The following is a 55,704-nucleotide window of genomic DNA, read 5'->3' as shown; positions in this document are numbered from 1 at the left end:
CGTGGCCTGCGGCACCGGGTCGAGCCCCGCCCGGCGCGCAGCGGCCTGCTGGCAGGGCTGTTCTCGGGTGGCGCGGCGGCGGCGGTCTACGCCGTGCATTGCGACGAAGACAGCGCGGCGTTCTTCCTGTTGTGGTACGGGATGGCCATCGTTCTCTGCGGGCTGGTCGGGCGCATGGCGGGGCGGCGCTGGCTGGGCGTCTGACCCGCTTGGCTCCCGCCCTGTAAAAATGCGCTCTACAGCGGTGCCCGGAGAAGGGACGCGATCTCATTTTCGTGAAGCCCACCGAAGACTCATGTTATCCACAGCGGAATTATGGTAAGGTGAAGCTCTGGGACACCTTCGGTTTTCCCCACCTCCCAAGTGAAAAAGCCGGAGCACCTCCGGCGGCTCTTTCGCCTCTCCCGCCTCGTTTTCAATTGTCCCAGGGCCCGCAATTTCCGGACCTTGTCGCGTGAATTCCTTGTCAGAGACGATTTCTGAATCCTGATAGGAATAGCCATGAAGTTCTTTCTCGCCATTTCCTCCCTCTCTCTCGCCCTGGCCACGACATCCCCGGCCACGGCGCAACAGAGCCTTGTCGACCAGCTGTCGCAATATGTGCCCGACTCCGTGCTGTCGCTGCTGAGCGAATCCGAGATCCTGACCGCTTTCAGCATGTCGACAAGCCGCGAGACCAACGCGCAGAAGGCGTCACGGGTCGCCTATATCGCCACCAGCGGGTCCGCACCGCGCACCTACTCGCGGACGCAACTCGATCTCGTGGGCAGATATCTCACCGATGAAGAGCTGTCCCGCATGTCCGGCCAGCACATCGGGGACGCTTTGGCGGTCGTGCATTCGAGCCGACCCGAAGTGGAAAAGCGGGGCATCATCCGAGCCTTGTCCGCCCGGTAAACACTGCGTCCACGCATACGCACGAAAGGGGCCGCACCCCGTTGCGGCCCCTTTTCCCATGAACCGAGCGCGCTCACCCCGCCTCGAAGACCAGCCCCATGGAATCGCGCAGGGTGATTGGCCCGCCAAGGTAGTCCTCGCCGATGCCCGGGCTGCGCAGGATCAGCCGCCAGTCGCCGCCGCGCGCCCCCTCGGGCAGCAGCTCGAGCGGGTCGATCTCCTCGGTCTCGCGACCCTCCATGTGGCAAACGGAAAACACCCGCCGCCCATCGGGCCCGTGGCGCAGGGCGGCAAAAACCGTGCGGCCCTCGATCGGCTCGAGATAACGGAAGCTGTCGTCGGGGCCGAAGTTGCCGCGCAGCCAGGGGTTCTGCTGCCGGAAATCGCGCAGCCGCCGCATGAAGCCGGTCTGGGTCGGATCGAGCCACGACAGGTAGTGCGAGACATTGCAATACTCGTGCATGTCATCCATCCAGGCGCAGGCGATCCGCTTGAGCGCGCCGACGGTGTAGCGCTCCGGCCCGGCCAGCGGCGGCTCGACCGCGCTCAGCAGGGCGGCAATGGTGTTGAGGTCGTAGTCGGTGACCTCGACCAGCGCCGGCAGGAACTCGAAGAAGCGCGCCAGGTCCTCGCGGGTCTCGAACCCCATCTCCTTGAGCCGACGGAAATTGCCGGGGATCGAGTAGCTGTAGGTGTCGACCTGCCACTTGAGGCTGATCGCCTCTTCAGCCACCACCTTGACCCCGTATTTGTCGTCCTGGTTCCGGATGAAGCCCCAGCTTGCCCGCGCCGTGGCGTTGAGAAAATCCATCGGCACGCCCGGGAAGACCGCATAGGTGAGGATCGACACCGCCGGGTTGTCATAGGCCTTGTCGAGAATCTCCATCTTGGTGTCGCCGAGCCGGGTGTTGATGTTCAGCTTGGGGTTCACCTGAGTGCCCCGGCGCAACGTGTCGTGGTTCGCCGTCCCCGAGATCCAATTCGCCCCGTGCGCGAGGATCTCCTTGATCCGCCAGTACTTCGACAACCAGAAAGTGTAGATGAACGGCGTGTTGTGGGCAAAAGTCAGCGGCCCCCACTGGAACACGTCGGGGTCGTGGGTCTGCTCCTCGATCACGGCGCGGTAGGTCGAGCTCAGCTCCCAGTCTTCGTCGGGCCAGGGGCGGCCATCCTCGAAGACGAACCAGGGCAGGTACTCGGTGCCCGCCACCTCCTGCACAAGGCCGGACATCTCGCGTAGGTAGTCATCGTCGTGGCGCAGGGTCTGCGCCGCCCAGTCCCACCACTTGAAGTCCTGGGCGCCGTCGACCCGCACACCGTCGGCGCCGAAGTTCACCTTGCGACGCTGCAACTCGAGCAGGATCGCCCGCACGTAGGGGTTCAGGTAGTCGAGGTTCTGCCCGTACATGTTGGGCCCGGCAAAGTAGTGGCTCGACAGCGCATTGAGCCCCTGGTTGTCGGAATGACCGAAAACCACGTCGAGGATCAGCTTCTTGGGTGTACCGGGGAAATTGTGCAGCGCGGCGGCGAAATCGACCAACTCGTCGGGCCGGGCGCTTTCCAGCAGCACCGGATTTACCGTCGCCATGCCGGCGATGACGATGTCATAGCCCCAGTTGGTGGTGTTGGGCCGCATCAGCGTGGCCTCGATGCGCCCCTCCTCGCTCAGGCTCTCGGTCCAGAAATCCGGTCCCGCCTCGTAGACGGTGGTCGGCTCGAGCGGCAGCGGTTGCACCGCGTCATAGCCGATGAAAAGCTCGTCCGCCGGCTCCAGCGGCAGACCGTTGGCAACCCGTTCCCCGATGCGGTGGATTTGCCGGGTGAGGCTGGCGATGGTGCCGCCTGCGGTGGCGGTGGGGATATGCAGCTGCAGGATCGAAGTCGGAGCGCCGAACTTATGCGGGCCGTCACGCTTCAGCGCCTCGAAATACCCCTTGTCGGGGCGGTCCTTCTGCATCGAGGCGACGTCGTAAACCTCGGCGGGGGCCAGCGCGCCAAAGGGCACCGACATGGCAAGCGGGTCGAGGATGCGGGTCATCTTGCCTTCGGCATCTCGCCAGACCAGCGCGTAAAAGTCGCCGGTCTCGGCGCGGTTGCCCGCCCTGACCCCCGTGGCAATGGAAAACACGAAGGCCTCACACCTCTCGACCGGCAGTAGCATCCGGTCGAAGCTTGTCTCGCTATGCGACAGCGTGAGGTCGAGCGCTCCCTCGGGGCGCAAAATCTCGACGAAGATGTCGCCGTCCGAGACGCTCCAGTCCTGCAACTCTGGCGCCCAGAAGCCAAAGACGACCCGGTCACCTTCGACCTGCGCGCCGAGCCTGCGCGCGATCGTGCGCCCGGCCGAGAACCGGTCTTCTGCGGTGGTCAGAATGCGCTCGCACCATCGCGAAAGCTCGAGAGTTGCGTCTGCGTCGTGGGACAGGCTTTCGATGCGGTCGTACACGTCCGGGTCTCCTGTGTGATCTGCGGGCGCCTCGGCCCTTGCGTGCGGCCCGCGCTCAGCGCGCCGGGGTGAGCATGATGGTCGACAGGGGCGGCAGGGTCATGCGCGTCGCGGCAGGCCGGCCCTGCGCGCCCGGCGCGCCCGCTTCGACCTGCCCCATGTTTCCGGCGCCCGAGCCGCCGTAAATCTCGGCGTCGGTATTCAGAATTTCGCGCCAGACGCCCGCGTGGGGCAAGCCCAGTTCGAAGTCACCGCGGGTCACGGGGGAGAAATTGCACACGATGACCACGGGATCATCACCTTCGGCCCCCTTGCGGACCCAGGCGAAAACATTCTCGGCCGCGGCATCGGCGAGGATCCACTCGAAACCCTGCGCTTCGCAGTCGCGCCGGTGAAGCGCAGGCAGCTCGCGGTAGAGCCGGTTGAGATCGCGAACCAGAGAGCGCATGCCCATGTGGTCCGGCTGCTTGAGCAGGTCCCACGGCAGCTCGCCCTCGAAGTCCCATTCGGTGGGCTGGGCGAACTCCTGCCCCATGAACAGCAGCTTCTTGCCCGGGTGACCCCACATGAACCCGTAATAGGCCCGCAGGTTGGCGAATTTCTCCCAGTCGCTGCCCGGCATCTTGCCCAAGAGCGAGCCCTTGCCATGCACCACCTCGTCGTGGCTGATCGCGAGGATGAAGTTCTCGGAAAAGGCATAGGTGAGACCGAAGGTCATCTGGTGATGGTGATGCTGGCGGTAAATCGGGTCCATCGCGACATAGCTGAGCGTGTCGTGCATCCAACCCATGTTCCACTTGAAGCCAAAGCCAAGCCCGCCCTGCTCGACGGGGCGCGAGACGCCGGGAAAGGCGGTGCTCTCCTCGGCGACGGTCATGATGCCGGGCATCGCCTCTTGGGTTTCGGCGTTCATCCGGCGCAGCAGGTCGATCGCCTCGTAGTTCTCGCGCCCGCCGTCCTTGTTCGCCACCCATGCGCCGTCATTGCGCGAGTAGTCGCGGTAGAGCATCGAGGCCACCGCATCCACGCGCAGACCGTCGGCGTGGTACTCCTCGAGCCAGTAGCGGGCGTTGGCGGCAAGGAAATTGACCACCTGCGGCTTGCCGAAATCGTAGATCAACGTGTTCCAGTCGCGGTGAAACCCCTCGCGCGGATCGGCGTACTCATAAAGCGCGGTGCCGTCGAACTGCCCGAGCCCATGCGCATCCGATGGAAAATGCGCCGGCACCCAATCAAGCAGCACCCCGAGCCCCTTGCGGTGCGCGGCATCCACCAGGTCGCGGAACTCATGTGGCGGGCCGTGGCGCACGGTGGGTGCAAAGAGGCCCGTTGGCTGATACCCCCACGAGCCGTCGAAGGGATACTCGGCAATGGGCAGCAGCTCGATATGTGTAAAGCCCATGTCCGCCACGTAGTCGACCAGCTGCGTTGCCGCCTCCCTGTAGGAAATCGGACGGCCGTTCTGCGTGTGATCCCGCTTCCATGAGCCAAGGTGGACCTCGTAGATCGACACTGGCGCGTCCGGCGCATTGCGGGCCGCGCGCGCCGCCATCCAGTCGGCGTCGTGCCAGCCGTAGCCGGTGATGTCGCGCACCACGCTGGCGTTCTCGGGCCGGTGCTGACTGCCGAATCCCATTGGGTCGGCCTTGAGCGGCAGGGTGTTTCCGGCGGCGTCGACGATCTCGTACTTGTAGAGCGTGCCCTCGCCCAGCCCCGGCAGGAACAGCTCCCAAAGGCCCGCGCCGCGCTGCTGCAGGGCGTCCGCCCCGCCCTGCCAGTCGTTGAACGGGCCGACGACCGAGACCCGCTGCGCATTCGGCGCCCAGACGGCAAACTGCGTGCCCCGGACATCCTCATGCGTGATCACATGGGCGCCGAGCGCGTCCCAGAGCCGCCCGTGACGACCCTCCGCGATGAGATGGACGTCGAGCTCGCCGAGGACCGGGCCAAACTGCGAAGGCGCATGGGGCCCGTCCTTATCGTGCTCAGTCTGGAGTGTGCGTCGCTGCGAGTGCTGCATAAGCCCTTGCTCCCTTTTTGGCATCGGTCCGGCCAAGAAACCCGGTGGCTCCCGAGATGGCGAGAGGGGCGCGCCAGAAAAGCGCGGCGCACGCGTGCCCGCCGCAAGGGCCGGACCATGATTTCCAGTCAACCTAATGCGTGAGCGCGAGGCGTCAAAGTCGCCCCGCCGCATGACTTCCGACCGCCGGGTTGATCTAAAGCAAGACGCCGCCGCCAGATTGACCCTAGGGTAGCTCCATTCGGTGCGAAGAGAGGGACCCATGCAGAAAGTACTTCTGTGCCTGGCCGCCTGCCTGCTGGCCCTGCCCGCCCTGGCCGAGGGCGAGATGGCGCATTTCGCGATCGGCGCAGATGTCTTCCGCGCCGGGCGCTCGGTAGAGGTCGATGGCGCGGGGTCGGACGACCTTTTCCTGGCCGGAGAGATCGTTACCGTGACCGGCGACATCACCGGCTCCGCGCATCTTGCAGGACGCGAGGTCCGGGTCGAAGGCGCTGTTGGCGGCGATCTCTACGCGGCGGGCGACGAGGTCACGCAGCAAGGCCCCGTCGGTGGCGACGCGACCCTTTTCGGGCGGGCACTTTCGGTGTCCTCGATCGGGGGCGACCTGCGCATTGCCGGGTCGGACCTGCAGCTCACCGGCCCGGTCGCCGGCTATGCCATGGTGGCCGGCGAGAAGGTCGGCTTCGACGCGGAGGTCGCCGGTGATGTGAGCCTTGCCGCCGAGCAGGTGATCTGGGGGGATGCGGCGCGCATTCGCGGGCGGCTGATCGTCTACGAGGAGACCCCGGGCGATCTCGACGTGCCCGACCGGGTGGCACCGGACGCCCGCATCGAGCGCCGCGAGATCGAGGCCTGGGAGGGGCCGACGGCGCCGAGCTGGCGGCGGGCGATCATCGGTTTCCTGCTGGGCGTGGTGGGGATCGCCGCGCTCGGAGCATTGATCGCCGTGCTGGTGCCCGAGCGGCTCGCCGAGATGCGGCGGCAGATCCTCGACCGGCCTTTCCACACGCTCTGGCTCGGTTTCCTGACCCAATCGGCGGTGATCGGCGCGGGCGTGCTCTTCGCCCTGACGCTCATCGGCCTGCTGCTCACCCCGGCGATGATCCTGCTGGCCCTTGTGGGGGGCTTCGCGGGCTACCTGGTCGCTGCCTATGCCTTCGGCGTGGGGCTCTTCCTCGCCTTTGGCCGAAGCGAGCCGCTCAGCATCGGCGCACGTGCCCTCTCGGCGGGTCTCGGCGCGCTGGCCGCGGGCATCATCGGGCTCATTCCCTTCCTCGGCTGGCTTTTTGTACTGGCCATGGTTCTGACCGGGGTCGGGGCGATCACCCTGCGTGTCATCCGCCCGTCGTTCTTCGTCGGCGACGAATAGGGGCTACCCCAGGGCAGCGCCTCCGCAGGGACATCGCGCCCCAACGCCCGGCGCTCAGCGTTTTTGGCGCGACTTGTCCTTGATCACCCCGCGGACCATCTTGCCAAAGGCCCGGTCCTTCACGCGCCGCTGCTGCAGGCTGGCCGAGTTGAACTCGTCTTCAGCCTTCAGCTTGCGCCAGCGGGCAAGACGCGGCGCGTCGAGCACGCCGTCGTCGATCGCCGCGCGCACCGCGCAGCCCGGCTCGGTCTCATGCCCGCAGTTGCGGAACCGGCAGCCCGCCGCCAGTTCCTCGATATCCTCGAAAACCTCGGCGATCCCCGCGGCGACATCGGTCAGTTGCAGCTCGCGCATCCCCGGCGTGTCGAGCAGCAGGCAGCCGCCCGGCACCGGGTGCAGCTCACGGTGGGTGGTGGTGTGGCGCCCCTTGGCGTCGTCCTCGCGGATGCCCTGCGTGGCCACGTGCTGCGCGCCCGAGAGCGCATTGGTCAGCGTCGACTTGCCAACGCCCGAGGAGCCGACAAAGCCCACCGTCCGCCCAGGCTTGCACCAATCGGCCAGCGCTTGAGCAGGCGCGCCACCGCGGGCGTCGAGCGCCACCACCTGCACCCGGTCCGACAGGCCTCGTGCCTCCTCCACGTAGGGCGCCGGGTCGTCCACGAGGTCGGTCTTGGTCAGCACGATCACCGGCTCGATCTCTGCATCGAAGGCCAGCGCGAGGTAACGCTCGAGCCGCGCGACGTTGAAATCCTGGTTGCAGGAGGTGACGATGAACAGCGTGTCGATATTTGCGGCGATGAGCTGGACCTGCCGGTCGTGTCCGGCGGCGCGCCGCTTGATCAGCGAGGCGCGTTCCAGCACCCGGCTCGACTTCGGCAGCGCGCGGTCGAGCAGCAGCCAGTCGCCCACCGTCGAGTCGGGTCCCGCCGGGATCAGCGTGTCGATTCCGTCTCCGGCCACGTGAAGCCCGCCGCGATGCACCGAGAGCACTCGGACGGGCGGCGTCTCGATCAGTGCCTCGGCGTCGATCTGCTGGGCGAAGAAATTCCTCCAGCCAAGCGCCTCGAGCGCCGAGAGCGCAGGGCGGGCCGGCTGCGGGGCATCGCCCTTGCCGGGAAGGAAAGCTGAATAGTCTCGGACCATGAGGTGTCCCGCTGCGGGAGGAAGACGGAGAGGCCCAGAATGCCACAGCCGCGCAGGGGGGCAAAGCCCCAGGCACGCTTCTGCCCCAGCGGAATGCGGCGCAGAAGAGTGTTTCTGCGTTCGCGGGCGCGCCGTCGATCAGGCGGTGATGATGTCGATGAACGGCAGGTTGCCCGCAGTCAGCCCGGCATCAACCGGCAGGACCGCGCCGGTGATGCCGCTCGCCATCGGCGAGGCGAGGAAAATCGCGGCCTTGGCCACCTCCTCGGGGCTGACCAGCCGGCCCAGCGGGTAGAGCGCGGTGACCTTCGCGAAGATATCAGGCTGGCGGGCCTTGCGCTCGTCCCAGGCGGGCGTGTGCACCGACCCCGGCGCCACGACGTTGGCGCGCAGTCCATGCTTGCCCTCCTCGGTCGCAAGCGCCTTGGCCCAGGCGATGATCCCGGCCTTGGCCGCGGAATAGGCCGGGCTGCCGAAGTGGCTGATCCCGTTGACCGAGGCCACGAAGACCGCCGCCGCCCCCTCGGGCCGCCCTCGCAACGCCGGCAGCAGCGCGCGGCTGAACACCGCCGCGCCGGTGAAGTTGAGGTGCAGATCGTGCTGGATCACCGCCGTGTCGGTGTGGTCCAACAGATCGACGCGGGTGCCCCCAGCGTTGGAGATCAGAACATCCACCGGCGATTGCGCGATCTTCGCCGCCGCCGCCACGGTCTCGTCCGTGTCGGTGATGTCGAACTCAACCACCTCATCGGCCTGCAGGCCGCTTCCGGTGCGGTCGCAGGCGACCACATGCGCGCCCGCCTCCTTCAGCGCGGCCCTCATGGCGGTGCCGATGCCGCCCCCCGCCCCAGTCAGAACAACACGTTTTCCGCTCAGCAACATCTCAGGCTTCCTCGTCTTGGGCAGTTACGGCATCGAGCCCCAGTGGATCCGCCACCTTGGGCCAGAAATCGCTGCCCGCCTTCTGATAGGCGGTCAGCGCCGGTTTCGTCGGATAGGATGACGGGCTGTCCACGTGAATGATCCGCGAGGACACCGGATCGAACCCCGCATGGAAATGGTTGGTGGATTTGACCAGCAGGATTTCCTTTCCTGTGAAATCCACCCCTTGGTTGGAAAAGAGCGTCGGCTCGTAGGTCTGCGTCCGGCTGGAGATCAGAACGATGTCGATTTCGGTGCCGCGGATGCGGACGGTGGCCGAGCGGCCCAGCGTCACGCGGCTGGCACGGAAGCTCTGGTGACCCTCCTGCGCGAGGTGGAGGACCTCGATCTCGGCATCGATGGGCGGGCCAGCTTCCGCCCCAGCCTTGCCGCCGAAGCGCAGGCGCAGCGTCGCGCCGAGGCCCGCCGCATGGCAAAAGCCCACCGCCACAGGATCCCAGATCGCCCCCACGGCGACCCTGTCGACGGCGCGCGCCATCAGCGAGAGCAGCACGTAGGTGCCATCCCCCGCGCAGCCGCCGCCCGGATTGTCCCAGGTGTCGGCGATGGTGACGGGCATCGATGGATCGGCTTCGCGCACCGCGAGCGCGAGATCGATACCCTCCTCGTAGTCCAGGATCGGCATCGCGGTCTTGCCGCGCAATGCGTAGAGTTCCTCTCCCAGTTTTCGGGCCAGCGCCGCGCCCTCTTCCGGCGCATTGTCTGTGACCACCATGATCTTCGTGCCCATCTCGGGCACGTCGCCCGCCATGAATCCGTGGATGATCGAGCACGACAGGATCTTGCCCTGCCCCTCCAGCAGCTTCATCCGGTCGACGAAGCCGCGCATGGGTTCCTGGCTTGTCGGATAGAGGCCGATCATCTTGCAGTCGAAGGTCGAGATCACCGGGCGCACTTCTCCGCGCAGGGCCCGCAGGGCAAGGTCCACCACATGCGTACCGCGCTCCTGAAAATCGGTATGGGGGAACTCGAGGAAGGTCGCCGCCAGGTCGAGCTGCGCCACGCGCCTCCGCGTGAGATGGCTGTGCGGGTCAAACTCGGCAGCCACCAGCACCTCGGGGCCGACGATGGCGCGGACACGCTCGAGGAAATCGCCCTCGCAGTCGTCATAGCCCTGCGCCACCATCGCGCCATGCAGTCCGAACACCACGCCGTCCACCGGCATGGCCGCGCGCAGTTGGTCGAGGATCTCGTCGCGCAGTTCCTCGAAGGTTTCCCGCTTGATGAGTCCCGCAGGTTCCGCCCAGGTCGAACTTCCCTCAATCACCGTGAAGCCTTCGTCGCGGCCGCGCCGACGCAGGATCGGCACCGGCGAAGAGCAGAGCGTCGGGGTCTCGGGGTGCTCCCCCGGCCCGGCGTAGAAGGCCGCCTCGAAGGCCGCGCGATCGGTCGGCAGCGGCGAAAAGGTATTCGTTTCGGTGGCCAGAGACGCGGTAAACACCCTCACGCGGCGACCCTCCTTGCATTGTGGCGGACCGGCGCGGGTCCGCTTTTGTGAAGTCCTGTCGCCGCGCGCCGGGTCATCCGCTCAGGCCGCGTCGCGCGACGGCGCGCGCAGGGCGAGGATGGCTGCGCCCACGAGGCCGGGTTCGGTGCGGCATTGCGCCTGCACCACCAGCGGCTCGGAGGGTTTCGCCAGCGTCAGCGGCCGTGTGGCCTCGTCGAGCGCCGCGATCAGCGCGGCATCGTTCGCCAGCCCGCCACCCGCGGCGACCACGGTGGCGCCGGTCATGTTGACCACCATGGCCAAGGGGCCCGAGAGCAGCTCCAGCCAGGCAGCCACGGTCTTCGATGCGCCCGCATCCCCCGCGTGCCAGCGCGCGAGGATCTCGGTCGAGGGCAGTTCCGTCCCGGCAATGTCGCGGTGCAGCCGCTCGATGCCGCGCGCCGAGCAGGTGGCATCGAGGCAGCCGTTCAGGCCGCAGCCACACTGGTAGGATGGCAGCGGCGTGTCGAGGCAGTCGAGCAGGCGTTTGGCCACTGGTCCGTGCCCCCATTCGCCCGCGTAGCCGCTGCCCGCGCCGATCAGCCGCCCCCCGGCGACGAGCCCGCCGCCGACGCCGGTGCCGATGATCGCCCCGAAGACCACGTCATGCCCGCTCCCGGCCCCCACGGCAGCCTCGGCAAGCGCGAAGCAATCGGCGTCATTTGCCACGAGCACTTCGACCCCCAGCAGCGCCGTGAGCTCGGGCGCCAGGCGGCGTCCGGTCAGGCAGGGGATATTCGCGACGGTGGCCCGGCCGGTCTTCGGATCGACCACGCCCGCGATCGAGATGGCCACCCGCTCGGCCCTTCCCGCCGCCTCGGCGATGGCCTCGCTGAGGGTGGCCACGAAGGCATCGAAGTCATCCCCCGGCGTCGGACGGCGCGAGAGCGCGCGCACGTCATGAATGCTGGTCGCCACGGCGCTTTTCACCGATGTGCCGCCGATATCGAAACAGACGATCATGCCGCCACCTCATCGCCCCACGGGCTGCCGCCGATCCAGACGTCCTGCAACGCAAGGTCTCGATCGAGAACCAGGAAATCTGCGCGACCGCCCTCGGCAAGACACCCGACGTCGGACAATCCTGCGGCCTGTGCGGGATAGAGCGTCGCCATGCGCAGCGCCTCGTCGAGCGGCAGTTCCAGTGCCGCGACGCAGTAGCGCAGCGCCTCCAGCATCGAGATGTCCGCCCCTGCCAGCGTACCGTCGGCCAGCGTCAGGCGCCCGCCCGCGCGGTAGATGGTGCGGCCGTTGAGGGTGATTTCGGTCAGGTCCGAGCCCGTCGCTGCCATCGCGTCCGAGACGAGGAACACATGCCCCGGCCCGCGCTTGCCGCGCAGCGCGACCCGCATGGCCACGTCGCTGACATGGTGCCCGTCGGCGATCAGCCCGCAACTCACCGCGCCCGCGTCCAGTGCCGCGCCGACCAGACCCGGAGCGCGGTGGCCCATCTGGCTCATCGCGTTGAAAAGATGCGTCGCCATGCTCGCCCCGGCGGCGAAATAGCGCGCGGCGGTCTCGGCACTGCAGTCGCTGTGCCCGAGCGAGACTTGCACGCCCCCGCCGACCAGCCGCGCAACCTGCTCGACCGTCGCCGCCTCGGGCGCCAGCGTCACCAGCAGATGACCGCAGCTGCCCTTTGCCGCGAGGATGCGCTGCAGATCGGCCTCCTCCATGGGGCGCACCAAGTCCTCTGCGTGGGTGCCCTTGCGGCGCGGATCGAGGTGCGGCCCCTCGAGATGAAGACCCGCGAGCCCCAGCTGCCCCGCGGCATGCGCCGCAGCACAGGCCGCGAGCGCCTGCGAGGTCTTCTCTGCCGTGTCGGTGATCAGCGTGGCGAGGATCGAGGTGGTCCCGAGCGCCCGGTGCGCGGCGCAGATCGCCGCCAGCCCCGCGGCGCTCGTGGTGTCGTTGAACTGCACCCCGCCGCCGCCGTTGACCTGCAGGTCGACGAGACCCGGCACGATCAGCTCGACCTCTGCCGCCTTGCCGGGAATCACCCCGGTCACTTTCCCGTTCGCAAAGCTCACCGCAGCGGTCTCATGCCAGTCCCAACCGTCGAAAACCCGGCGCGCGACCGGGGAAATCCCTGTCCTCATGCGCTCCGGGGCTCCGCAGGGCCGCACAGGGGGAGCGCGGCCTGAGCCGCTCGCCCGCATCTGAGGCAGGAACTGAAAATGAATTTCACCATAGTCGCTGTCTTTCGCATTTTTATATTGACTGTCACGAAACTGACCCACAGTCTACGAAAATAAATTACGTAAACCGGCGACAGCCCCGCGTCACCCACCGTCGCGGAAGGCACCCTCGCCCGGGAAAAGAACAGGGATCGAGAATGAAAGTCGGCATCGTCGGGCTTGGGTACCGTCTAGGCTACCTGAGCCAGGTCTTCACGCAAATGCATCCTGATTTCGAGATCGCTGGCTACGTCGATCCCGCCCCTGCGGGCATGGGTCTTCTGGAGCAAAAGGGCATCTCCGCAGGCACCCCGTACGCGACAGTGCAGGAGCTGCTCAAGGCCGAAGACCTCGACCTGCTGATGGTGGGCTCGCCCAACTGCATGCACCTCGAGCACATCCGCGCCGGTTTCGAGGCAGGCGTGAAGGTGTTTTCCGAAAAGCCCGTCGTCACCACCAAGGACGACAGCTTCGAGATGGCGCGGCTGCTCGCGACATACGGCGTCGAGAACCTTCTGGTCGGCCTCGTGCTGCGCTACGCCCCTCTCTACACTGACCTGCGCGCGGCGCAGGCGCGCGGCGAGCTCGGCGATGTGGTCTCGATCGAGGCCAGCGAGCACATCCCCCCCTACCACGGCGCCTTCTTCATGCGCGACTGGCGGCGCTACGACCGCTGGGCCGGCGGGTTCATGCTCGAGAAATGCTGCCACGACATCGACCTCTATAATGGCGTCATCGGCGCCCGCCCCGAGCGGGTGAGCAGTTTCGGCGGCCGCCGCACCTTCGTGCCCGCGAACGATCCGCGCAACCGGGGCATCAATGATCTCGGGGTCTACAGCCAGAAGCCTTCGGGCTGGAACGGCACCGACAAGGTCTTCGACAGCGACGCCGAGATCATCGACTACCAGGTGGCCATCGTCGAATACGAGAACGGCGCCGCGCTGAACTTCCACACCAACCTCAACGTGCCCGACGATTTTCGCCGTTTCGCGGTGATCGGCACCCGCGGCATGGCCGAAGGAGACTTCGTCCGCGGCTTTCTCAATGTCACCGACAGCCACACCCGCCAGCCACTCGAGCGCAAGACCTACCAGGCCAGCGACCTCTCGCAGCACTACGGCGCGGACGAGGAGATGGCCAAGGGCGTCATCGCCTCGGTGCTGACCGGTGCGACACAGCCCGTCTCGGTGCTCGACGCGCTCGAGGCGGGGCTGCTCGCCATGGCAATGGACGAGGCCCGCGCCAAGCGCACGGTCATCGAGATGTCGCGCACCTGGGATCTCTACGACGAGGCCCTCACCGCCAAGGTTCCGGCCTGATGAGCGCACAGAAGTCCGCCGTCATCTTTGCCTGGATCCTGCTGGTCCCCGCTCTGGCCTATGTGTCCGCCATTGTCGTCTACCCGCTGCTGCAGACCGTGAACCTGTCGTTCACCGACGCCTCGCTGCGCCGCACCACGAATTACATCGGCTGGGAGAACTATGCGAAGATCTTCGACGCCGAGTTCGCCACGATCATCGGCCGGACCTTCCTTTGGACCTTCCTCTCGGTCTCGATCAAGATGATCATCGGCACCGGCGGGGCGATGCTGCTCAATGCCGCGCTGCCCGGCCGCGCGCTCTTCCGCATCCTGACCATGCCGCCCTGGATCGTGCCGATGGCCATCGGCATCTTCATGTGGGGCTGGATGTACAACGGCCAGTTCGGCATGATCTCGGGCCTGCTGCAGCGCTTTGGGCTGGTCGACGGGCCGGTCGCCTTCCTCGCCTACGGCCACACTGCGTTCTGGGCGACGATCATCACCGACGTGTGGATCGGTGTGCCGATGGTGACCATGTACATGCTCGCCGCCGTGCAATCGGTGCCGCAGGACCTGCACGAGGCCGCCTGGACCGATGGCGCGAGCCGTCTCTACCGGATGCGCAGGATCACCCTGCCGATGATCTTCCCGGCGGCGATCACCATGTCGATGATCTCGCTGATCTCGACCTTCAACTCGTTCGATCCGATCTGGATCCTGACCCAGGGCGGCCCCTCGGGCTCGACCACCACGATGATCATCGACACCTATTCGACCGCGCTCGGCTCCAAGAAGTTCGGCGAGGGTGCGGCGAGAGCGGTGGTGATCTGCCTGTTCCTGTCGGCCTTTGCCCTGCTCTACTTCCGCGCCGTCACCAAGCTGTCGAGGAGGATGACCACATGATGAAGAAAAACGCCATGATCGACCGCTACCGCTGGTGGGAAGTGGTCCTGATGTACTGCGGCATCTTCGTGTTCCTCTTCTTCGTGCTGGCGCCCTTCATCGAGGGCTTCCTGGTCTCGCTGAAGCCGCTGGGCCTGCTTTTCTCGACGCCCTACAAGTTCCTGCCAGAGAACGGCTCATTCAAGGCCTACTTCACCATGTGGGAGAGCGTGCCCGAGTTCGGCCGCTACATCTTCAACTCCTTCTTCATCTCGACGGTGATCACCGTGGTTGTGCTGCTGCTTGTGGTGCCCGCGTCGTATGCCTTTGCCCGGATCAGCTTTCGCGGCTCGGGCACGCTGCTCGGCGCCTTCCTGGCGGTGAACATGTTCTCGGGCGCGGTGCTGCTCATCCCGCTGTTCCGGTTGATGCGCGCCTACGGCATGCTCAACACCTACTGGGCGATGATCGTGCCCGGCGTGGCCTTCCTGATCCCTACGGCGATCTGGCTGCTCTCGACCTACATGCGCCGCATCCCGCGCGAGCTGGACGAGGCCGCCTATGTCGATGGTGCCAGCCATTTCTACATCCTGCGCCGGGTGATCCTGCCGCTGGCGATGCCGGGCATCACCGTGGTCGCCATCACCACCTTCATCGGTGCCTACGCGCAGCAATTCATCTTCGCGCTGACCTTCAACTCCAAGACGGAATTCATGCCGCTGCCCATCGGCCTTTACGCCTACTTCGGGCGCCAGGAGGTGATCTGGAACGAGCTCATGGCCGCGAGCTTCGTCGGCATTGCCCCGGCGATGATCCTGATCTTCGCGCTGCAACGCTACCTCGTCGCCGGCCTCACCGCCGGGGCGGTAAAGCAGTAGGCCGCGCAAGACCCGGCGTCCGCGCCGCGCGCGCGGAGGCCCTCCATGGCCCCCGAGGGAGGGGGTGACCGGCGGCTCCCGCACGAGGGGGCAGCCGAAGACCGCCCCGGGACAGGGGAGCCAGAAAGGCCCGCCGCACAAGCGGCAAGAAACGGCCCCGCCCGACAGGGCACCAACAGGAGAGAACAGGAATGACCAAGACCCTTCTTCGCACCGGCGCCGCGCTCGTCGCGCTGACCGCCGCGATGCCCGCCATGGCCGAAGAGATCACCATGATTGTCTGCGGCGACACGATGAACCCGGTCCAGCAGAAATACATCGACCAGTGGGAAGCCCAGAACGAAGGCTGGACCGTCGCCCCAGAAGTCGTCGGCTGGGGCCAGTGCCAGGACAAGGTGACCACGCTCGCCGTCGCAGGCACCCCCGTGGGGATCGCCTACGTCGGCTCGCGCACGCTGAAGGAATTCGCCGAGTTCGGCCTGATCGAGCCGGTGCCGATGAGCGACGAGGAAAAGGCCTCCTACTACCCCAACGTGGTCGACACCGTGACCTACCAGGGTGAGCAGTGGGGCGTTCCGGTCGCCTTCTCGACCAAGGCCTTCTACTGGAACAAGGATCTCTTCAAGGAAGCCGGCCTCGATCCGGAAAGCCCGCCAAAGACCTGGGCCGAGGTCATCGACGCCGCCAAGGCCGTCACCGAGAACACCGACAGCGCCGGCTTCGGCCTTGTCGCCAAAACTTTCGACAATACCATGCACCAGTTCCTGCATTGGGTGTATACCAACAACGGCCAGGTCGTGGACGCCGAGGGCAACATCGTGCTGGACTCGCCCCAGAACCTCGCGGCGCTGGAAGCCTACAAGGCGCTGGTGCCCTACTCGGAGGAAGGCCCGACCGCCTACGAGCAGAACGAGGTCCGCGCGATCTTCCTCGATGGCGGGGTGGCGATGATGCACGCCTCGATCGGCGCTGTCTCGCGCCTGCAGGACACCGACATCAACTGGGGCGTGGCCAACCTGCCGCTCGGCCCGGACGCCCAAGGCCCGGGCACGCTGCTGATCACCGACAGCCTCGCCGTCTTCTCCGGCACCGGCTACGAGGAGCAGGCCACGGACCTGGCCAAGTTCCTCACCGCGCCGGAAGCACAGGAGGAATATGACCTTGCCGAGGGTCTGACCCCGCTGCGACCCTCCGCCAAGATCGACGCGCTGGTCGCCGAGACCCCCTACTGGGCGCCCTATATCGACGGCATCGAGTTCGGTGGTCCGGAGCCGCTCTTCACGGACTACCGCGGCTTCCAGAACGTCATGATCGAGATGGTGCAATCCGTGGTCACCGGCGCGGCAGAGCCCGCCGACGCGCTGGCCAAGGCTGACGCCGCGCTCAAAGAGCTCGAGTGACCCAGCGCTGATTGATCCGAGCCCGCATGGGTTCTCATGGTCCGGACCTTCGGGTCCGGACCGCTTGAATAGGAAAGGACTTTCCCTTGGGACAGCTTGCCCTGAGCGGTGTGAAGAAACGCTTCAACAAATTTGAGGTCATCCATGGGATCGACCTCGACATCCGGGATGGCGAATTCGTCGTCTTCGTCGGGCCTTCGGGGTGCGGCAAGTCCACGCTGCTGCGGATGATCTGCGGGCTGGAAGAGATCACCGAGGGCGCATGCACGATCGACGGGATCCGCGTCAACGACCTGCCGCCGGTCAAGCGCGGCATCGCCATGGTATTCCAATCCTACGCGCTTTATCCGCATATGTCGGTCTTCGAGAACATTGCCTTTCCGCTGCGCGTCGAGAAGCTCCCCGAGGCCGAGATCAAGGAGCGCGTGATGCGCGCGGCGCGGGTGCTGCAACTGGAGAACCGGCTGCAGCAGAAGCCGGGCAACCTCTCTGGCGGACAGCGCCAGAGGGTCGCCATCGGCCGGGCCATCGTGCGTCAGCCGTCGATCTTCCTGTTTGACGAGCCGCTGTCGAACCTCGACGCTGCGCTGCGCGCCGAGATGCGCATCGAGCTGACCGCGCTGCACCAGAAACTCAAGGCGACGATGATCTACGTCACACACGATCAGGTCGAGGCGATGACCATGGCCGACCGCATCGTGGTGCTCGACGGCGGCAGCATCAGCCAGGTCGGCGCGCCGCTCGAACTTTACCACAAGCCTGACAACCTGTTCGTCGCGGGCTTCATTGGCAACCCGCGGATGAACTTCCTCCCCGGCACCTGCACGAGGGTCGGTCCCGAGGGCGCCACGGTGAGTCTGAACACTGGCGGCACGATCACCGTGCCGGTCGAGGCGCCCCGCAGTCTCGAAGGCCACCAGATCACATTGGGCATCCGCCCCGAGCACCTGAGCCAGGCCGGCGGCGATCTGTCGATCGACGTGATCCCGAATGTCGTCGAACGGCTGGGAGTGAACACCGTGGCCTATGCCGAACTCGAGGGCGTGGGCACGATCTCGGCCTTGCTGCCCGGATCCTCTCCGGTGGCCCCGGAGACACCCGCGACGCTCTCTTTCCTCGCCGCCGACTGCCACCTCTTTGACGCCGACGGCATGGCCCTCACGCGCAAGGTCGACAGCTCGATGCCGATCCCGGCAGCGGCCACCGCCTGAGGCACCTTGGCGGGCTCACTCACGGGCTGTTCGCAGATAGAAACAAAAATGCCCTCGCGCAGATCGCGGGGGCATTTTCTTCATTATGGAGCTCGCTCATAGACCGCTCGGGAGCCGAGGGGTTCCTGGCTCACCAGACGGTGCCGCGCGCCGCCACCTTAAGCACCCGGGTGACCTTCTCGCCGTCGTGGAAGACCATCCGGTCGAAGAGATTGGTGACCACACAGGTGTGGTTCGGGATCACGCGCAGCACCTCGCCCACCTTGGGCCCCTCGCCCGCGATTCCCGACAGGTTCACCACGCCGTGCTCTTCCGACAGACCGGTGATCCGCGCACCGGGGTATTCGACGATCATCCCGTGATCCTGAAAGCCGAGCAAATCAGAGGTCAGCGCCTTGGAGCCCGCGTCGATCACCGCACGATCCGGCGTCGGGCGCGAAACCACGGTGACGAGAATATGCATGGCGCACTCATCGAGGCTGGCATGCCCCGCGCGCACCATCGCACGGTCGTTGTAGACATAGGTCCCCGCGCGGTGCTCGGTCGCCGAAGGGATGTCCCCCGCCGCAAAGAAATCCGGAGTGCCGCCGACGGTCACCGCAGGACAGCCGAGCCCAGCATTGTCCAGAAGCGCCTTGGCCGAGGATACGAAACCCTCGACCGCCGCGGCCCCGCCGGGCGCCGGGTAGGTCATCAGACCGCCGAAGCGAAGCCCGCCGGCCGCCGCGATCTCGGCGGCGAGCGCCGCCGCGGCCGACGGCGTCTGCACGCCGCAGCGCCCGCCGCCGGTGTCGCATTCGACCAGCACCGTCAGCGGCGCATCGGCGCAGAAAGTGGCGGCGAGCCCGGCCACGACCTCAAAACTGTCCGCCGTAACCGCAAGACGCGCCACACGCGCCTTCAGCGCCTTGAGCCGCGCCAGCCTTGCCGCGCCGAGGATGTTGTAGGTGATCAGGATGTCGTCGAAGCCGGCCTCGGCGAAGACCTCTGCCTCGGTCACCTTCTGGCAGTTGATCCCCACCGCCCCTGCCTCGAGCTGCGCGCGCGCGACCTCGGGCAGCTTGTGCGTCTTGATATGCGGGCGGAAAGCTCGGCCGAGCCTGTCCATAAATTCCTGCGCGCGGGCGATGTTGGCCGCCATGCGCGCCTCGTCGATGACCGGCAGCGGGGTCAGCAGTTCGGAAAGCGGCGCGCCGGGCGCCGGCCAGATGTTCGCGAGATCCGGCATCAGTGCCCCGCGTAAGGCAGGTAGCCCACGAAGCCGGCGATTTTCCAGCCGTTCGCGGTCTCGCGACAGGTGTATAGCGTCTGCCACAGCAGCCGATCCTCGCCCCCATCGGCACGCTTGAGGATCCCGTCGAACTTCTTGCGCACCAGCGCCACAGGGCCGTCAACCTCGATCTCCTCGAGCTTGGTGGCGCGGAAGATGCCGGCGCGGGGGTCCTCGGCGTAGTCGGTCCTCTGCCCCTCCGCGGCCTGCCGCAGCCATTCGTCGCGATAAGCCTCGAGCGAGGCGAAGGAGAGCGTCCACGTCTGCGGATCGGGATTGAAATTTCCGTTCATCCCGATGAAATTCTCGGAGAGGAAATCGCCCTCGATCATCCCCCAGTCGGCTCCAATGAAGGCATCGATGTCGCGCGGCACCAGCATCTCCCAGATGGCGTGGCGGGCGCTGTCCTCGGGCGCAAAGGGGTTCTGCATCGGATCACGCATCTCGGCGGCCTCATTCCGTATCATGTTGCAAATTATTTTCGTGGATTACCGAAAACGCTGGCCACTTTTCCGCCCGCATGCGAAAGTGTCAACGAAAATAAGAAAATGATTTTCGGACAAGAGCAAAATCCGCGCACCTTCGGCTCTGTGGAGTGTCCTGTCCGATGGAACCTTCGAGGGGGTCGGCCCATGGATATCTTTGCAACGCTGATGCAGGAAGGGCTGAAGCTCTCACAGTCCGAGCAGCGCATCGCCGACCTTGTGCTGAAGGACATCGACTTCGCCACCAATGCCTCGATCACCGACCTCGCCGCAAGGGCCGAAGTGTCGCCCCCCACCGTGACCCGCTTCTGCCGCCGGCTCGGCTGCAACTCCTTCTCGGATTTCAAGGTCACCCTGGCCAAGTCCTCCTACGTCGGGCTGCGCTACCTGCGCCCGGAGGCAAAGTCCTCGACCCCTTCGGAGGTGGCCGAAGACATTGTGACCAAGGCCCAGAAAGCGCTCTTCATGATGCATGACGCGCTCGACATGGCAGCCATGGAGCGCGCCGCGGAAACCCTCTCGCGGGCCGAGATGATCTATGCCTTCGGCTCGGGCGGCAACTCGTCGATGATCGTCAACGAGATGCAGAACCGCCTGTTCCGCCTCGGCGCGCGGATCACCACCTCCACCGACCACGGCATGCAGATGATGCAGGCCTCGGCGGTGACGCAGCGGGACGTGGTGTTCGGCTCGTCCTTCTCGGGGCGCAACGCCGAGCTGGTGCGCGCCTTCGGTCTTGCCCGCGATCAGGGAGCGACGACCATCGCGCTCACCCAGTCCGGCTCTCCGGTGTCCGAGGCCGCCGACGTGGTGCTGTCGGTGGTCCTTCCCGAGGGCGAGAACATCTTCCGCCCCACCTCGACCCGCTACGCCATGCTGGCCGTCGTCGACATCCTTGCGAACCTCGTCGCCTACACCAACCGGACCGAGAGCGCCGCCACCCTGCGCCGGATCAAGGAGAGCCTGATCCGCCACCGGGACGGCGACGACCGACAGCTTCTGGGCGACTGAGCCCCTCCTCAAGAGGTCGCGCCAAAGCGGCCCCCTCCGCAACGCCAGACCAACAGGCCCGACCACCATGACCCCGAAGAAACGGATCGCCGTCGGCGGCATCCATACCGAATGCTCGACCTACAACCCGGTGCTCATCCGCGCAGAGGATTTCACGGTGATGCGCGGCGCGGAGCTGACCGCCTCGGCCTATTTCGCCTTCCTGCCGCAGGACGACGTCGAGATCCTGCCGCTGCTGCACGCCCGCGCCGTCCCCGGCGGGCCGGTGGACCGTCCGGCTTACGAGGGCTTCAAGTCCGACCTGCTGTCCCGGCTCGAGGCGGCGCTGCCGCTCGACGGCGTCTACCTCGCCATGCATGGCGCGATGCACGTGGACGGCATGTGGGACGCCGAGGGCGACTGGATCAAGGCGGTGCGCGATCTTGTCGGCCCCGAAGTGCCGATCTCGGTCAGCTACGACCTGCACGGCAACGTCAGCCAGCGGATCATCGACCAGATCGACATGTTCGCCGCCTATCGCACCGCGCCGCATATCGACGTGACCGAGACCATGCAGCGCGCCTGGGAGATGCTGCTGCGCTGCCTGCGGAGCGGCGAGCGACCCTTTGTCACCTGGGCGAAGATCCCGGTACTGATGCCCGGCGAACGCTCTTCGACCGAGGATGAGCCCGCCAAGTCGCTCTATGCCGCCCTGCCTGCCCATGACCGGCGCCCCGGCATCTGGTCCGCCGACCAGATGGTGGGCTACGTCTGGGCCGACGAGCCGCGCGGCACCGCCGCCGCCATCGTCACCGCCACCGATGCCGCCGAGGCTGAGGCCGTCGCCAGCGAATTGGCGCGGGCCTACTGGGATGCGCGCGGCGCCTTTGCCTTCGGCCCGATCACCGGCCCGCTGGGCGAGATGCTGGATATCGCCGCCAAGGCGAGCACCTCGCCAGTGATCCTCGCCGAGAGCGGCGACAACCCCACCGGCGGAGGAGTGGGTGACAACGGGTTGGTGCTTAAGGCGCTGATCGAACGGGACTGGCAGGACGCGCTGATCGCCGGGATCACCGATCCCGAGGCGGTCGCGGCGTGCTTCGCCGCCGGGGTCGGCGCCGAACTGGAGCTTACCGTCGGCGCGAAGCTCGACCCGGCAGGCACCTCGGCCACCGCGCGATTCACCGTGATGACCCTCGTGGAGGGCGCCGGCGGCGCCTTTGCCCAGGCAGTGGTGAGGACCGGGGGTATCACCCTCGTGCTCGCCGCGCGGCGCCGGCCCTACCACAACTTCGAGGACTTCGAACTGCTCGGCCTTGACCCGCGCAAGGTCGGCCTGCTGGTGGTAAAATCGGGGTACCTGTCGCCGGATCTCGCGCCAATCGCCAACCCGAACCTCATGGCGTTGACCGATGGCGTGGTGAACCAGGACATCCCGCGCCTCGAGAGCCACCACCGCGCACCGGGCCTCTACCCCTGGGACACAAAGGCCACCTTCACGCCCGCTCCCACCCGCTCGGCCCGCGCCTGAGCTGACAGCACCTCAGGCCCCTCGGCGCATGGAGCCGCGCCGAGGAGCCTTCCGTTCCGCCTCGGCCCGCGGGCCGCATCCCTCCGAGAGCCCGATGTTCCACATCCTCAAATCGCTCCGCGCCTCGCAGGGCCTGCGGGCCTGCGCAGCGGCGGTCTTTTTCTGCGGCATCGCCGCGGCCTCGACCGCGCCCTACAAATCGGTGGTGGCGATCCGCGAGCTTGGCCTCTCGGACGGCGCCTTCTCGGCGCTCACCCTGACGGCGGCGATCATCAACGTGCTGGCCTCGATCTACCTCGGCATGCTGGCGGACCGCGATACGGGCTACCGCAAGTTGCTGATGTGGCTCGCCGCGATCGGCATCGCCGGCTATGCGGCGATCTTCCTCTTCCCGCAGCCCGCAGTCTTCGTGCTCGCGCTGCTGCTGCCCGTGTCGATCTTCAGCGGGCTGACGCCCATGCTCTTCGCAGCCGGGCGGGTGTTTTCCGACGGGCTGCCGCGTGCCGACCGCGCCGCCATGTCCTCGGTCCTGCGCGGCATGGTCTCGGCGGCCTGGATCCTCGTGCCCGGGGTGCTGGGTTTTGCACTCGCCGGGCGCGGCTCGATGCTGCCTGCCTTCCTCGTCGCGGCGCTGGCCGCCACGGCTGTGCTGATCGTGCTTAAACTCGCCATGCCCCGCGGCGGCAGCGGCGATCCGGCAAAGCGGCCGCCGAAGGTCTCGCTGCTCGGCGCCTTTGGGCTGCTGGCGCGCCCCGCGGTGACCCTGCGCGTGGTCGGAACCGCCGCGATCACCTCGGCGATCCACGTGCATGCCGCCGTCATGCCGCTGATCATGACCGGCCGCGCCGGGGGCACCAACGGCGACGTTGGCATCACCGTCGGCATCGTCGCGGGCATGGAACTGCTCTTCTTGCTCGGCTGGGCGCGGGTCACACGCCACATCTCTACGGTCACCACGCTGGCCGTCGCCATGGCGCTCTATACCGGCTATCTGGGCACCATCGCTCTGGCAACCTCGCCCGGCATGATCATCGCCGGCGCCTTTCTCGGAGGCACCGCGGCCTCGGCGCTGATCACCTTGCCGCTCGGCTACCTTCAGGAGCTGATCGCGGACCGCCCCGGTCTTTCGGCCTCGCTGATCTCGCTGAACCTCTTTCTTGCAGGCGCCATCGCCGCCGGGCTTTTCGGCTTCGGCACCAGTATCGCCAGCTATTCCACGGTCGCCTTCATGGGCATTGCCGTCGGGCTTGCCGGGGCGCTCGGCCTCGTGGCACTGGAACGCTGGCACCCGCTCACATCCGCCGCCGCAGAGGAGAGGCCATGACCCGCACCCTGGAGATTTGTGTCGACAGCCCCGCTGGCCTTGCCGCCGCCGTCGAAGGCGGTGCGGACCGCATCGAGCTCTGCTCGGCGCTGGCGCTTGGTGGCCTGACGCCGACGCAAGGGCTGATACACCTTGCCGCCCGTGCGCCGATCCCGGTTGTGGCAATGATCCGCCCCCGTGCCGGAGGCTTCGAGTGGAGCGAGGATGAGCTCGTCGCGATGGAAGTCGAGATCGCCGCCGTCGCGCGCGCGGGCCTCGCGGGCGTGGTGATCGGTGCGACGCGCTCCGACGCGGGCACCGTGACGCTCGACCTTCCCGTCCTGCAGCGACTGGTTGCGGCGGCAAAGGGGCTCGATCTCACACTGCACCGCTGCATCGACCTCATCGAAGACGCGTTCGAAGCCATCGACCAGGCGGCAGAGCTCGGCATCTCGCGCATTCTAAGCTCGGGAGGCGCGCTGTCGGCCGTTGAAGGCATCGCGCGCCTGCAGGAAATGACCGCGCACGCCGCGGGCCGGCTGAGCATCATGCCCGGCGCCGGGATCTCTGCCGCCACCCTCCCCGGCCTGCTCGCGGCTCTCGATCCGAGCGACGTGCATGCCTCCGCCTCGCAGCCCGATCCCGCAAGCGGCGCCATTGCCCGCTTTGGCTTCCAGACCGAGGCGGCACGGCGCACCGATGCCGCCACCGTGGCCGGGCTAAAACGCCTGCTCGAGGACCACAAAGGGCGGCCCTAGGGCCGCCCTCTCCCCGTGACCGGCAGTCGCCTCACTCGGGGTGCACATCCAGATAGTAGTCGAAGAGCTCCAGCTCGCTCGCCGCAGCCCGGTCGAGGACCAGCGTCGCATGGCGGTGCATCTGCAGGACACTTCCCGGCCAGCGCGCCGAGACCGGCCCCTCGACGACCTGCGCCACCGCCCGCGCCTTGGCCGCGCCGGTCGCGACCAGCAACACCTCGCGCGCCCGCATGATCGTGCCGATGCCCATGGTGATCGCCAGTCGCGGCGGTTCCTCGCCCTCGGGGAAGTAACGGCTGTTGGCCTCGCGAGTCGAACGCTCCAGCGTCTTCAGCCGGGTGATCGAGCTGAGGCTCGAGGTCGGCTCGTTGAAGCCGATGTGGCCGTTCAGCCCCAGCCCCAGCAACTGCAGGTCGATGTCGCCCGCCGCGACGATAGCCGCCTCGTAGCGCGCCGCCTCGGCCTCCGCATCCGCGGCCTCGCCCATGGGCAGATGCGCCGCGTCTGGCTCGATGTCGATCTGGTCGAAGAGCTTCTCGGCCATGTAGCGGCGGTAGGAACAGGGATGATCGCCCGAAAGCCCGACGTATTCGTCGAGGTTGAAGCTCTGCGCTCCGGCAAAGGAGGCGCGTCCGGCGCGGTGCAGCGCAATCAGCTTCTCGTAAACCGCCTCCATCGTGCCGCCCGTGGCGAGGCCCAGCACCGAGGCGGGCTTGGCGGTGAGCTGCGCGGCAATGATCTCGGCGGCGCGCACCGCTGCCGCCGCGGCATCCCCAAGGATCAGGATCTTCACCGCGGCTCAGGCCTTCAGAGGGTTGTAGGCGATCACGTCCATCTCGACCTTGGCATCAACCATCAGCGGCGATTCCACCGTCGAGCGGGCTGGCGGGTGAATGCTGAAGTGCTTCTTGAAGACCGCGTTGAAGGACGAGAAGTCCCGCGCGTCATCAAGCCAGACGCCGACTTTCACCACGTGCTCGAGCCCGCAGCCCGCCAGCGCCAAGACCTCCTTGAGGTTCTCGATCACCACTTCGGTCTGAACGGCGATATTGCCCACCACCACCTCGCCGTCGCGCGTCGGCACCTGCCCCGAGACAAAGACGAAGTCCCCGGCGCGCACGGCCTTGGAAAAGGGGCGCTCCTGGCCGCCGGCCTGGGTGTCGGCGGCGTCCAGGCGCTGAATACCGGGAAGGGTCATGACGGGCACTCCACGAAATTGATTTTCTTTTTTCTGGCGCGAACATCGAAGTTAGGCAATAGATTCCTCGTGATTTGTGCGAATTTATGAAAGAAATTTCCAAACATCGCAGGAAGCCATGCGCCGGCTTGTCCGGGCACCCGATACAAGGACCCAGCCTTTCCATGACCGCTACGCCCACCGTCCCGCTCCCCTTTGCCCGCATCAGCCTCAAGTGGAGTATGATCGAAGCCCCTGGGCTGAGCATCGCCGAGACCTTCGCCATGCTCGCAGAACTGGGCTACGACGGGGTCGAAATCGACGCCCCGACGGACATGCCGCTGGACGAACTGCGCGGCGCCAGCGCCGCCAGCGGCGTCGCCCTGCCCGGGGTGATCAACGCGCGCCATTGGAGCCACCCGCTCTCGTCGCCCGACGCCGAGACCCGCGCCGCGGGTGTGCAGGGAATGATCGCAGCCCTTGAGACCGCGCGCACCATCGGCGCGGAAACCGTGCTGCTTGTGCCCGGTGCCGTCGGGCCTGAGGTCAGCTATGCCACCACCTGGGACCGCGCGGTCGCGGGACTCGAACAGCTCCTGCCCCATGCCGAGCGCACAGGCGTGCGCATCGCCATCGAGAACGTCTGGAACAACTTCCTGCTCAGCCCGCTCGAGGCCGCGGCCTTCCTCGATCGCTTCGATCACCCGTTGCTGGGCTGGTACCTCGACGTCGGCAACCTGCTGCGCAACGGCTATCCGACCGATTGGATCGAGGTGCTGGGCGCGCGCATCACCCGGGTCGATCTCAAGGAATTCAGCCGCGCCAAGATGGATGCGGAGGGGCCTTGGAAGGGTTTCGACGTCGAGCTTGGCGAGGGGGATTGCGATTGGGTCGCGGTGAACGCGGCGCTGCGCGGGGTCGGTTACAGCGGCTGGGCCTCGGTCGAGGTGCCGGGCGGCGGGCGCGCGCGGCTGGCAGAGATCCGGGAACGGGTCGAGGCGCTGCGCGGGCTCTGAGGGCGCGATCAAGACAAAGGGGCGCGCCGGACTCACAGGCGCGCCCCCTTCTCATGGGATCAGTGTCACGCGGCCAGTTCGGCCGTCACCTCGTCGAAGATGCGGATCACGTTGGCAAGCCCGGTGTCGCAGCCCATGAGCGTCGGCTCGTTTCCCTCGAACTCCAGCGAAACGTAGCCGTCATAGCCCGAGCTCAGGATGGCCCGGACGATCTCCCGCGTTTCCAGGTCGCCAAAGCCAAAAACCGTGCCGACGATGTGCCGCCCGCCCAGCGTCTCGAGCCAGCCCGGCCCCGGGTAGCGTTTGCGCAAGAGGAAGTCCTTCACGTGCACGAATCTCGCGATGTCGAGGCAGTTGCGCGTCGCCATCAGCGGATCCTCATCGACACAGAGGAAGTTGCCCACGTCCAGCGTCATGCGGAAGTTCGGGCTGTCCACCGCTTGCACGAGCCGGCGGCAGCGCTCGCTCGAATTCATCAGAAAGCCGTGGTTCTCAATGCTGGTCACCACGCCACGGCTCGTCGCATGCTCTGCCACCTCTAGGCAAGCCTCGACGATAACCGGGAAAAGCGCTTCGACCTGCACATAGCTCTCGGGACGCAGCGCCCAAGGGACCACATCGGTGCGCAGAAATCCCACGCCGATATCTGCGCAAAGATCGACGTAGCGCTTGGCCCTGTCGATCTGCGCCCGGCGCGTGGCCGCGTCCTCATCAATGAAGCTCGCCGGGATGCAGAGACCCGACAGGGCAACGCCTGAATTTTCGGCAGCCGCCTCGAGCCGCCGCCGGGTTTCTGCGTCCTCGTAGAGCTCGTATTCCATCATGGTCTCGGGGCTCTGGCCGACGGTCATCGTGGCCAGTTCCATATGCGTTCCCCCCGAGGCGGCGATTTGCTCGAACACCCCCTCAAGGCTGATCTCCTGGCGCCGCAGCAGCGGCTGGAAACTGTAGGAACTGATGCCGAATTGCATGGCAAATCCTTATTTTCACTTGGGAACGGAGGCGCCACGCTGGGTTGGACAGGCGGCTTTTCGGGGACGCTAACATCCGAAAATATTTTACACAACCTTATTGACTTTGCGGCGCCGCCGAGCGTTCATGCGGTCAAAAATGAAAAGAATTTACGAAAAACCTCGTCCACCCCACGTCCCCCTGGAGGTCCGACCATGACGATCCTAGCCGCCGATGTTGTCATCGTGGGCAGTGGCCCGACCGGGTCCACCTATGCGCGGATCATCCGCCGCGACTGGCCCGAGGCGCGCATCCTCATGGTCGAGGCCGGCCCCAAGGCGACGCCCGAGATCGGCAGACATCTCGACAACCTGCCCGATGCCGCCCGCACCGAGGCGCAGCTTCTGGCGCAGGGTCCGAAACGCGGCGTGAGCTATGCGCCGATCACCCGTGACGAATGGGAGGCCCGCAAGGCCGGCAAGCATGATGCCTCGCTGCTGCGCCGCCCAGGCCTCTTCTTCGCCAATACCGACACGCCGGACGAGAGAGCCTTTGCCGGCTTTGCCGCCGCGTCGGTCGGCGGCATGGGGGTGCAATGGACCTCGGGCTGCCCGCATCCCTCGATGTCCGAGCGCGTGCCGTTTATCGACGCAGCCGAGATGGAGGCCGCGCTGCAGCTGGCCGACGCGTTGCTGGGCGCGAACAAGCATCCGTTCCCCGGGTGCAAGGGCTCCGAGGAAATGCGCCGCCGGCTTGGCGAGGTCTTCAACCCCGGTCGTCCCGAGGACCGCAAGGTGCAGCCCATGCCGCTGGCCTACACGGTCACCGAAGAAGGCGTCATAACCCATGGCACCGACCACATCCTCGGCGAGATGGTGACCGAGCCCGAGGAGATGTTCCGCATCCTGCCCGAGACCGCCTGCCGCCGGGTGCTGCATGAAAATGGCGTCGCCACCGGTGTCGAGCTGGTCAGCATGACCAACGGCGAGAGCTGGAAGGTCGAGGCGGGCACAGTGGTTGTCGCGGCGGATTCGCTGCACGGGCCGCAGCTGCTCTACGGATCGGGCATTCACCCCGAGGCGCTGGGGCGCGGCATCAACGACCACTATCTGATCAACCGCTTCTTCATCACCGATATCGAGGGCCCGCTCACCTCGATGTCCTGGATCCCGCGCGTCGACAGTGAAGATTTCCCCTTCTCGGTCACGATTCACGGCAACGATCCGGCAAAATTCCCATTCCCCGAAGAGATCGAGGGCACGCTGGTCGGCATGGGGCTCTTTGTCGCCGCCGACCCCCGGCCCGAGAACCGGATCATCTTCGACGAGGACAATCTCGACTGGAAGGGACTGCCGAGCTTCTCGATTCACGCGCCGGTCAACGAGGTCGACCAGGAACGCATCGAGATGGGCAAGGCGATGGCCGAGAAGATCGCCACCACGCTCGGCACCTTGCTCGACGGCTTCGCGACGGTCCGCATCCCCACCGGCAACTCGCTGCACTACCAGGGCACGATGCGCATGGGCGAGAGCGACGACGGCACCAGCGTCTGCGACCGCTACAGCCGTGTCTGGGGCTTCGAGAACCTCTACGTGGCGGGCAATGGCATCATCCCCACGGTGACCGCGACAAACCCGACGCCCTTCATCGTGGCGCTGGCCAGCATGGGCGCGCAGAAGATCGCCGAGACGCGCCGCGCGGTGGCCAAAGCCGACGCCTGACCTCGCCTCACTGCCCTGACGCACAGCAAGAAAGACGACAGCCGCCGATGACCGACCCCGCCAGCAAGCAACTCTCCGTCATGGTCGTAGGCCTTGGCCAGATGGGCCAGAGCCACGCCCTCGCCTACCACGCCCACCCCGGCTTCGAGATCGTCGGTCTGGTGAACCGCTCGACACGCGACCTGCCCGACTCGCTTGCTGGCTACCCGCTGCACCATGACTTCGCGGTGGCGCTGAGCGAGCTGCAGCCCGACGTGGTCTCGATCGCCACCCATACCGACACCCACGCCGATTACGCCGTCGCGGCGCTGGAAGCGGGCGCGCACGTCTTCGTGGAAAAGCCGCTCGCCGCCAATGTCGCAGATGCGGAGCGGGTGGTCGCAGCCGCCAAGGCGCACGGTCGCAAGCTGGTCGTCGGCTACATCCTGCGTCACCACCCCTCGTGGATGCGGCTGATCTCCGAGGCGCGCGATCTCGGCGGCCCCTACGCCTTCCGCATGAACCTCAACCAGCAGTCGAGCGGCGCCGCCTGGAAGATCCACCAGGAGATCCTCAAGACCACCTCGCCGATCGTCGACTGCGGCGTGCATTACGTGGATGTCATGTGCCAGATCACCGACGGCACACCGGTCGAGGTGCGCGGCATGGGCGTTCCCTTCGCCAAGGGGCTGAAGGAGGGCATGTACAACTATGGCCAGTTCCAAGTGCTCTTCGACGATGGCAGCGTCGGCTGGTACGAAGCGGGCTGGGGACCGATGATCTCGGAGACCGCCTATTTCGTGAAGGATGTCATGTCGCCGAATGGCGCCGTCTCTATCGTCATGGAGGAAAAGACCGGCTCGGCGGACATCAACGCGCACACCCAGACGTCGCGGCTCCGCGTGCACCACGCCGAGACCGATGAGAACGGCGAGCTTCTGCACGAGGACGAATGGCTGAGCATGGAAGGCGAGCCGGATCACCAGGCGCTCTGCGATCGCGAACAGGACTACCTCTATCGCGCCATCGTGGGCGACGTGGACCTGGAACGGCACATGAGCGACGCCGTCGCCTCGCTGGGCATTTGCCTCGCGGCGGACGAGAGCATCCGTACCGGGCAGCCGGTTAAACTCTGAGCCGGAAGCACCCGGCGCGCCCGTCACCCTTCCCGCGGCACGGTCGATCGGCCTGCCGCTGCCCGGCTAGACCAGCAGCCGGTGACAGCGGCAGGCCGATCGCCTCGACCCGATCCTGACCGGCAGATTGTAGCTGGCAAAGACTGCAGACAGCCATCACCGAGGTATTCAACGGCGGCTTGCGCGCCGCGCTTCTGAACGAGAAGATTTTCGACAGTCTGAACAACGCGCACCGCAGGCTGTCTCTCTGGTGCTACGACGCCAATACCGTCACACCGCATTCGTCCCTGGCCAACCAGATACCGCAGCAAGCGCGCCGCACGCTTGAGCAATTCGAGGGCTCCGCGCCCGGCGCGCGTGCGCAAGACGATGAAGCCGAATACCCAAATCCAACCTGCAGACTCTTGTGATGAATGAGGGACCGGCAAGGGGGCAGGTCACGTCAGTTCACTGAAATATATTGGGATTTTTTACCCGTCTTGCCGAGAGCGCAGGGCGGGTGGAAAGAGACGCTTGGCGTTCGGAGACCGATCTCGCGCGACGGGGCCATTCCCGAAGGGCAGATGGTCCCTGCAAACCCCTTTTGCACATAAAGAAAAAGGCCCCGCGAGGGACCTGTTTTCGGGTTTGCACTATGCAAATGGCGGAGAGGAAGGGATTCGAACCCTCGAGACGGTTCCCCGCCTACACACTTTCCAGGCGTGCGCCTTCGACCACTCGGCCACCTCTCCGCGGACCGCTCTACAGGAAAGTCGCGACCGGGCGCAAGAGCCGGATTCCCAAAAAATTTGCCCCGGCGCTTGGCCGGGGCATTTCCTTGCGTCAACCGCAACCGCGAGGTCACATGTTCGGGTAATTTGGACCGTCTCCGCCCTGTGGAACCGTCCAGGTGATGTTCTGACTCGGATCCTTGATGTCGCAGGTCTTGCAGTGCACGCAGTTCTGGAAGTTGATCACGAACTCCGTCTTGCCGTCCTTCTCGACGAACTCATAGACGCCCGCCGGGCAGTAGCGCTGCGAGGGCCCTGCGTATTTCGGCAGGTTGTCGAGCACCGGCACGCGATTGTCCTTGAGCTTCAGATGCGCCGGCTGGCTCTCCTCGTGGTTCGTGAAGGAGAAGGCGACGTTGGTCAGCCGGTCGAAGCTGAGCTTGCCGTCGGGCTTCGGGTAGTCGATCGGCTGGTGCCCCGCCGCCATCTCGGTCGAGGCCGCGTCGCTCTTGCCGTGCTTCACCGTGCCGAAAAGCGAGAAGCCGAAGCTGTTGGTCCACATGTCGAGACCTCCGAGCGCCAGCGAGCCGAAGAGCCCGGTCTTCGACCAGAGCGGCTTGACGTTGCGCACTTTCCACAGGTCCTTGCCGATGGCCCCTTCGCGCACTTCAGTCTCGTAAGCCGTCAGCTCGTCCGAGGCGCGGCCGGCCTTGATGGCCTCGAAGGCCGCCTCTGCCGCCGCCTTGCCCGAGAGCATGGCGTTGTGGTTGCCCTTGATGCGCGGCACGTTCACAAGGCCGACCGAGCAGCCCAGCAGCGCCACGCCCGGCGCCACCATCTTCGGCATCGACTGGAAGCCGCCCTCGGAGATCGCCCGCGCGCCATAGGCGACGCGCTTGCCGCCCTCGAGCAGCTCGGCCACATGCGGGTGATGCTTGAAGCGCTGGAACTCCATATAGGGATAGAGGTGCGGGTTCTTGTAGTTCAGGTGCACCACGAAGCCGACATAGACCTGGTTGTTCTCGAGGTGATAGATGAAGGCCCCGCCCCCAGCATTGCCGCCAAGCGGCCAGCCCATGGTGTGCTCGACCCGGCCCTCGCTGTGCTTTGCGGGATCGATCTCCCAGATTTCCTTCATCCCGAGGCCGAACTTCTGCGGACAGTGGCCGTCCGACAGGTTGTACTTTTCGATCACTTCCTTCGACAGCGAGCCGCGCACGCCCTCGGACAGGAAGACGTATTTGCCCAAGAGTTCCATGCCCGGCTCGTAGCCCGGGCCCGGGGTGCCGTCGGCCTCCTTGCCGAACTCGCCCGCGACCACGCCGCGGATCTCGCCCTTGTCGCCGTAGACCAACTCCGAGCAGGCCATCCCGGGGAAGATCTCGACGCCGAGCGCCTCGGCCTGCTCGGCCATCCAGCGGCAGACGTTGCCCATCGAAACGATGTAGTTGCCCTCGTTCGACATGAACTTCGGCATCGGCCAATGCGGGATCGAGACCTTCCCGGCCTCCCCAAGCAGATAGAACTTGTCTTCCTTGACGGGCACGCTGATCGGCGCGCCCTTCTCCTTCCAGTCGGGGATCAGCGCGTCGAGACCGCAGGGGTCGAGCACCGCGCCCGACAGGATATGCGCGCCTACTTCGGAGCCCTTCTCGAGCACCACCACGTTCAGATCCGCGTCGAGCTGCTTCAGCCGGATCGCGGCCGAGAGCCCTGCCGGGCCTGCCCCCACGATCACCACATCGTATTCCATCGACTCGCGCTCGATCTCGGCCATGCCGGTCCTCCGCTGGCTGTTTGCTGTAATTATCTTGCGCATTGGCGTAGCGCGGCAGCGCAGCACAGGTCAATCGAAACGCGGCATAAAAGACGCCTCTCGCGACCTTGGCAAAAGAATAGCGGACAGCGCCAAGGCCGGACGCGGCGAAACCCCGCGCACCCCGCAAACCACGCGCGCCCTTGCCAAAGCCGGGTTCAATCCCCACTCTTGCCAGAAACGACCACACATGGTTTTAGACGGCAAACACAAGGGGCCGGGGACAGGCCCCGGGACAGTTGCGGAAAGACCCAATGGAAAAGATACTCATGACCCGCGCGGGCTTCACCGCGCTCGAGACCGAATTGAAAACGCTCAAGTCCGTGGAGCGTCCGGCCATCATCAAGGCGATCGCCGAGGCGCGCGAGCATGGCGATCTGTCGGAGAACGCCGAGTACCACTCCGCGCGCGAAAAGCAGAGCTTCATCGAGGGTCGGATCAAGGAGATCGAGGGCGTCATCTCGCTCGCCGAGGTGATCGATCCGACCAAGCTCTCGGGCTCGGTGAAGTTCGGCGCCACGGTCACCGTCGTGGACGAGGACACCGACGAGGAGAAGACCTGGCAAATCGTCGGCGAGCACGAGGCCAACATCGAAAAGGGTCTGCTCAACATCAAGTCGCCCATCGCCCGTGCCCTGATCGGCAAGGAAGAAGGCGACAGCGTCGAGGTGCGCACGCCCGGCGGCGAGAAGAGCTACGAGATCCTCACGATCGCTTACAAGTAACCCACCACAGGTAAGGGTCGCGCCGCATCATGGCAGACAGCAACGACAGCCGCTCCGCGCCGCTTGGCATGTATGACCAGGGCGGCAAGCGCCGCTTGGCCGGGATCGAGATCGCCGCGCAGGTGGCCAGCCTGCTCTGGCTGGTCCTCTCGGGCGGCTACGTCTTTGCGCTCGGCCCGGCGATTCCGGGTGGGCTGGGCTTTGTGCTCGCGGTGATGGTGGTGTTCCTGCCGGTGGCGATGATCTGGGTGGCGGCGATGACCGCCCGGGCCTCGCGGGTGATGCGCGAAGAGAGCACCCGCCTTCAGACCGCCATCGAGGCGATCCGCAAATCCTACCTGACGCAGGCGCAGACCGGGCGCAACGATCCCTCGGCCAGCACGCTCGCCCGCAAGCTCGACGAGATCGCCGCGGCGCAACGCAAGATCGAGACGACGCTGGCGATGCTCGGCTCGACCCGCGCCGCGCAGGCGGCCATCCAGCAGACCCAGCCCCCCGCGGCCCTCACCGAAGCCGCCGCCACCGAGGACCAGCCCGCTCTCTCGCTCGGCACCCCGGCCGAGGCACTGGAGCCACCGCTCGCCCATGCCGATTTCATCCGCGCGCTGAATTTCCCTGACACCGCCGAGGATCTCGAGGGCTTCGCCGCCCTGCGCCGGGCGCTCAAAGACCGCCCCGCGGCGCAGCTGATCCAAGCCTCGCAGGACGTGCTGACGCTGCTGTCGCAGGACGGCATCTACATGGACGACCTGCGCCCCGATCTGGCCCGTCCCGAAGTCTGGCGCGAGTTCGCCAGGGGCACCCGCGGGCGCGCCGTGGCGGCGCTCGGCGGCGTGCGCGACCGCGCGTCGCTGGCGCTGAGCTCTGGCCGCATGAAGCAGGACGCGATCTTCCGCGACGCAGCGCATCATTTCCTGCGCCTCTACGACCGCGCCTTCGTGCGCTTCGCCGAAACCGCCTCCGACAGCGAGATCGCCGAGCTGTCGAACACCCGCACCGCCCGCGCCTTCATGCTGCTGGGCCGCGTCGCCGGCGCCTTCGACTGAGACCGTCAACCGTCCGCCTCCTGCCTTTCTTCTAGGCTCAGGTCTCCCGTGCAGTCCGCCAGAGGCGGACGGCGCGCACTGCCCTCACCTTCCCCGCGCATCACCGCGCGCCGCGCCCCTTTGCTTTCACACCGCCGATTGCATCTCCCTTGCGCCTTGGCTAGGCCTTGCCGGGCCGAACGACCGGAGTCCCGCATGCCCCTGCCATCCCGAAATTCTGATTACTGGCAGGGTGTTCGCGCCGCGTCGCCCTTCCTGCTGGTGATCGCACCCTTCGGCACGCTGTTCGGCGTGCTCGCCACCGAGGCGGGGCTGAACATTTTCGAGACGCTCACCTTCTCGGTCGTGGTGATCGCCGGCGCGGCACAGTTCGTGTCGCTTCAGCTCTTGCAGGAGCATGTGCCCGCGCTGATCGTGCTGGCCTCGGCCCTCGCCGTGAACCTGCGCATGGCGATGTACTCGGCCGCCATCACCCCGCATCTCGGAGGCTTGCCGCTCTGGAAGCGCGCGCTGAGCGCCTATTTCCTGATCGACCAGACCTATGCCGCCTCGGCGCTGAATTTCGAGCGGCACCCCGAGAAGACACTGGCGCAGAAGTTCGCCTTCTTCATGGGGACGATGACCCCGACCTGCCCGCCTTGGTACGGCTTCACGCTGCTCGGTGCCTGGCTCGGCGAGGCGGTGCCCGCCGACGTCGGTCTCGATTTCGCCCTGCCGATCGCCTTCCTGGCGATGATCGCCCCGGCGCTGCGCTCGGGCGCGCATGTGGTGGCGGCGCTGGTCGCGACGGTTGGTGCGCTGCTGCTGGCCTGGATGCCCTACAATCTCGGCGTGCTGTGCGCCGCCGCGCTCGGCATGATCGCCGGGGCCGAGACCGAACGGAGGATGGCACGATGATCGACCGTAGTGATCTCTGGCTGGTGATCATCGGCCTTGGGCTCGGCAGCTTCTGCCTGCGCTTTCTCTTCCTCGGGCTGGTCGGCGATCGCCCCCTGCCCGATTGGCTAACGCGGCACCTGCGCTACACGGCCGTGGCGATGATGCCCGCGCTGGTCGCACCGCTGGTGGCCTGGCCCGCGGCAACCGACGGCCAGACGGATCCGGCGCGGCTGCTCGCGGCCGCGGCGACGCTGGGCATCGGCATGCTGACCAAGAATGTGATCCTTGCAATTCTCAGCGGCGCGGCGGCGCTGCTGGCGGGCGGCTACCTGATCGGCTGAGCCGGTTCAGCCCCCGGCGCTTTCCTCGAAGGCGGCGACGGCCAGCGTCTTGTCGTCGGAATCCTCTTCGCGCAGGACCTGCTCGGTGACCCCTGGCAGCCGGGCGAACTCCTCGGCAAGGCTGTTCGGGAACCAGCTCCGGCTGATGCCCTCAAATCCCGGAAGCTGGCTCAGCACGGTCGAGGTCGCCTGGGTGCAGCGGGACTGGCCCACCGGGCCATAGGCTTCGACCGCACGCAGCGCCTGTTCGGCGACCTCGGGCGAGACCTCGACGCTCTGGATCCGCACCCGGAAGGATTCCCGCGCATGGGCGCGCGCGTAGAAATCCGCGACCTCGGGGGTGACGCCGTAGAGCACGTCGTCCACCTCGGGCACGTTGCGCGCCCGCACCGAGCCCGCCGGATCGAAGACCACCCGCTGAGACGGTGCGCTGACCATCAGGCTCGAATGCGCACCGGCGTTCGAGGTGTTGTTGATCATCGTGTATAGCGTCAGCGTCGGAGGGCCGTCTGCGGCATAGCGCGCGGCGGCGACCTCATCGGGGGTGGCATTCGGATACTGGTTTGACGGCGTTGTGCATCCCGCCAGCGAAAACGCGGCGAGAGCGGCCAGAACTGTGGCGCGATGCAGCATGAAAGCCGACTTTCTCTTACTCGGCGGGCGGCTCCTCCGCCGCCCGGCCTTGGCAGAAATCCTCCTCCCGCGATCCCGCGGGATCAGGAGTTGAAGACTGCCAGGAACAGCAGGATCGCGATGATCACATAGACCGTGCGGATCACGAACTTGATAAAGCCGTGAAAGGTCTCTTCCTGCGTGGTGATGTCCATGCTGCCAGGCTTGTAGTCTGCCATGTGTCCGTCCATTCCTCGGGCGTTTCTTCTCCGCTCAGAGGCTTAGCGGATTCTGGCCGAGCTGTCACCTGTCTTGAAGCCGCGTAGGCCCCTCTCTGGGGCTCAGCCCTGCGCCGCCTGCCAGAGCCAGGCGCCATCCTCGCCGAGCGCCCGCGTGGCGCGCCCCTCGAGGTAGAGATGCTGGCAATGGGCCATGGCCTCGACCAGGGCGAGCCCGTATTCCGCGTCACCAATGGTGCGCTTGAAGAGCGGTGCGAAGCAGTCTCCGGCGCTTTTGGGCGTATCGAGATAGGCCTCAAGACGCTCCAGCGCACCGTGGTGGTTGTCGATCAACTGGCGCATGCGGAAGGTCAACCCGGTGAAAGGCAGCTTGTGCCCACCAAGCACGAAATGCGCCTCGCGCGCCAGCGTGGCAAGGCGCTCGCAGGCCTCGAGCCAGTCGCCCACCGGATCGGCCTCGGGCTCGGTGGCATAGACCCCGAGGTTGGAGCTGATGGTCGAGAGGATCTGATCCCCCGCCAGCACCAGGTTGTCCCCCTTCGACCAGAAGGTCGCGTGCTCAGGCGCATGGCCATTGCCGATGTGCACCTCCCAATCGCGCCCGCCCATGCGCAGCACGTCGTCCTGTTGCAGCCGGGTGAAGCCGAGCGGCATCGGCCAGACGCAATCGGCGAAGTTGAAGGGCCGTTCGGTGCGCCGCCGTTCCAACACCCGCGGCGCCATGCCGCACCGCTGCCAGTAGGTCACCTGCTCGGGCGGCGGGGCTTCCTGCGCATCGAGCTGCAGCATGCGCGAGAAGAGCCAGGCGGTGCGGGTGGTCAGCAGCTCTGCCCCCTGCTGCTGGAACCAGCCCGCGAGCCCGACGTGATCCGGGTGGTGATGCGTCACCACCACCCGACGCACCGGCTTGCCCTTGAGCGGCCCCTTCAGCAACTGCTCCCAGACCTGCAGCGCCCGCCGCGTATGCATGCCGGTATCGATCAGCGTCCAGCCATCGCCATCGTCCAGCGCGTAGACGTTGACGTGATCGAGCTTCATCGGCAGCGGCAGGCGCATCCAGAGCACCCCCTCGGCAACCTCGAGGGCATCGCCCCAGGCCGGCGGGGCATCGAACGGGTAGTGCAAGGCAGGCTTCATCAGGCGGCGAGGTCCTCGGCAGTGATGGCCATCAGCTCGGCATCCCCCCGCGAGACGTGGGCCAGCAGGCCGGCGTGTTCGGGCAGGAGCCGCGTGATGTAGAAACGCGCGAGACGCGCGTGGGCTCCCGAGGGGTCTGCCATGGCTGCGCGCAAATGGAAATGCGCGCCGAGCACACGGGCGAAGGCGCGCAGATAGGGCACCGCCACGCCGAAGCGCTCCGGCATCGGCGTCGCCACGAGCGCCTCGGTGGCTTCGCGCAGGCTCTCGGCGGCCTCCCAGACCGCGCCAGCGAGATCGGGCAGACCGGCTTTCGCGGCCTCGGCCTGCGCCTCGATCTCGTCGAGCAGCCGCCCCGCGGCCTCGCCGCCGTCCATCAGCTTGCGGCCGACCAGGTCCATGGCCTGAATGCCGTTCGTGCCCTCATAGATCGCCGTCACCCGCACGTCGCGATAGTATTGCGCAGCACCGCTCTCCTCAATGTAGCCCATGCCGCCGTAGACTTGCACGCCCGCCTCGGCCACCTCGCAGCCGATGTCGGTGCCGAAGGCCTTGGCGATCGGCGTCAGGAAGGCTGCACGGGCGATCCAGTCGGCCTCGCCGGTGGCCCGGCCCATGTCGATCGCCACGGCGCAGCTCAGCGCGATCGAGCGCGCCGCAAGGATATCCGCCTTCATCCCCGCCAGCATGCGCCGCACGTCGGCGTGACCGACGATCGTGCCATTGGGCGAACGCCCCTGTTTGCGCTCCATCGCGTAGTCGAGCGCGTGCTGGTAGGCGCCCTCTGCGGCACCGATCCCCTGCCCGCCGACGCCAAGCCGGGCGTTGTTCATCATGGTGAACATCGCGCGCATGCCATCGCCCTCCTCGCCGATCAGCCAGCCTGTCGCCCCCTCGAAGCTCATCACACAGGTCGGCGAGCCATGCAGGCCCATCTTGTGCTCGAGGCTGACCACCTTGAGGTCATTCGCCACGCCCGGCGCGCCGGATGCGTCGGGGATGAACTTGGGCACGAGGAAGAGGCTGATCCCCTTGGTTCCCGCCGGCGCATCTGGAAGGCGCGCCAGAACGAGGTGGCAGACGTTGCGCGTGAAGTCGCAATCGCCCCAGGAGATGAAGATCTTCTGCCCCGTCACCGCATAGGTGCCATCGCCATTGGCGGACGCCTTGCTGGTCAGCGCCCCCACGTCCGAGCCCGCCTGCGGCTCGGTCAGGTTCATCGTGCCCGACCATTCGCCAGAGATCAGCTTGGGCAGATAAAGCGCCTTGATCTCCTCGCTGGCATGATGCTCCAGCGCCTCGATCTGGCCCTGCGTGAGCAAAGGGTTCAATTGCAACGCGAGACAGGCGCCGGACATCATCTCGTTGACCGCAGTCCCCACCGCCACAGGCAGCCCCATGCCGCCGAACTCGGGCGGGGCAGAGACCGAAACCCAGCCGCCCTCGGCCAGCGCCGCGTAGCCCTCGGCAAAGCCCGGCGAGCTGCGCAGCACGCCGTTTTCCAGCTTCGCGCCCTGCAGATCGCCCGCGCGGTTGAGCGGCGCCATCACCTCCTCGCAGATGCGCCCCGCCTCTCCGAGCACCGCCTGCACCATGTCGGGGCTGGCCTCGGCAAACCTCTCCGTCGCACTGACCGCGTCGAAGCCGACCACCTCGTTGAGCAGGAAGGTCATTTCAGCGACGGGCGCGCGATAGGGCATGGCAGGTCCTCCGATCTTGGTTGGCAAGGCGGGTCCCCTCGGTTAGGGAGGATCCCACGATTTGTGTGCGACCCTAAGACCATGGCTCGCCCCGGACCAAACGGAACGCAGCGTCACGGATACCCCGATGCCCCACACCTCGACCCAGCGCCTGACCGCCGACGCGGCAGGGATCGCCCGCGCCGCCGAATTGCTGCGCGCGGGCAAGCTCGTCGCCTTCCCGACCGAGACGGTCTACGGGCTCGGGGCAGATGCCCGCGACGATGCCGCGGTAGCGGCAATCTACGAGGCCAAGGGACGCCCCAGCTACAACCCGCTGATCGTGCACGTGCCCAGCCTCGAGCACGCCAAGGAGCTGGTGCGCTGGTCCGGCACCGCCGAGAACATCGCGCAGAGCTTCTGGCCAGGCCCGCTGACGCTGGTCCTGCCGCTGCGCGAGGATGCGGGCATCGCCGACCGGGTCACCGCTGGGCTCAGCACGCTGGCCGTGCGCATGCCCGACGCGCCGCTGGCGCGCGAGCTGCTGACCGAATTCGGCGGGCCGCTGGCCGGTCCCTCGGCCAACCGTTCGGGCAGGATCAGCCCGACCACTGCCGATCACGTGCTGAGCAGTCTCGACGACCGCATCGCCGCGGTACTCGACGGTGGCCCCTGCCCGGTCGGCCTCGAAAGCACCATCCTCGGCCTTGCCGGCCGCCCCACCCTGCTGCGTCCTGGCGGCATCAGCGCCGAGCAACTCTCGGAAGCGCTCGGCCATCCGGTGATGCGCCGACAGGAGCGCGAGGCGATCTCGGCTCCCGGCCAGACCGCCTCGCATTACGCGCCGCAGGCACAGATGCGACTCAACGCCGCCGAATGGCGCGAGGGCGAGGCGCGGCTTGGATTCGGGGATATCGAATGCGACCTCAATCTTTCGGCGAAGGGCGATCTCGATGAGGCCGCCGCCAACCTCTTTGCCCATCTGCACCAGCTCGATGCGCAGGGCGCCGAGGTGATCGCCGTCGCGCCGATCCCGCATGTCGGGGCAGGCGTGGCGATCAACGACCGGCTCAGCCGCGCCGCCGCGCCACGCTGACGCGCTTAGACGCCGTGATCATTGCTCGGTGCGTTCAGGCCCGGCCGCCTTCGGCCGAGAGCGCCAGCGCCGCGATGCCGAGGCTGTCCAGCGCCGCGCCCCACTTGGCGTCATCTGGCGTGCCGAAGACCAGCTCGTGGCTGGCCGGGCAAACCAGCCAGGCGTTTTCGGCCAGCTCATCCTCGAGCTGCCCCGGCCCCCAGCCCGCGTAACCGAGCATGGCAATCCACGCGTCCGGCCCCTCCCCGCGCGCGATATGTTCGAGCACATCAAGCGTGCCCGTCATAGAGAACCCATCGTCGACCTGCAGCGTGGTCAGCTCCGAGCGGTAATCGTCGCTGTGCAAAACGAATCCCCGGCCCATCTCGACCGGGCCGCCGAAATGCACCGGCACCTGCCCCGATCCGGGCGCGGCGTCGATTCCCAGCTGCTCGAACAGCCCCTCGAGCGTCACGTCGGACGAGGGCTTGTTGAGGATCAGCCCCATGGCCCCTTCATCCGAGTGGGCACAGAGGTAGATGACCGCATGTTCGAAACGTTCATCGCCCATGCCGGGCATGGCGATCAGCACGGAGCCGGTGAGGTCGGTGGCGCCGGAGGCGATCTGGGCGTGCGTCATGAGGACCTTTCTGCAGTCTGCCTGCAGAGTGTGACCTTCCGGCACTGAGGGTGCAAGCACACATCCTGTTTGAAACACCGTGCTCTCGCTGCAATGTGACTTGGCAGGAGCTTGGGGAGGCGCCATTTGAAATTCATGATCCGCAATATCTTCAAAGCCCTGACCTGCATATGTGCGTTCGGCATGGCCCCGCTGGTCTCCGGGCCTGCCCATGCCCAAGATCCGGTAACCGCAGAGCTGCGGCCCGGCTGGCGCCTTCCGGACGGCGATCACATGGCGGCCCTGCACCTGCGACTGGCCCCCGGCTGGAAGACCTACTGGCGCGCGCCCGGCGAGGCCGGCATCCCGCCCGTCTTCGACTGGAGCGGCTCGTCGAATGTGGCGCGGGTGACGGCGCTCTGGCCGACGCCGCATGTGTTCCGCCAATCGGGCGCACGCTCGGTGGGCTACAAGGACGAACTTGTGCTGCCGCTGCGGATCGCGGGCACCGGCGGCCCGGTCACGCTCGAGGCGAAGATGATGATCGGCGTGTGCAGCGACATCTGCGTGCCGCAGACGCTGCATGTGACGGCAGCGCTCCCCGACAGCAGCAGCGTCGACCCGATGATCGCTGCGGCGCTGGCCGAGGCTCCCTTCACTGCCCGCGAGGCGCGGGTCAGCGCAGTCCGCTGCACCGTCAGCCCGGCGAAGGGCGGCGTCAAGCTGCGCGCCGAGATCGACATGCCCGCGCTTCCCGGACCGGAAGAGACCGTGGTCGAGGCAGGGCAGCCCGAGCTCTGGGCGTCTGAACCGAACACCCGCCGCCAAGGTGGCACACTGATCAGCGAAACCCGCCTGATGCACATGGAGGGCAAGCCCTTCGCCCTCGACCGCTCTAAGCTGCGCTTCACCGTGCTCGGTGAGAGCCAGGCCGTCGACATCCGAGGCTGCGGCTGAGCGCCTGAGCCTTGACGGCACGCCGGGACGCGCAGGGCGCTACGCCCCTGCCCGGCCCCGCCGCAGCGCCATCGCGAGCACCGCCACCCAGACCAGCCCCAGCAGCAGCGCCACGCCGCAGACAAAGAGCAAGAAGCCCGCGACTGGCCCGGGTAGCCCGTCCAGAACGGGAAGCTGCAACGCCTCGGGCAGCACGCCTTGGACCAGAAGGCTGCCCATCGTGGCCGCCAGCCAGCCCAGCACCAGCGCGCCGAGACCCAGCACCAGCGCCCGCACACCGCCGTGGCGATGCCGCGCGCCTCGGCGGGCCGCCGCGATGCGCCGGGCGATGTCATGCTGCGCCGCCAGCAGCGCCGGGACCACCAGCAAGACCAGCAGCATGCCGAAGCCGAGCCCGTAGACCAGGGTGATCACCGTCGGCTTGAGGAACTGCGCGTCCGAGCTGCGCTCGTACAGCAACGGCGCGAGGCCGAGCACCGTGGTCGCCGTGGTCAGGAACACCGGCCGCAGGCGGTCCGAGGCGCCGTCGATGATCGCCTGGAAGATACCGCGGTCCGGCGCGTATTCATCGATCTGGCTGACCAGAACGATGGAATCGTTGATAATGATCCCGGTCATGCCGAGCAGCCCCACCACGGTGAACATCGACAGCGGAACATCCCAGAGCGCGTGGCCGTAGATCGCGCCGACAAGACCGAAGGGGATCACCGCCATCACCACCAGCGGCCGCGTCCAGCTGGCAAACACCCAGGCCAGCACGAGGTAGATGCCAAGCAACACCAGCACGAGGCCCGCGCCTGCGTCGGACAAGAAGTCCCGCTCATCCTCGGCAAGGCCGGAGACGCGATATTCGACCTGTCGCTCGGCGGCGATGCCGGGAAGGATCTCGTCCTGCAGCGCTTTCATGATTTCGGCGGCACGCTCGGCATTGTCCTCCGAGATGTCTCCGGTGACCGAGACCGTGCGCAGGCCGTTCTCGCGCCGCACCGTGGAAAAGCCGCTGGTGCGTGCGACCTGGACGATGTCGGCGAGCTGTACGTAGGCGCCCTGCGGCGTGCGGATCTGCGTGCGCTCGAGGAAATCGGCGGTCTGCTCGCTTTCCGGCAGCTCGACCCTGACCTCGGCACTGCGCGGTCCCACGGGGAAGGTCGCCGCCTCGATGCCGCCGATGCGATGCCGCAGCACCGCGCCAAGATCATCCACGGTCAGCCCCAGCGCCTGCCCCTGCGGGGTCAGCTCGAGCACGAGCTCGTCCTTGTCGTAGGAAAGGTTGTCCTCGACCGCCGAGACTTCCTGGTAGCGCAGCACGGCGGTCTTCAGATCTTCGGCGGCCCGTTTCAGCGTCGCCGCATCGGCGCCGTAGAACTGGACGTCGAGCGCGTCACCACCCGGTCCCGAGCGCCAGCCCCGGAAGCTGAGCACCTCGAGCATCGGCATCTGCGCGACCCGCTCCTGCAGGTCCGCGACGAACTGGAAGCTGGAATAGGGGCGGAAGTCGGGCTCGATCAGCTCGATCGAGATGGCGCCGAGCTGGTCCGGTTCCTTGTTCTCGGCCTCAGCCAGCTCGCGCCCGGAGTTACCGCCGATCTCGGCGATGACGTAGTCGAGCGGATTGCGGCCGAATTTCTCTTCGTACTCGCGGCCCAGATCCTCTGTGGCGCGCTGCAGCTCGCGCATCTGCGCGAGCGTATCGGCGCGCGTGGCCCCCGGCGCCATGGCGAAGTTTCCGCTGACCGAGGGCTGCTCGGGCGAGTTGAAGAAGCGCCAGACCACGTCGCCGCGGATGAAGCTCGCCGCCTGCGATGCAAGCAGGAGCACCGCCGCCGCAAGCACCACGTAACGGGCCGCGATCACCCCGGCCATGAACGGGCGGAACAGTGTCTCTCGGACCCAGCGGAAGCCACGGTTCACCATCCGCGAGGGCCAGTCGTACCAATGGTGCTCGGTCGATTTGGCGATGGCATGGGCCATGTGGTTGGGCAGGATCAGGAAGCACTCGACGAGGCTCGCGATCAGAACCACGATCACCGTGAAGGGGATGTCCGAGATCATCTGCCCGAAGCGCCCGCCGATGGCGGTCAGCCCGAAGAAGGCAATGACCGTGGTCAGCGTCGAGCTGAACACCGGCAGCGCCATGCGCCGGGCGGCGGTCTCGGCGGCCTCGACCGGCGACAGGCCGCGCCGGCGGTGCAGGTGGTCGGCATGCTCGCCCACTACGATGGCGTCGTCGACGACGATGCCAAGGGTGATGATCAGCGCAAAGAGCGAGATCATGTTGAGCGTCAACCCCGAGGCATACATCAGCGCGAGGGCCGCCAGCATCGCGGTTGGGATCCCCGCCGCCACCCAGAGCGCGGTGCGCGCGTTCAGGAAGAGAAACAGCAGGCACAGCACCAGCGCCAGCCCCGACAGCCCGTTGTGCAGCAAAAGGTCGAGCCGGTTGGTGATCGCCTCGGCGCGGGTGCGGATGAGATCGACGGTGGTGCCCTCGGGCAGCACCGACTGAAACTCGCGCGCCACCTCGGCCACCGCGGCCTGTATCTTGATCGCGTCGCCATCCGCCGAGCGATCGACCCGGACCGAGATCGCCGGATGGTCGCCGACGTAGTAGGCCCTTTGGCGGTCGATCCCCTCCTCGCGGAGCAGCGCCACGTCGCCGACTGTCAGTTTGGTGCCGTCAGGCTCGGATCGCAGCACGATGGCCGAGATGTCGCGCAGCGCGCGCTTCTCGACCCCGGCGCGGACCCGGGCATTGGCGCCGCTGACATCGCCCGCCGGCGCGGCATCCACCTCGGCAGAGATCGCCTCGGCGATCTGCTGCATGGTGATGTCGTAGCCGAGCAGGTTGGCGGTGGGCACCTCGACGATGATCTGCGGCGCGGCGACGCCGCGGATGGTGGTGCGGGTCACCCCCTCGGCGAAGAGCCGCACCACGAACTCGTCGGCAAAGCGCCCGAGCTGGTCCACCCCGACCGGCCCGGTGATCACCACATCGGTCACCCGGTCGCGCCATCCGCCCGAGGTCACCTGAGGGTCATCCGCCTGCTCGGGCAGGTTGTCGACGGAATCCACCGCCGTCTGCACGTCGTCGAGCGCCTTGGCCATGTTGTAATTGGGCTCGAACTCCAGCTCGATCCGCGCCGAGCCCTCGCGCGAGAGGCTCTCGGTCGCCACCACGCCCTCGACCGCCAGCAGCGTCGGCTCGAGCAGCTGCACGATGGCGTTGTCGATATCCTGCGCCCCGGCGCCGTCCCAGTTGACGCGCACGTCGATCTCATCCTCGATCACGTCGGGGAAGTACTGCGCGCGCATGTTGGGCACAGCGAGCAGCCCCGCACCGATGAGCAGCACCAGAAGCAGGTTGGCCACCGTGCGGTGGCGGGTGAAGTAGCTCAGCAGGCCGCTGGCGGTTCCGGGGATGTGCCGCATCGGGTCAGCCTCCCATCCGCGCTTCGAGCCGCTCGATCACATGGGCGGGAACCATCGCCTCGGAAAGTTGGGCGAGCAGGCGCTGCTTGGCCTCGGCGGGCATGCGGTCGTTGCCCTCGATGAAGGCGACGAGCCGCGCGCGGCGCTCTTCGGTCAGCTCGAGCATGGCGGCCTCGGCCTGAACGTCGGGGCCGGTTGGGCCGCTGCTGGCCTCGGTGTTGAGCGGGCGCACCTTGATCCCGGCGCCCAAAAGCGGCGTGCGCTCGGCAACGACCATCCGCCCGTCCAGCGCTGCCCGGACAAGCACCTCATCGCCCTGCCGGCGCAGCAGCTCGACCTGCACCGCTTCGAGCCGTTCGTCCGCGCCGAGCACCAGCACATCGCCCGCCGGTCCAAGCGCCGTGGCAGGCAGCAGCGCCACCTGCTCGAGCGGCGGCTCGGCGATCTTTACGGTGACGAAATCGCCGGGCTTGAAGCCGCGGGGCTCTTCCAATGCCGCAAAGAGCAGGCGACCGGTCTGCCCTTCGCCCACCGCCGCGCCCTCGCGGATCAGCGTGCCCGCGCTGCTCACCGAGGCGCCGTAGAAATCCAGCGTCACCGTCACCGGCAGCTCGCGCGGCTGGTCCGAGGCGTTGAGCAGCTGCAGGTACTGTTGGGTCGACACGCGGAAGGCAACTTCCAGCGCCGTGGGGTCGACCAGCGTGGCGAGCTGCTCGTTGGCCGAGATCCGGCGCCCGGCGACCACCGAGACATCCTCGAGCTGGGCGTCGAATTCGGCGCGGATTTCCGTCTCGTCGAGCCGCCGCTGCGCTTCGTCGAGCGCGATATGCGCACGGGTGAGCGCGGTGGTGCTCTGGTCGACCCGCGCCTCGCTCAGGGCCACGGCCTGCCGCCGGGTGACCACCGCCTGCCGTGCCGAAGAGGCCGAAAGCTCGGCCTCTTCCACAAGCGCCGAGGTGCCGACGCCGCGGGTCTGCAGATCGGCCTGACGTTGATAGGCCCGTTGGCGCAGCGCCGCTTGCTCCTCGGCGGCGGCCAGCGCGTCCTTCTCCAGCTCGACCGCGCGGATCGCTTCGCGGCGCTCGGCCTCGGCGTCCTGCAAGGCGCTCTGCGCCCGCTCCAGTTCGGCCTGCATGTCAGCCGGATCGATGCGCGCCAGAAGCGTGCCCGCGGCGACCCGCCCCCCCTCGACGAAGGCAGGCGCAAGGTCGATCAGCGTGCCGCCCACGGCGCTGCGCAGTTCAAGGCTCCGGCGGCTCTGGATTTCGCCAAAGGCGGTCATCTCGGGAACCACTGTCTCGAGCCGTACCGGCACGACGTTCACCGCGAACACCCTCTCGCGGGCCTGCGGGATCTGCGGCGTGTCTGCCAGACGGGTCTGCACCGCGTCGCGCACAAGGATCCCGGCCCAGGCCAGCAGGCCCAGCGTCAGCGAAAGAAGAAAGAGCCCGACTAGGCTCCGGCGAAGAAACCGCATGTGATCGTCCCGCGAAATGGAGGGGCGGCGCCCCTCTGTCTGGCTGCATTCAGCTTACGCCCGATGCCCGGCGCAATCCAAGTCGTCACGGTGATACGCGGGATCGTATCATTTCCGCCGTTTGTGTTCCTCAAGACGCGGAAAAATCTCGACGAAATTGCAGGGCATGTGCCGGTAGTCGAGCTGCCAGCGCAGGATCTCGTCCCAGGCGTCCTTGCAGGCGCCGGTGCTGCCCGGCAGCGCAAAGAGATAGGTGCCGCCCGCGACCCCGCCCGTGGCCCGCGACTGTACTGCCGAAGTGCCTATTTTCTTCATGGAAACCATGGTGAAGACGGTGCCGAAGGCCTCGATCTCCTTTTCGTAGACATCGCGGTGCGCCTCGACGGTCACGTCGCGCCCGGTGAGCCCGGTGCCGCCGGTGGAAATGATCACATCCACCTCTGGGCTGGCGATCCAGGCGCGAAGCTGGTCAGAAATGGCGGCGCGGTCATCCTTCACGATTGCGCGATCGGCCAGCAGGTGACCGGCATCGGTCAGCCTTTGCACCAGCGTGGTGCCCGAGCGGTCCTCATCCGGGCCGCGGGTGTCGCTCACGGTCAGCACCGCGATGCGGACAGGGATGAACTCTCGGGTTTCGTCGATGCGGCTCATGCAGGCTCCGTCAGGACTGGGATCACAGGGGTCTCGCCGTCAGCCATAGCGTCACGGGCAGGGCTCCGCCACAGGCAGACGCGGCACGGCGAAAATATGGGCGAAGCGGCGGGCTGCCGCATCGGTGGCAAGGCTGCGCGCAAAGCGCACCCAGTCGGCCTCGGTCTCTGGCTGCGGACAGGTGCCGCCCTGTGCCAGCCGCGCCTTGGCCAGCGTCGCAGCCAGCGCATCCTCGCGCTCGTCGTCCGAGAGCGGAGGATAAGTGTTCTCGGCGGCAAATCGCGCGGCGCGCAGGAGGAGCGTGGCCAGCCGGTCGCGCTCGGCTATGGACAGCAGATCGGGGCAGAGCTGCACGGCGGCCGTGATCTCGACCAGCCGTGCCAATGCGCAGCCGGCAGGGCCATGGCCGCTTTGATCCTCTGCGCGCACCCCTTCGCCGTCGCGGCGAGTGAGGATCACCGGGCCAGGCAGTTCGAGGATTTCGAGCCCCGGAGATGGCTCCTCGACCTCGGAGGCGTGAACGCGGAAAAGCGCGATGTAGTCGGGGCTGAAGCCATCGGCACGAGCCCCGGTTGCAAACGCAAGCAGCAACGCACAAACGGCCCCGGCACTGATGCGCCCGGCCCGCACCGGCCTCACCCCAGCGCCTTGAGCTTGGCCTGAAGCTCAAGCAAGTCGCCCCAGGCCTCGCGCTTCATGGCGGGCTGGCGCAGCAGGTAGGCCGGGTGGAACATCGGCATGGCGGGGCGGGCCTCAGCCTCGGTCCACTTGCCGCGCAGACGGGTTATGCCGCGTTTGCCGAGCAGCGCATCGCAGGAGATATTGCCCATGATCACCAGAAGGTCGGGATCGGCCAGCTCGACGTGCCGCGCCAGGAAGGGCTTCATCATCGCGATCTCTTCGGGGCGCGGGTCGCGGTTCTGAGGCGGCCGCCAAGGCAGCACGTTGGTGATGTAGACCGAGCTTGATCGGTCGAGGCCGATCGCCGCCAGCATCCGGTCGAGCAGTTGCCCGGCCCGCCCGACGAACGGCTTTCCCTGCAAGTCCTCTTCGCGGCCCGGCGCCTCGCCGACGATCATCACCCGCGCGCCGGGGACTCCGTCGGAGAAGACAAGGTTGCGCGCGCCGCGCTTCAGCTCGCAGTGCTCAAAGGCGTCCATCGCCGCGTGCAGCGCTTCGAGGCTGCCCGCGCCCTGTGCGGCCTCCGTCGCAAGTTGCACCGGGTCCGGCCCGGCGGGCGCGACCATAGGTGCGGGGGCCGCGCCGCGCTCGGGTTGCGGCGCGGCAGCAGGTTGCGCCCGCGCCGCCTGCTCCGCCGCTTCCAGCGCAAAGCGGTCAACAGGCGCTTCGCCGATCGCCTCGTCGGCGCCCAGCTCAAGCTGCCAGTCCAGCGCCGCGCGCGCCCAATGCCAATCCATGCCCGAATCCATATTCAGACACTACCCGAGCGCGTGGGCAGAGCAAATCTCCCCCAGGGGCATCTTTCGGAAAATCCTCGTGAAAGCCACGCGGGACAGATGCGCAGCCCTCAGGAGCGCGGCTTTTTGCGCGCGCGGATCAGCGTGTTATGGCTGATGATCTCGTAGCCCAGCCGTTCCACCAGCTCGCGGCGGAGCCGCTCGATCTCGGCGCTCTCGATCTCGATCACCTCGCCGGTGTCGACGTCGACAAGGTGATCGTGCTCGGCGGCGGGCGTGACCTCGAAGCGCGCCGACTCGTGCTCGAAGCTGAGCTTGCGGATCAGCCCCGCCTCCTCGAGTGCCGCCAGCGTCCTATACACCGTGGCAAAGGAGACCGAGCCATCGATCGCCTTGGTCCGCGCGAAAAGCTCGTCAGCGTTCGGATGGTCCTCGGACTCCATGAGCACGGACATCACGATCATGCGCTGCTGCGTCACGCGCAGCCCCGCATCGCGCAAGGCCTGGGCAAAATCGGTCGAGACCGCAGTCATGGGCAACTCCTGTTCAGGCCAGTTTGATATCCCCGGTCCGGCAACGAGGCAACCACGCCGCGGCGGGAAGGCGGCACTGCACACATAAATGAGAACGACTCTCATCTACCTTGACTTCTGCGAATGCCTCGCATTTACATTTCTTGAAACGCCCCGAGGAGACCCCATGCCCGCCAAATCTCTGCTGTCGACTGCCCTTGCTACCCTTGGCCTGCTCATCGCCCAGCCTGCCGAAGCAGCAGAGAAGATGAAGGTGGTCACCACGTTCACCGTGCTCGCGGACATGGCGGCACAGGTCGCCGGGGAGGCCGCCGAGGTGGTCTCGGTCACCAAGCCCGGCGCCGAGATCCACGGCTACCAGCCCACCCCGCGCGACATCGTGCGGGCGCAGGGGGCGGACCTGATCCTGTGGAACGGGCTGAACCTCGAACTGTGGTTCGAACAGTTCCTGTCAAACCTGCGGGATGTGCCCTCGGTGACCCTCTCCGACGGCATCGACCCGATCCCGATCTCGGCGGGGGCCTACCAGGGAAAACCCAATCCGCACGCCTGGATGGGGCTTGAGAACGCGCTGATCTACATCGACAATATCGAGCGCGCCTTCGCCGAGCACGACCCGGATAACGCCGCGACCTATGCCGCCAACGCCGAGGCCTACAAGGCCGAGCTTCGCGCCACGCTCGAACCTCTGCGCGCGCGCATCACCGCCATTCCCGAGGCGCAGCGCTGGCTGGTTACCTGCGAGGGCGCCTTCAGCTACCTCGCCCGCGATTTCGGAATGAAAGAGCTTTACCTCTGGCCGATGAACGCCGACCAGATGGGCACGCCGCAGCAGGTGCGGGCCGTGATCGACGGGGTCACCGACAACGACATCCCCGTGGTGTTCTGCGAGAGCACCGTCAGTACCCGCCCCGCCGAACAGGTGGCGCGTGAGACCGGCGCGGCCTATGGCGGCGTGCTCTACGTCGACAGCCTGTCGGAGCCGGACGGCGCGGTGCCGAGCTATCTCGACCTGCTCGCCGTCACCTCGCGCACCATTGCCGACGGACTCGAGGCGGGGCTCGAAACGCAGAAGGCCGGACGATGACCGCGTTGGAGGCCTCCGTGGCGGACACCGCCTCGATGGACGGCATCCGCGTCGAGGATGTCACCGTCACCTACCGCAACGGCCACACCGCCCTGCGCCGCGCCAGTTTCGAGATCCCGCGGGGTACGATCACCGCATTGGTCGGTGTCAACGGCGCGGGCAAATCGACGCTGTTCAAGGCGCTCATGGGCTTCGTGCCGGTGGCTCAGGGTTCGATCAGCCTGCTCGGCCAATCGGTGAAAGAGGCGCTGAAGCACAACCTCGTCGCCTATGTGCCACAGTCGGAAGAGGTCGACTGGTCTTTCCCGGTTCTGGTCGAGGATGTGGTGATGATGGGCCGCTATGGGCACATGGGCTTCCTGCGCCGCCCGGCAAAGGTCGATCACGTCGCCGTCGAAGCAGCGCTCGCCCGCGTCGGCATGACCGATTTCCGCCAGCGCCAGATCGGCGAGCTCTCGGGCGGTCAGAAAAAGCGCGTCTTCCTCGCCCGTGCATTGGCACAGGAGGGACAGGTGATCCTGCTCGACGAGCCCTTCACCGGCGTCGACGTGAAGACCGAGGAACAGATCATCGCCCTGCTTCGGGAACTCAAGAACGAAGGCCGGGTGATGCTTGTCTCGACCCACAACCTCGGCACGGTGCCCGAGTTCTGCGACCGCACGGTCCTGGTCAAGGGCACGGTTCTGGCTTATGGGCCGACCGAGACCACCTTCACCCGCGCCGCGCTGGAAGAGGCCTTCGGCGGGGTGCTGCGGCATTTCACCATCGAAGGGGCGGAGCTGCACGACGATGCCGACCCCCGCCGCCTGTCGATCCTCACCGACGACGAGCGCCCGCTGGTGCGCTACGGCGGCGAGACCCGCCGAGCGAAGCGGGAGGAGACGGAATGAGCCTGCTCGAGCCTTTCTCCTATGGCTACATGACCAACGCCATGTGGGTGTCGGCACTGGTTGGCGCGGTCTGCGCCTTCCTGTCGAGCTATCTGATGCTCAAGGGCTGGTCGCTGATCGGCGACGCGCTCTCGCACTCGGTCGTGCCGGGCGTCGCCGGGGCCTACATGCTCGGCCTGCCCTTCGCGCTCGGCGCCTTCATCTCGGGCGGACTGGCGGCGGCGGCGATGCTATTGCTCTCGGACCGCTCCGGACTGAAGAGCGACGTGATCATCGGGCTCATCTTCACCAGCTTCTTCGGGCTCGGCCTCTTCATGGCCTCGGTGAACCCCATGGCGATCTCGATCCAGACCATCACCATGGGGAACATTCTCGCCATCACCCCGGGAGATACGCTGCAGCTCGCGATCATCGGGTTTGTCTCACTGACGGTTCTGCTGGCCAAGTGGAAGGACTTGATGGTCGTCTTCTTCGACGAGGGCCACGCCCGCTCCATCGGGCTGCGGCCGGGGCTTCTGAAGGCGCTCTTCTTCACCCTGCTCTCGGCCTGCGTGGTTGCCGCGATGCAGACCGTCGGGGCCTTTCTGGTGATCGCCATGGTGGTCACCCCCGGCGCCACCGCCTACCTGCTCTGCGACCGCTTTCCCCGGCTCATCGCGACCTCGGTGGCGATCGGCACGGTGACCAGCTTCGCCGGCGCTTATCTCAGCTATTTCCTCGACGGGGCGACCGGCGGGATCATCGTGCTTCTGCAAACTGCAATCTTCCTGCTGACCTTCACCTTCGCGCCCAAGCACGGCCGGCTCGCCGCCCGCCGCAAGGCGAAGGCCGCGCTGGAGGAGGCGGCATGAGCGAGACCCTGCTCGCCCCCTTCCAGTTCCCCTTCATGCAGAATGCATTCCTGATCTGCGCCATCGTCGCCATTCCCACGGCGCTGCTCTCATGCTTCCTCGTGCTCAAGGGCTGGGCGCTCATGGGAGACGCGATCAGCCACGCCATCCTCCCGGGCGTGGTGCTGGCCTATATCCTCAACCTGCCGCTGATCCTCGGGGCCTTTGGGGCGGGCATGGTCACGGCGCTGGCCACGGGTTTTCTCGCGGGCAACAGCCGCGTCAAGCAGGACACGGTGATGGGCGTGGTCTTCTCGGGCATGTTCGCGCTCGGCATCGTGCTTTACACGCAGATCCACACCAATGTGCACCTCGACCACATCCTCTTTGGCAACATGCTGGGCGTGGGCAGGGAGGACCTCTGGACCGCCGGGCTGATTTCCCTGCTGGTGGCCGGCGCGCTCTTGCTGAAATGGAAGGACCTGCTGCTGCACGCCTTCGACCCGGCGCAGGCGCGGGCGAGCGGGCTGCCTGTGGGGCTGCTGCACTACGGGCTGCTGACGCTGATCTCGCTGACCATTGTGGCGACGCTCACCGCCACCGGGCTGATCCTTGCGGTGGGGCTGTTGATCGCGCCGGGGGCCATCGGCTTTCTGCTCGCGCGCAGCTTCGGGAAGATGATGCTGGCCGCCTGCGCCGCCTGTCTCTTGGCGATGCTGGCGGGAACCTACCTCAGCTTCTTCCTCGACAGCGCCCCTGCCCCCACGATCATCTTGATCCTGACGGCGATCTTCCTCTTGGCCTTGGTCCGGCGCGGGATCCTCACGCGCCGGGCCTCGGCTCAATTCTGATCGCCCGGGATCAGGGCTCGGGGAAGGCGATCTGCACCTTCATCGCGCGGCTCTTGTCGGCGGCAAGCTCGAAGGCCTCCTGCGCCTGCGCGACCGGCAGCACCCCGGTGAGGAGAGGCTTCACATCGAGCCGCCCGCTGTCGATCAGCCGCGCCGCCGTGGCGAACTCGGGATCGAAGCGGAAGCTGCCCATCAGCCGCAGCTCCTTGGCAACGATGACGGTCATCGGCAGCGGCGTCTCGGGCCCGAGGCCGACGGTCACCATGGCGCCGCGCGGGCGCAGGATCGAACAGCCCGCGACCACCGCCGCGGGGGCGCCCGAGCATTCGAAGAGCACATCCACCTGCCCCTTGCCGGCCTGCAGCGGCTCGAGCGCGCCCTCCTGCGCCGCAAGGTTGATCACCCGATCCGCGCCCATGATCCGCGCCACCTCCAGCGCCGCTGCGGAAATGTCGGTCGCCACGATCTCCTCGGCCCCCGCGAGCCGTGCCGCCGCGATTGTCAGGCAGCCAATGGGACCGCAGCCCGAGACCGCCACGCGCTTGCCGATCAGGCTGCCCGCCTGTGCCACCGCGTGCAGGCAGACCGCCAGCGGCTCCGACATGGCGGTAAGCGCGAGATCGGCCTTGCGCGAGAGCCGCACCGCCTGCCGGGCGGGCAGCGTCAGCTGGGCGCGGAAGAACCCCTGCTCGTGCGGGACGCGCATGGCGGACCCGGCAAAGCGCATGTCGAGGCAATGGTTGGCCATGCCGCGCAGGCAGTATTCGCACTCGTTGCAAGGGCGCGAGGGGTTGATCGCCACGCGGTCACCCTCCGACACCCCGCTGACCCCCGCGCCGAGATCGGTGACGATCCCCGAGACCTCGTGCCCCAGCGCCATGGGCTCGCGGATGCGGATCGTGCCGAAGCCACCGTGCAGGTAGTAATGCAGGTCCGAGCCGCAGATGCCGCCATGGCTGACCGCGATGCGCACCTCGCCGGGACCGGGCGCAGGGGCGCCCTGCAGGGTGTCAAGCCGCAGGTCCTTCGGGGCATGGATGACGACGGCCTCCATCAGCGGGTTCCTATGCTGGCGGGCATCGCGGGTCGGGTCATGGGGTTCTCCTTCTCGGCGCGTCCGGCGCCTTTCCTTGGCGACAAGCTAGACGGGCGACAGGAGAGGTTTCAAGGCGAAACGCAGTGTGCCGCGCCCGCAGGACGGGCACGGCGACACCGGCGCGCCGGCAAGCCCTCAGCGGGACGTCGCCTCTTCCATCCAGCCGAGGCGCATCTCCGGCACCGACTTCAGCAGCATGTCCGTATAGTCGTCGAAAGGCGGCGCCAGCACCTCGGACTTGGCGCCGTAGCGGACCAGCCTGCCGAGGTGCATGACGGCGATCGTGTCGGCAATGGCGCGGACCGTGGCGATGTCATGGGTGATGAAGAGATAGGAAACCTGCTCACGCGCCTGTAGATCGGCGAGCAGCTTGAGGATGCCTTCGGCGACCAGAGGATCGAGCGCGCTGGTCACCTCGTCGCAGATGATCAACCTCGGCTTGGCCGCCAGCGCGCGGGCGATGCAGACGCGCTGCTTCTGCCCCCCCGAAAGCTCGGCGGGATAGCGGTCGATGAAGTCCTCACCCAGCTCGATCTGATCGAGCAGTTCGATCACCCTGCGCCGCTGCTCGCGGCCCCTCATGCCGAAGTAGAAGCGCAGCGGCCGCCCGATGATCGTGCCCACTGTTTGGCGCGGGTTCATCGCGACATCGGCCATCTGGTAGACCATCTGCAGCTCGCGCAGGTCCTCGCGGGTGCGGCGCCTGCGCTCGGCGGGGAGCACGCGCCGGTCGAAAGTGATCTTGCCCGAGCCGGGCGGCAGCAGACCGGTGATAACCCGCGCCAGCGTCGACTTGCCCGAGCCGGACTCGCCGACGACGGCCAGCGTGGTTCCCGGCTGGATCGCCATATTGATGTCGCTGAGCACGTCGCGGTCCATGCCGCGATAGCGTGCGGTGAGCCCCTCGATCTCGAGCACCGGCGGCTGCTCGGTGATCTTCTCCTCGTGAACCTTGGCGGTGACCGAGACCAGCGCCTTGGTATAGTCCTCCTGCGGGGCGGTGATGATTTGCCTGGCTGTGCCGTATTCTACCGTCTTGCCCTGACGCAGCACCATGATGTCGTCCGCAATCTGCGCCACAACGGCGAGGTCATGGGTGATGTAGAGCGCCGCGACGCCCTGCTCGCGGATCGCCG

At 66.9% G+C, this 55,704-nt stretch carries 51 protein-coding genes, 1 tRNA gene and 1 pseudogene (2 of these 53 running past the window's edge); 26 read left to right on the top strand and 27 right to left on the bottom strand.

The features are described from left to right. Together G0D83_RS30105 and G0D83_RS30100 are read left to right on the top strand one after the other, a co-directional pair. On the top strand, positions 1-204 hold the end of the coding sequence (locus tag G0D83_RS30105; RefSeq protein WP_164198317.1) for an NrsF family protein. Its footprint begins 399 nt before the window's first position; 204 of the gene's 603 nt are visible here — the last part of the coding sequence; the start codon falls outside the window, past its left edge; the stop codon is at positions 202-204. Positions 205-501: 297 nt separating this feature from the next. Further along, the gene (locus G0D83_RS30100) at positions 502-897 is read left to right on the top strand and encodes a hypothetical protein (protein ID WP_164198314.1); all 396 of its coding nucleotides are present in this window, start codon (positions 502-504) and stop codon (positions 895-897) included. A gap of 73 nt (positions 898-970) precedes the next feature. On the opposite strand, the gene gghA is transcribed toward G0D83_RS30100, so the two are convergent. Both gghA and glgB read right to left on the bottom strand, forming a co-directional pair. Then, positions 971-3,343 (bottom strand): glucosylglycerol hydrolase, encoded by a 2,373-nt coding sequence (gene gghA / locus G0D83_RS30095; RefSeq protein ID WP_370457354.1) that lies wholly within the window; start codon positions 3,341-3,343, stop codon positions 971-973. A gap of 55 nt (positions 3,344-3,398) precedes the next feature. Continuing rightward, entirely contained in the window at positions 3,399-5,537 is a 2,139-nt protein-coding gene (gene glgB / locus G0D83_RS30090) for a 1,4-alpha-glucan branching protein GlgB (protein ID WP_164198312.1), read from the bottom strand. An 88-nt stretch (positions 5,538-5,625) separates the two neighbouring features. Between glgB and G0D83_RS30085 the strand changes: the two genes are divergently transcribed. After that, positions 5,626-6,735 carry a hypothetical protein gene (locus G0D83_RS30085; RefSeq protein WP_164198309.1) on the top strand — a complete coding sequence of 370 codons (1,110 nt, stop codon included), beginning with the start codon at positions 5,626-5,628 and terminating at the stop codon, positions 6,733-6,735. 54 nt (positions 6,736-6,789) lie between these two features. On the opposite strand, the gene rsgA is transcribed toward G0D83_RS30085, so the two are convergent. The 5 genes from rsgA to nagA form a co-directional block, all read right to left on the bottom strand. After that, a complete protein-coding gene (gene rsgA, locus G0D83_RS30080; protein ID WP_164198306.1) occupies positions 6,790-7,878 on the bottom strand; it encodes a ribosome small subunit-dependent GTPase A in 1,089 nt (362 codons plus the stop codon). A gap of 138 nt (positions 7,879-8,016) precedes the next feature. Next, positions 8,017-8,760 (bottom strand): SDR family oxidoreductase, encoded by a 744-nt coding sequence (locus tag G0D83_RS30075; RefSeq protein ID WP_164198304.1) that lies wholly within the window; start codon positions 8,758-8,760, stop codon positions 8,017-8,019. 1 nt (position 8,761) lies between these two features. Further along, on the bottom strand, positions 8,762-10,267 hold the full coding sequence (locus G0D83_RS32930; protein WP_164198301.1) for a M81 family metallopeptidase: 1,506 nt from the start codon (positions 10,265-10,267) through the stop codon (positions 8,762-8,764). 81 nt (positions 10,268-10,348) lie between these two features. Beyond that, entirely contained in the window at positions 10,349-11,269 is a 921-nt protein-coding gene (locus tag G0D83_RS30065; RefSeq protein ID WP_164198299.1) for an ROK family protein, read from the bottom strand. Then, a complete protein-coding gene (nagA, locus tag G0D83_RS30060; RefSeq protein ID WP_164198296.1) occupies positions 11,266-12,405 on the bottom strand; it encodes an N-acetylglucosamine-6-phosphate deacetylase in 1,140 nt (379 codons plus the stop codon). The genes G0D83_RS30065 and nagA overlap by 4 nt, the downstream gene beginning before the upstream one ends. A 236-nt stretch (positions 12,406-12,641) precedes the next feature. On the opposite strand from nagA, the gene G0D83_RS30055 reads away from it, so the two are divergent. The 5 genes from G0D83_RS30055 (at position 12,642) to G0D83_RS30035 (ending at position 18,154) form a co-directional block, all read left to right on the top strand. After that, a complete protein-coding gene (locus G0D83_RS30055) occupies positions 12,642-13,802 on the top strand; it encodes a Gfo/Idh/MocA family protein (protein WP_164198293.1) in 1,161 nt (386 codons plus the stop codon). Beyond that, complete coding sequence (locus G0D83_RS30050; protein WP_108969450.1) at positions 13,802-14,686, top strand: carbohydrate ABC transporter permease; 885 nt, start codon at positions 13,802-13,804, stop codon at positions 14,684-14,686. The genes G0D83_RS30055 and G0D83_RS30050 overlap by 1 nt, the downstream gene beginning before the upstream one ends. Further along, entirely contained in the window at positions 14,683-15,543 is an 861-nt protein-coding gene (locus G0D83_RS30045) for a carbohydrate ABC transporter permease (RefSeq protein ID WP_203595186.1), read from the top strand. The genes G0D83_RS30050 and G0D83_RS30045 overlap by 4 nt, the downstream gene beginning before the upstream one ends. Positions 15,544-15,734: 191 nt before the next feature. Continuing rightward, positions 15,735-16,943, top strand: coding sequence for an ABC transporter substrate-binding protein (locus G0D83_RS30040; protein ID WP_164198290.1), 1,209 nt, complete (start codon positions 15,735-15,737; stop codon positions 16,941-16,943). Positions 16,944-17,029: 86 nt separating this feature from the next. Continuing rightward, positions 17,030-18,154, top strand: coding sequence for an ABC transporter ATP-binding protein (locus G0D83_RS30035; RefSeq protein ID WP_164198287.1), 1,125 nt, complete (start codon positions 17,030-17,032; stop codon positions 18,152-18,154). A gap of 130 nt (positions 18,155-18,284) precedes the next feature. On the opposite strand, the gene G0D83_RS30030 is transcribed toward G0D83_RS30035, so the two are convergent. Both G0D83_RS30030 and G0D83_RS30025 read right to left on the bottom strand, forming a co-directional pair. After that, positions 18,285-19,382, bottom strand: coding sequence for a D-TA family PLP-dependent enzyme (locus G0D83_RS30030; RefSeq protein ID WP_164198285.1), 1,098 nt, complete (start codon positions 19,380-19,382; stop codon positions 18,285-18,287). After that, positions 19,382-19,867 (bottom strand): hypothetical protein, encoded by a 486-nt coding sequence (locus G0D83_RS30025; protein ID WP_164198283.1) that lies wholly within the window; start codon positions 19,865-19,867, stop codon positions 19,382-19,384. Before G0D83_RS30025 ends, G0D83_RS30030 begins: the two co-directional genes overlap by 1 nt. Positions 19,868-20,056: 189 nt before the next feature. Here G0D83_RS30025 and G0D83_RS30020 point away from each other — a divergent pair, with 189 nt between their 5' ends. The 4 genes from G0D83_RS30020 to G0D83_RS30005 all read left to right on the top strand — a co-directional run bounded on the left by G0D83_RS30020 (position 20,057) and on the right by G0D83_RS30005 (position 24,491). Then, on the top strand, positions 20,057-20,920 hold the full coding sequence (locus G0D83_RS30020) for a MurR/RpiR family transcriptional regulator (protein ID WP_164198281.1): 864 nt from the start codon (positions 20,057-20,059) through the stop codon (positions 20,918-20,920). 67 nt (positions 20,921-20,987) lie between these two features. Then, complete coding sequence (locus G0D83_RS30015; RefSeq protein ID WP_164198279.1) at positions 20,988-22,430, top strand: M81 family metallopeptidase; 1,443 nt, start codon at positions 20,988-20,990, stop codon at positions 22,428-22,430. 94 nt (positions 22,431-22,524) lie between these two features. Next, entirely contained in the window at positions 22,525-23,754 is a 1,230-nt protein-coding gene (locus G0D83_RS30010) for an MFS transporter (protein WP_164198277.1), read from the top strand. Beyond that, the gene (locus G0D83_RS30005; protein WP_164198275.1) at positions 23,751-24,491 is read left to right on the top strand and encodes a copper homeostasis protein CutC; all 741 of its coding nucleotides are present in this window, start codon (positions 23,751-23,753) and stop codon (positions 24,489-24,491) included. Before G0D83_RS30010 ends, G0D83_RS30005 begins: the two co-directional genes overlap by 4 nt. Before the next feature lie 31 nt (positions 24,492-24,522). On the opposite strand, the gene nagB is transcribed toward G0D83_RS30005, so the two are convergent. Continuing rightward, the gene (gene nagB / locus G0D83_RS30000; RefSeq protein WP_164198273.1) at positions 24,523-25,284 is read right to left on the bottom strand and encodes a glucosamine-6-phosphate deaminase; all 762 of its coding nucleotides are present in this window, start codon (positions 25,282-25,284) and stop codon (positions 24,523-24,525) included. Positions 25,285-25,290: 6 nt separating this feature from the next. Beyond that, positions 25,291-25,689 carry a RidA family protein gene (locus G0D83_RS29995; RefSeq protein ID WP_164198271.1) on the bottom strand — a complete coding sequence of 133 codons (399 nt, stop codon included), beginning with the start codon at positions 25,687-25,689 and terminating at the stop codon, positions 25,291-25,293. A gap of 164 nt (positions 25,690-25,853) precedes the next feature. Between G0D83_RS29995 and G0D83_RS29990 the strand changes: the two genes are divergently transcribed. After that, entirely contained in the window at positions 25,854-26,684 is an 831-nt protein-coding gene (locus G0D83_RS29990) for a sugar phosphate isomerase/epimerase (protein ID WP_203595187.1), read from the top strand. A 65-nt stretch (positions 26,685-26,749) separates the two neighbouring features. Here G0D83_RS29990 and G0D83_RS29985 read toward each other — a convergent pair whose 3' ends face one another. Further along, positions 26,750-27,655 carry a sugar phosphate isomerase/epimerase gene (locus tag G0D83_RS29985; RefSeq protein WP_164198270.1) on the bottom strand — a complete coding sequence of 302 codons (906 nt, stop codon included), beginning with the start codon at positions 27,653-27,655 and terminating at the stop codon, positions 26,750-26,752. A 195-nt stretch (positions 27,656-27,850) separates the two neighbouring features. Here G0D83_RS29985 and G0D83_RS29980 point away from each other — a divergent pair, with 195 nt between their 5' ends. The 3 genes and pseudogenes from G0D83_RS29980 to G0D83_RS29970 form a co-directional block, all read left to right on the top strand. Further along, positions 27,851-29,356 carry a GMC oxidoreductase gene (locus tag G0D83_RS29980; RefSeq protein ID WP_164198268.1) on the top strand — a complete coding sequence of 502 codons (1,506 nt, stop codon included), beginning with the start codon at positions 27,851-27,853 and terminating at the stop codon, positions 29,354-29,356. A gap of 47 nt (positions 29,357-29,403) precedes the next feature. Further along, entirely contained in the window at positions 29,404-30,471 is a 1,068-nt protein-coding gene (locus G0D83_RS29975) for a Gfo/Idh/MocA family protein (protein ID WP_164198266.1), read from the top strand. A 146-nt stretch (positions 30,472-30,617) separates the two neighbouring features. Continuing rightward, positions 30,618-30,881, top strand: a pseudogene (locus G0D83_RS29970) (integrase core domain-containing protein); the annotation flags it as partial. Between the two features lie 231 nt (positions 30,882-31,112). On the opposite strand, the gene G0D83_RS29965 reads toward G0D83_RS29970, so the two are convergent. Continuing rightward, positions 31,113-31,202 (bottom strand) — tRNA-Ser (locus G0D83_RS29965). A gap of 109 nt (positions 31,203-31,311) precedes the next feature. Then, entirely contained in the window at positions 31,312-32,958 is a 1,647-nt protein-coding gene (locus G0D83_RS29960; protein WP_164198264.1) for an electron transfer flavoprotein-ubiquinone oxidoreductase, read from the bottom strand. Between the two features lie 293 nt (positions 32,959-33,251). Between G0D83_RS29960 and greA the strand changes: the two genes are divergently transcribed. From greA to G0D83_RS29940, 4 genes are all read left to right on the top strand, one after another. Then, positions 33,252-33,722: a transcription elongation factor GreA gene (gene greA, locus G0D83_RS29955; RefSeq protein ID WP_095882974.1), complete on the top strand. Its 471-nt coding sequence runs from the start codon at positions 33,252-33,254 to the stop codon at positions 33,720-33,722. 29 nt (positions 33,723-33,751) lie between these two features. Continuing rightward, complete coding sequence (locus G0D83_RS29950) at positions 33,752-34,768, top strand: hypothetical protein (protein ID WP_164198262.1); 1,017 nt, start codon at positions 33,752-33,754, stop codon at positions 34,766-34,768. A 195-nt stretch (positions 34,769-34,963) separates the two neighbouring features. Further along, a complete protein-coding gene (locus tag G0D83_RS29945; RefSeq protein ID WP_164198260.1) occupies positions 34,964-35,665 on the top strand; it encodes an AzlC family ABC transporter permease in 702 nt (233 codons plus the stop codon). Continuing rightward, positions 35,662-35,988 carry an AzlD domain-containing protein gene (locus tag G0D83_RS29940; protein WP_164198258.1) on the top strand — a complete coding sequence of 109 codons (327 nt, stop codon included), beginning with the start codon at positions 35,662-35,664 and terminating at the stop codon, positions 35,986-35,988. The genes G0D83_RS29945 and G0D83_RS29940 overlap by 4 nt, the downstream gene beginning before the upstream one ends. Before the next feature lie 6 nt (positions 35,989-35,994). Here G0D83_RS29940 and G0D83_RS29935 read toward each other — a convergent pair whose 3' ends face one another. The 4 genes from G0D83_RS29935 to G0D83_RS29920 form a co-directional block, all read right to left on the bottom strand. After that, a complete protein-coding gene (locus tag G0D83_RS29935; protein WP_164198256.1) occupies positions 35,995-36,621 on the bottom strand; it encodes a hypothetical protein in 627 nt (208 codons plus the stop codon). Positions 36,622-36,704: 83 nt separating this feature from the next. Beyond that, positions 36,705-36,839: an aa3-type cytochrome c oxidase subunit IV gene (locus G0D83_RS29930; RefSeq protein WP_095883387.1), complete on the bottom strand. Its 135-nt coding sequence runs from the start codon at positions 36,837-36,839 to the stop codon at positions 36,705-36,707. Positions 36,840-36,941: 102 nt separating this feature from the next. After that, positions 36,942-37,976 (bottom strand): MBL fold metallo-hydrolase, encoded by a 1,035-nt coding sequence (locus G0D83_RS29925; RefSeq protein ID WP_164198254.1) that lies wholly within the window; start codon positions 37,974-37,976, stop codon positions 36,942-36,944. Next, positions 37,976-39,676, bottom strand: a complete 1,701-nt coding sequence (locus G0D83_RS29920) for an acyl-CoA dehydrogenase (RefSeq protein ID WP_164198252.1) — start codon at positions 39,674-39,676, stop codon at positions 37,976-37,978. The genes G0D83_RS29925 and G0D83_RS29920 overlap by 1 nt, the downstream gene beginning before the upstream one ends. Before the next feature lie 127 nt (positions 39,677-39,803). On the opposite strand from G0D83_RS29920, the gene G0D83_RS29915 reads away from it, so the two are divergent. Further along, positions 39,804-40,751, top strand: coding sequence for an L-threonylcarbamoyladenylate synthase (locus G0D83_RS29915; RefSeq protein WP_164198251.1), 948 nt, complete (start codon positions 39,804-39,806; stop codon positions 40,749-40,751). A gap of 34 nt (positions 40,752-40,785) precedes the next feature. Here G0D83_RS29915 and G0D83_RS29910 read toward each other — a convergent pair whose 3' ends face one another. Continuing rightward, on the bottom strand, positions 40,786-41,370 hold the full coding sequence (locus tag G0D83_RS29910; protein WP_164198249.1) for a YqgE/AlgH family protein: 585 nt from the start codon (positions 41,368-41,370) through the stop codon (positions 40,786-40,788). A gap of 135 nt (positions 41,371-41,505) precedes the next feature. Between G0D83_RS29910 and G0D83_RS29905 the strand changes: the two genes are divergently transcribed. Then, positions 41,506-42,306 carry a protein-disulfide reductase DsbD domain-containing protein gene (locus G0D83_RS29905; protein WP_164198504.1) on the top strand — a complete coding sequence of 267 codons (801 nt, stop codon included), beginning with the start codon at positions 41,506-41,508 and terminating at the stop codon, positions 42,304-42,306. Positions 42,307-42,345: 39 nt separating this feature from the next. On the opposite strand, the gene G0D83_RS29900 is transcribed toward G0D83_RS29905, so the two are convergent. The 6 genes from G0D83_RS29900 to G0D83_RS29875 all read right to left on the bottom strand — a co-directional run bounded on the left by G0D83_RS29900 (position 42,346) and on the right by G0D83_RS29875 (position 49,814). Then, positions 42,346-45,735, bottom strand: coding sequence for an efflux RND transporter permease subunit (locus G0D83_RS29900; RefSeq protein ID WP_164198247.1), 3,390 nt, complete (start codon positions 45,733-45,735; stop codon positions 42,346-42,348). Between the two features lie 4 nt (positions 45,736-45,739). Further along, on the bottom strand, positions 45,740-47,212 hold the full coding sequence (locus tag G0D83_RS29895; RefSeq protein ID WP_164198245.1) for an efflux RND transporter periplasmic adaptor subunit: 1,473 nt from the start codon (positions 47,210-47,212) through the stop codon (positions 45,740-45,742). A 108-nt stretch (positions 47,213-47,320) separates the two neighbouring features. Then, entirely contained in the window at positions 47,321-47,863 is a 543-nt protein-coding gene (gene moaB / locus G0D83_RS29890) for a molybdenum cofactor biosynthesis protein B (protein WP_164198243.1), read from the bottom strand. Positions 47,864-47,914: 51 nt separating this feature from the next. Further along, on the bottom strand, positions 47,915-48,454 hold the full coding sequence (locus tag G0D83_RS29885) for a hypothetical protein (RefSeq protein ID WP_203595188.1): 540 nt from the start codon (positions 48,452-48,454) through the stop codon (positions 47,915-47,917). 44 nt (positions 48,455-48,498) lie between these two features. Then, a complete protein-coding gene (locus G0D83_RS29880; protein ID WP_164198241.1) occupies positions 48,499-49,293 on the bottom strand; it encodes a uracil-DNA glycosylase family protein in 795 nt (264 codons plus the stop codon). Positions 49,294-49,391: 98 nt separating this feature from the next. Beyond that, positions 49,392-49,814 carry a Fur family transcriptional regulator gene (locus tag G0D83_RS29875; protein ID WP_108969493.1) on the bottom strand — a complete coding sequence of 141 codons (423 nt, stop codon included), beginning with the start codon at positions 49,812-49,814 and terminating at the stop codon, positions 49,392-49,394. A gap of 166 nt (positions 49,815-49,980) precedes the next feature. On the opposite strand from G0D83_RS29875, the gene G0D83_RS29870 reads away from it, so the two are divergent. The 4 genes from G0D83_RS29870 to G0D83_RS29855 are packed head-to-tail and all read left to right on the top strand — an operon-like array spanning position 49,981 to position 53,472. Beyond that, positions 49,981-50,901: a metal ABC transporter substrate-binding protein gene (locus tag G0D83_RS29870; RefSeq protein ID WP_164198240.1), complete on the top strand. Its 921-nt coding sequence runs from the start codon at positions 49,981-49,983 to the stop codon at positions 50,899-50,901. Next, entirely contained in the window at positions 50,898-51,791 is an 894-nt protein-coding gene (locus G0D83_RS29865; protein ID WP_304610683.1) for a manganese/iron ABC transporter ATP-binding protein, read from the top strand. Before G0D83_RS29870 ends, G0D83_RS29865 begins: the two co-directional genes overlap by 4 nt. Further along, positions 51,788-52,642, top strand: coding sequence for a metal ABC transporter permease (locus G0D83_RS29860; protein WP_164198237.1), 855 nt, complete (start codon positions 51,788-51,790; stop codon positions 52,640-52,642). The genes G0D83_RS29865 and G0D83_RS29860 overlap by 4 nt, the downstream gene beginning before the upstream one ends. Next, a complete protein-coding gene (locus G0D83_RS29855; protein WP_164198235.1) occupies positions 52,639-53,472 on the top strand; it encodes a metal ABC transporter permease in 834 nt (277 codons plus the stop codon). The genes G0D83_RS29860 and G0D83_RS29855 overlap by 4 nt, the downstream gene beginning before the upstream one ends. A gap of 10 nt (positions 53,473-53,482) precedes the next feature. Here G0D83_RS29855 and G0D83_RS29850 read toward each other — a convergent pair whose 3' ends face one another. Next, a complete protein-coding gene (locus G0D83_RS29850; RefSeq protein ID WP_203595686.1) occupies positions 53,483-54,526 on the bottom strand; it encodes an L-idonate 5-dehydrogenase in 1,044 nt (347 codons plus the stop codon). 177 nt (positions 54,527-54,703) lie between these two features. Beyond that, positions 54,704-55,704, bottom strand: partial view of an ABC transporter ATP-binding protein gene (locus G0D83_RS29845; protein ID WP_164198233.1) — the 3' portion only. It continues 613 nt past the right edge of the window; only the last 1,001 of its 1,614 coding nucleotides appear in the window; its start codon lies off the right edge, out of view — the gene reads right to left on this strand; its stop codon occupies positions 54,704-54,706.

It is taken from the genome of Salipiger sp. PrR003, from assembly GCF_010500785.1.
Taxonomy (GTDB): Bacteria; Pseudomonadota; Alphaproteobacteria; order Rhodobacterales; family Rhodobacteraceae; genus Salipiger; species Salipiger pacificus_A.
Note: the sequence above shows the minus strand (reverse complement) of the source record. Positions and strands in the feature narration are given on the sequence as shown.

Coding starts and splice junctions, on each gene's coding strand:
- G0D83_RS29900 (WP_164198247.1), bottom strand. CDS start 45,735: ATGCGGCACATCCCCGGAACCGCCAGCGGCCTGCTGAGCTACTTCACC.
- nagA (WP_164198296.1), bottom strand. CDS start 12,405: ATGAGGACAGGGATTTCCCCGGTCGCGCGCCGGGTTTTCGACGGTTGG.
- G0D83_RS30005 (WP_164198275.1), top strand. CDS start 23,751: ATGACCCGCACCCTGGAGATTTGTGTCGACAGCCCCGCTGGCCTTGCC.
- G0D83_RS29915 (WP_164198251.1), top strand. CDS start 39,804: ATGCCCCACACCTCGACCCAGCGCCTGACCGCCGACGCGGCAGGGATC.
- G0D83_RS29985 (WP_164198270.1), bottom strand. CDS start 27,655: ATGCAATTCGGCATCAGTTCCTACAGTTTCCAGCCGCTGCTGCGGCGC.
- G0D83_RS29995 (WP_164198271.1), bottom strand. CDS start 25,689: ATGACCCTTCCCGGTATTCAGCGCCTGGACGCCGCCGACACCCAGGCC.
- G0D83_RS29945 (WP_164198260.1), top strand. CDS start 34,964: ATGCCCCTGCCATCCCGAAATTCTGATTACTGGCAGGGTGTTCGCGCC.
- G0D83_RS29870 (WP_164198240.1), top strand. CDS start 49,981: ATGCCCGCCAAATCTCTGCTGTCGACTGCCCTTGCTACCCTTGGCCTG.
- G0D83_RS29925 (WP_164198254.1), bottom strand. CDS start 37,976: ATGAAGCCTGCCTTGCACTACCCGTTCGATGCCCCGCCGGCCTGGGGC.
- G0D83_RS30050 (WP_108969450.1), top strand. CDS start 13,802: ATGAGCGCACAGAAGTCCGCCGTCATCTTTGCCTGGATCCTGCTGGTC.
- G0D83_RS29935 (WP_164198256.1), bottom strand. CDS start 36,621: ATGCTGCATCGCGCCACAGTTCTGGCCGCTCTCGCCGCGTTTTCGCTG.
- G0D83_RS30085 (WP_164198309.1), top strand. CDS start 5,626: ATGCAGAAAGTACTTCTGTGCCTGGCCGCCTGCCTGCTGGCCCTGCCC.
- G0D83_RS30040 (WP_164198290.1), top strand. CDS start 15,735: ATGACCAAGACCCTTCTTCGCACCGGCGCCGCGCTCGTCGCGCTGACC.
- glgB (WP_164198312.1), bottom strand. CDS start 5,537: ATGCGGCGGGGCGACTTTGACGCCTCGCGCTCACGCATTAGGTTGACT.
- G0D83_RS29905 (WP_164198504.1), top strand. CDS start 41,506: ATGATCCGCAATATCTTCAAAGCCCTGACCTGCATATGTGCGTTCGGC.
- G0D83_RS29940 (WP_164198258.1), top strand. CDS start 35,662: ATGATCGACCGTAGTGATCTCTGGCTGGTGATCATCGGCCTTGGGCTC.
- G0D83_RS29960 (WP_164198264.1), bottom strand. CDS start 32,958: ATGGCCGAGATCGAGCGCGAGTCGATGGAATACGATGTGGTGATCGTG.
- G0D83_RS29875 (WP_108969493.1), bottom strand. CDS start 49,814: ATGACTGCGGTCTCGACCGATTTTGCCCAGGCCTTGCGCGATGCGGGG.
- G0D83_RS29865 (WP_304610683.1), top strand. CDS start 50,898: ATGACCGCGTTGGAGGCCTCCGTGGCGGACACCGCCTCGATGGACGGC.
- G0D83_RS30025 (WP_164198283.1), bottom strand. CDS start 19,867: ATGCGTGATCCGATGCAGAACCCCTTTGCGCCCGAGGACAGCGCCCGC.
- G0D83_RS30065 (WP_164198299.1), bottom strand. CDS start 11,269: ATGATCGTCTGTTTCGATATCGGCGGCACATCGGTGAAAAGCGCCGTG.
- G0D83_RS29855 (WP_164198235.1), top strand. CDS start 52,639: ATGAGCGAGACCCTGCTCGCCCCCTTCCAGTTCCCCTTCATGCAGAAT.
- G0D83_RS30015 (WP_164198279.1), top strand. CDS start 20,988: ATGACCCCGAAGAAACGGATCGCCGTCGGCGGCATCCATACCGAATGC.
- G0D83_RS30055 (WP_164198293.1), top strand. CDS start 12,642: ATGAAAGTCGGCATCGTCGGGCTTGGGTACCGTCTAGGCTACCTGAGC.
- G0D83_RS30100 (WP_164198314.1), top strand. CDS start 502: ATGAAGTTCTTTCTCGCCATTTCCTCCCTCTCTCTCGCCCTGGCCACG.
- G0D83_RS29910 (WP_164198249.1), bottom strand. CDS start 41,370: ATGACGCACGCCCAGATCGCCTCCGGCGCCACCGACCTCACCGGCTCC.
- G0D83_RS29895 (WP_164198245.1), bottom strand. CDS start 47,212: ATGCGGTTTCTTCGCCGGAGCCTAGTCGGGCTCTTTCTTCTTTCGCTG.
- moaB (WP_164198243.1), bottom strand. CDS start 47,863: ATGAGCCGCATCGACGAAACCCGAGAGTTCATCCCTGTCCGCATCGCG.
- G0D83_RS30020 (WP_164198281.1), top strand. CDS start 20,057: ATGGATATCTTTGCAACGCTGATGCAGGAAGGGCTGAAGCTCTCACAG.
- G0D83_RS29950 (WP_164198262.1), top strand. CDS start 33,752: ATGGCAGACAGCAACGACAGCCGCTCCGCGCCGCTTGGCATGTATGAC.
- G0D83_RS30045 (WP_203595186.1), top strand. CDS start 14,683: ATGATGAAGAAAAACGCCATGATCGACCGCTACCGCTGGTGGGAAGTG.
- G0D83_RS29980 (WP_164198268.1), top strand. CDS start 27,851: ATGACGATCCTAGCCGCCGATGTTGTCATCGTGGGCAGTGGCCCGACC.
- G0D83_RS29850 (WP_203595686.1), bottom strand. CDS start 54,526: ATGGAGGCCGTCGTCATCCATGCCCCGAAGGACCTGCGGCTTGACACC.
- G0D83_RS30030 (WP_164198285.1), bottom strand. CDS start 19,382: ATGCCGGATCTCGCGAACATCTGGCCGGCGCCCGGCGCGCCGCTTTCC.
- rsgA (WP_164198306.1), bottom strand. CDS start 7,878: ATGGTCCGAGACTATTCAGCTTTCCTTCCCGGCAAGGGCGATGCCCCG.
- G0D83_RS29930 (WP_095883387.1), bottom strand. CDS start 36,839: ATGGCAGACTACAAGCCTGGCAGCATGGACATCACCACGCAGGAAGAG.
- G0D83_RS29860 (WP_164198237.1), top strand. CDS start 51,788: ATGAGCCTGCTCGAGCCTTTCTCCTATGGCTACATGACCAACGCCATG.
- G0D83_RS29880 (WP_164198241.1), bottom strand. CDS start 49,293: ATGGATTCGGGCATGGATTGGCATTGGGCGCGCGCGGCGCTGGACTGG.
- greA (WP_095882974.1), top strand. CDS start 33,252: ATGGAAAAGATACTCATGACCCGCGCGGGCTTCACCGCGCTCGAGACC.
- G0D83_RS30010 (WP_164198277.1), top strand. CDS start 22,525: ATGTTCCACATCCTCAAATCGCTCCGCGCCTCGCAGGGCCTGCGGGCC.
- G0D83_RS30075 (WP_164198304.1), bottom strand. CDS start 8,760: ATGTTGCTGAGCGGAAAACGTGTTGTTCTGACTGGGGCGGGGGGCGGC.
- G0D83_RS29920 (WP_164198252.1), bottom strand. CDS start 39,676: ATGCCCTATCGCGCGCCCGTCGCTGAAATGACCTTCCTGCTCAACGAG.
- G0D83_RS29975 (WP_164198266.1), top strand. CDS start 29,404: ATGACCGACCCCGCCAGCAAGCAACTCTCCGTCATGGTCGTAGGCCTT.
- G0D83_RS29990 (WP_203595187.1), top strand. CDS start 25,854: ATGACCGCTACGCCCACCGTCCCGCTCCCCTTTGCCCGCATCAGCCTC.